The organism is [Scytonema hofmanni] UTEX 2349 (genome assembly GCF_000582685.1).
GTDB lineage: Bacteria > Cyanobacteriota > Cyanobacteriia > Cyanobacteriales > Nostocaceae > Hassallia > Hassallia hofmanni.
Genome location: NZ_KK073768.1, coordinates 72,754 through 130,424, shown reverse-complemented (window position 1 = coordinate 130,424; position 57,671 = coordinate 72,754). Strand labels below are relative to the sequence as shown.

Genomic DNA, 57,671 nt, shown 5'->3' with positions numbered 1-57,671 from the left:
ATTATCGATTCAACTATATCTAATTATAAGTTTTGATAAATTCTCGAATATATCCAGCGACAATACCAGCGCAAGATTCAGGTAAGTTGTTTTTGCCGTGGGCAATTATTTTTAACTCAGATAAAGGAGCTTGACTGTAAACTTGACTCATAGCTAAACTTTGTGGTGTATCTTCTCCACCTTGCAAAATCAAAACTGGGATTTCTAAATTATATAATCGGTCGTTTAATAATTCGGCATTAATTTCAGGCTGCTGACGTTGAAATAATATTTTGCAAGCTGTGGGATATTTTACCAATGTTTGATAAAGCTGCCAATCTTGTTCAATTTCTTGATTCCAGCCTAACATTTTAGTTATGGGACGAAGCAGTCGTAATAATTTAAATATAAAAGGCGATCGCTTGACTAATTGCCGCATTTTCTGCAAACGCTTTTCTTGTCCTTCTATTTTCACACCCTCTGGTGCTAACAATACTAAACCATAAACTTGCTCTGAATATTTTAAAGCATAGCTAGCAGCAATCCACCCTCCGAGTGAATGTCCGACTAAATAAACTTTTTCCAGCTTTAAAGCGTGGATAAATTCAGCTAAAGATTCTAAAAGTAAATCAATTGAGTAGTGAACTTTAGGATCATCTGACTCACCGAAACCGAATAAATCTGGTGCAAAGCAATGATAATGTGAAAGCGATTCCATCACCGATAACCATTCACAGCTATCATTCCAAGCACCATGTAAGAAAATTATAGGAGTTCCTTCACCAACTTCACGCCAAAATAATAACCCTTGAGACAGTTTTCTCCGGGAGTTACGAAATAAATTATTCATTTTAATTTAGTAGATAACAGATAGTTGTTAGTGGTTAGTGGTTAGTGGAATAACAATCAAAAAATAACACCCAAGAACTAACAACTAACAACCAACAACTATACTTTTACGCTAATGTTGTCAAGCCCTGCAAGTAATCTTGCAACTGCCGAGTGTGATCGTGAGACATTTCCCCTGGTGGTAGAGAGTTGAGAGGAAAAGCCTGGATTTCCATTGCTTCCAAGGTATCCTGAATCTCCATAATTCCCTGAACATCTGCTTCAACGACAATACAAATCGAATGAATTCTGGGATCGCGATCTGGTGCGGAGTAGACTCCTACCAAACGCCGAATTTTCACCAAATCAAGCCCAGTTTCCTCCATCAGTTCACGCTGGACTGTATTGGGAATATCTTCTCCCCAGTCCACCATACCTCCAGGCAATGCCCAGCGACCATTGTCACGCCGCCGGATTAGCACAATCCTACCATCGGGTAAAATGGGGATGATACTGGTGCCAGTGATGGGATGACGAAAGAGGATACCCAGTACAGCTTGTCCAAAGCGCCATAAGCTACGTGTGGACTGGACCGTTGCAGCAAAAAAAGCAAAAACGTTCAATCTTCCAATGTCTGTGTTGTACTGTAGAACCCGCCACGACTAACATACCCTCAACTACGAAAATATTGCATTTTGTGTTATGTTAGTATGCTCGTGGTTTAAGGTTTTATTCTAACGATTACCGCAGAACATATCAATTTTAGCATTTGCTGAAACTAAAACAATGATTATGAGCTAATATTACTTGTTAAAAATGGTAATAAATACTTGCTTAAAAATCTAAATTGGTTAAATCTCTAGTTGAAATAACCTTAATTTTTTTAATTCTTTAAAATTTTTAACTTAAAATTTATTTTTCTCCGATAGAAAATTCTCTTCAGAGAATAGTTTATACATTTAAATATTTTGCTTTGAAATTGCCTATTCCACATGAAAATTGAGCCATAAAATTACAAATATTAATTCATTGCTAGTTAATCAAAAAATAATTCTCAAGTTTGATTGACATAAAAAACTTAAATGCGGTAGACTAGAACACTGTTTAAAGTGTATTAAGTGCTGAAGTAGACTAAGATTATATCAATAACATTGGTCGTTGATATTACCTGAGTTATTTGTGGCTTCAGCTAGTTTGTTGTTTATTAATGAGGTGAACATGGCCAAGCGCCGCAACCCCAAAAAAGAAAAGGCGCTACGGAACCAGGCATATGCCCGGAAGTTTCGTAAACGAACCACTACAGGACGAATGCAGAGAAGATTCCAACAAAGACCGCCGAAGAGTGAAGAGGATGAAGGCGCAGCAACAATGGATGCTGCTGAGTAAAGAATGTTGCTCAACAGCAAGCATTTGAGCTTCTCTTTTAGCTTAAATTCTATAATTCTCCTATCCTTAGCCGATCGCTAGGGGTGGAGGATTAATAAATAGCCATAAAGCTTATCGAACTTAGTCAAAGTTTGTAAATTTAAGTAAGCTTTTGAGGTGTATTGTGTTTTCTGCAAAAGTTAAGGATGTTATGTAGTCTCATCAGTTTCCGTTATTTATTTGAAAGGGCGTATATTTATACGCCCTTATTTATTATTTATTATTCAACGGGTCGCGCCAGGATTCAAGAGAAGAAAATTCTTCCCAGTCCCTAGTCCCTAGTCCCCAGTCCCTTATTTAGCAGTTATTTGAGTGCGGGCGGCTTTCAGGGCTTTGCTTACTTGTTCAAAGCCTGTACCACCATAGCTATTGCGGGCTGCGACGACTTGACGGGGGGCGATCGCTTCATAAATATCTGCATCAAACGCTGGATGCAATTCTTGCCATTCTGATAAACTCAAATCTTTTAAAAGTTTACCTGCGGCAATACTGGTTTTCACCACCTTACCCACGAGATTATAGGCTTCCCGAAAAGGAACACCCCGCGCTGCCAGATAATCTGCGACATCGGTAGCATTGGAAAAGTCCTCGGCTACAGCTTCCCTCAAGCGCTGAGTACGAAATTCTAAACCTTCCCGCAGCAAAATCGTCATCGCTTCTAAACAAGCTTGGACTGTTTTGACACTATCAAATAAAGCTTCTTTGTCTTCTTGCAAGTCTTTGTTATATGCCAAAGGTAGTCCCTTCATCATCACCAGCATTGCTTGCAAATGACCAAATACGCGCCCAGTTTTCCCCCGCACCAATTCTGGCACATCGGGGTTTTTCTTTTGGGGCATAATGCTGGAACCCGTAGCACAGCTATCTTTCAGCGTGACAAACCGAAATTCTTCCGATGACCAAAGAATAACCTCTTCCGAAAGGCGGCTGAGGTGAACCATAATCAAGCTAGCAGCACAAAGAAATTCAATGGCAAAATCGCGATCGCTGACTCCATCCAAGCTATTAGCATAAACTTCGTCAAATTGCAATAGTTCGGCGGTATAATGGCGGTCAATCGGGAAAGTAGTTCCTGCCAAAGCACCACACCCTAAAGGCGAAATATTTACCCGACGATAAACGTCTCCTAAGCGTTCCCAGTCGCGCTGCGCCATTTGATAATAGGCTAAGAGGTGATGAGCCAAACTTACAGGCTGGGCGCGTTGCAGGTGCGTGTAACCTGGTATTAGGGTTTCAATGTGGTTGTCGGCTATATCTAATAAGACACTTTGAAATTTTCGCAGTGAAGAGCGGATATGTTGAATTTGGTCGCGCAGATAAAGTCTGGTATCAGTACCAACTTGGTCATTACGCGATCGCGCTGTATGCAGCTTTTTCCCGACATCACCGACCAATTCCGTCAATCGCTTTTCCACCGCAAAGTGTACATCTTCCGCATCGATACCTGGGTGAAATTTGCCAGCGCGATATTCCTGACGAATTTGTTCTAAACCCGAAACCAGAAGACTTCCTTCTTCTGGGGAAATGATGCCAGTATGAGCCAACATTTTACCATGAGCTTGAGAGCCAGTGATATCGTATTCGATTAATTCAATGTCAAAACCTATACTCGCATTAAACCGAGCGATCGCCGGATGTAACGCTGATTCAAATCGCTGACTCCAAGTTGGTTCTTTTGTCATATAGATAATGCGGGATGTGGAGAGGGGGGGAGAGGGGGAGAGGGGGAGAGGGGGGGAGGGGGGGATGGGGGAAAGAAAAATTATTCTTCTTATCTCCCTTATCTCCCTTATCTCCCTTGTCCCCCTTATCCCCCTTGTCTCCTTGTCCCTCATTTAACCGTAGCTAGTTAGATTCCGGATCATATAGCCAATGACCAACCCAATCAATAGTGCCCATACCTGACCTGTTTGGATAAAGTGGTTAAAAGCTGTTTGCATTTGACCGATAATATCAGGATCTTTAACGGTTTGAGCTATCGTTGTTGAATATACAGGTAAATGCCATGCTAACTGATACATAGTATCTAAAGCGTTGTTCATACTTCTTAATTAATGGGTTATTCGCTGCGTTGTCGGTTCTCAGCGTTTTTGATCATTAACCACATACTGAAATTATGTGGTTAACTTTAATGTCATAACCTCAAGATGCAGGTGATGTAAATAGGTTGACACTCCCCCCTTTATAAAAGGGGGGATTCTTGGGTCAATGGGGAACTATTGTTTAACCCCTCGCCAAGCATCTTGACCGTATGCCCTACGGCTGCAAGTCCACGTTGCATCACCACCATAGCGGCGGCAACGTCTCTATCTGTCTGGAATCCACATTCACTACAATGATGTATCCGCTCGCTTAAATCTTTCTTTCCAGTGTGGTGGTTGCAGTTGGGGCAGGTTTGGCTAGTTCCATTGGGATTGACTTTAGCCAAATAAACCCCGCGTTTCCAACACACCCACTCTAGTATTGAAAAGAATTCTCCAAACCCAGCGTCTAATGTATGTTTAGAAAACATACCTTTAGCCCAAGGCTTGAAGTTTAAGTCTTCAACGAATATCGTCCCGGCTTGATTACATAACTTATGCGCTAGCTTGAAATGAAAATCCTTGCGCGTGTCGTGAATGTATTCATACAATCTGGCAACTCTACTTTGAGCCTTCCGCCAATTATTTGACCCTAATTTTTTGTGACTTACCATGCGTTGCAGCAATTTCAGCTTGCGTTGGAGATCGACAAAAAATCTAGGTCTAGCGATTTGCTCTCCCGTCGAAGTTGCCAAGAAACTCTTTAATCCAATATCAATACCAACGGCTTGACCGTGTGGCGCAAAACTTGGGACATCAACGTCAGCTTGCAACGTGAGCATCACATACCACCCCGAAGCTTTCCTTATCACTTGAGCTTGTTTTGCTACAAATCCATCTGGGATAGGTCGGGATAATTGCATTTTTACCCAGCCAATGCCAGGAAGTTTAACCTTGCTTCCAAGAAGAGGATTAACCCCTAACTGTGGAAACAATAAAGAGCGCATTCTCCCTTGTTTTTTGAACCGGGGAAAGCCTTTTCCTGACTCCCACATCCCAATGAATGCTTTTTCTAATCGCCTCAATACCTGTTGCAGCATTTGAGAATGCGCTGCATTAAGATCGGGATTAATTTTTCTGGCTATCGTTAAGGCTTTGCATTGAGATGCGAACGTAGGTCGGGGCGCATCGGACGAAATTATGTACTCACTTTTTAGACTACAAGCATTTATTCTGCATGACCTTGAATTATACCAATCCTTTCTTTCTGCCAACGCAAAGTTCCAGACTCTACGAGAGGTTTCTAACCATGCCTCATAAGTTTGGGATTGCAATTGCGTTAGTTTTAAGCGGTAGGTATACGTTAGGTTGAGCATTATTTTAGTTTATCTTAAAAACAGACAAACTGTTTTTAAAGCCAAATAAATTTGGCTCGTTCGCTTATATCCCCCGCTTAAAAGACGGGGGCTTTACGCTTCACGGCTCGTAAAGGGCTTTTTTTAGAGGGGTAAAGGGAAAAGGTAAAGAGTGATTTCAAGCATTTTTACTGATTTTAAATAACTCCTTCCCTTTCCCCTTTCCCCTTCCCCTCTCCCCTTTCCCCCTCTTTTTCATAAATCGACCGGATGTTGCCCATAATAAGGTAAAGCCTCTGACCAATGGGGACGCTTGCCTTGTTGCCAGTCGAGATATGCGAGTTCCAACACGCACTTTACGGTAGCTGCTAACCCAGATTTGGCTTCGATTAATTGATAAGTTGTATTTGAAGCTAATTTTTCTTGCCACGCTTCTGGTGTAAATACGGTATCAGGCAACAAAGGTATTAAACCAGAAGCATCAGGCATATGTTGATAAATAGCTGCAAAAACTTGACCTCGTTGTGCTGGCATTTGCACAGCAATTATATTGTGGTTTGGGTCTTTGTTTGACCAGGCGATCGCTGCTAATGTGGAAATAGCAAACACCGGAATATTCAATTGTTGTCCTAATGTCCTCGCAGTCACAACCCCGATACGAGTACCCGTAAATCCACCAGGTCCCTTCGCTACGGCAATAAACGCCAAATCTGCCCAAGTTTGCGGTTTAATAAAATTAATTAAATATTGATGCAACAAGCTAGATACGTTACGTTCTAAATTCCAAACGTCAGAACGTGTATCTCCAGCAAAGTTACTCATTGCCAAACCCAATTCAGGTGTGGTGGTATGTAGCGATAAAGCGTATTTTTTGTGTTCGATTTTTAACTCAGTGGTCAAGCGATTTTAAATTTACGACATTTATTAAAGCATACATAATTGGTAGTGACGCAATTCATTGCGTCATGACAACGCAATAAATTGCGTTACTACTTATCAAGTTGGCACCAATTCACCTGGACGCAACTTAGACCATTTACCTGTTTCTTGCTTAAAGCTGAGACAACCAACAACATCCCATTCCATTTCAATATAATCCTCTTTGGTACGGATGTTAACGTTGATAGAGGGTTCATTGGGATCAAAATCTGGGGTTTGGGTCAAGTGAGCTTGTTCATGTTGCGTTTCTACTGCATTGTAGGTGATGCAGCGGTCTACATAGTGACAGTTGACACAAATACACATAATAGAACCACGATACAGTTTGGCTTTATTGTTAATCTAGCTTAAGCCAAATCGTAATTCATTAGTTGCTGGATTGATTTTTATTACAATGTATGATGCAAATTCTTCTAACCTATCTTTCGATTATCCTTTTAGCCTGGAATTGTTGCCAAAAACAGCTTACATGGTAGGCGGTGCTGTGCGCGATGCTATATTATGTAGAGACGCGAAATACGAAGTCTCTACACGCGAGAAATTTCGCGTCTCTACACGCGAGTATTTGGATCTGGATTTTGTTTTACCATGTGATGCGGTCAAGGTAGCGCGAAAAATCGCAAAGCATTACAAAGCTGGTTTTGTGTTACTCGATCCCCAAAGACAAATTGCCCGTGTGGTGTTTCCCGAAGCTACGGTTGATTTTGCCCAACAGTCGGGGGAATCTATAGAAACTGACTTGCATAGAAGAGATTTTACAGTAAATGCGATCGCCTACAATCCGCACACGCAAGAAATTATCGATCCTCTGCAAGGTTGTGCTGATTTAGAACGGCGTATGATGAAGATGATATCACCTGCCAATCTGCAAGACGATCCTTTGCGATTAATGCGAGCTTATCGCCAAGCGGCGCAACTTGGGTTTACTATTGAGACAGATACCCAGACAGCAATTCGCTCTCTAGCTTCACATATAACTGAAGTTGCCGCAGAACGAGTTCGGGTAGAAATCAATTATTTGCTTTTGAGTTCTCAAGGAACACCTTGGATAACTCGTGCTTGGGAAGATAATTTACTTGCACCTTTTTTCAAGTTCGCCACATCAGAAAGTTTTGCTAAACTAACAGCAGTTGACGACTCAGCAGTGAAATTAGCAGAAAATTGGCAGCAATTAGGCGTAAAATTGCAAGAGTATGTCAGAGATACTGTTAAAAGTACTTGGTTGAGTATTGCCAAACTCGCTTGTCTTGTCAACCCAGATGTGGAAGTTGCGGAAATTGAATTACAAAAACTAACTTATAGTCGTGCGGAAATTAAAGGTGTAACTACCGCCTTAAAACTGTTCCCACAATTAAAATTATCTCACATGTCTTTGCGAGAACAGTATTTTTTCTTTCAAGAAGCCGGTTTTGTATTCCCGGCTACAGCAGTTTTAGCTGTGGGACATAATATCTTGGTAGAGGCGATCGCACCCTTGATCGACCGCTACCTGAACCCTGATGATCTGGTTTCTCATCCCACACCCTTATTAAGTGGGAAGGAGCTAATTATAGCATTGGGGATTCCTGCTTCGCCATTATTAGGCAAATTATTGATGGAAATCGCTGTAGGGCAAGTTGAAGGAAAAATTTCTACCCCAGCAGAAGCGATCGCTTTTGCACGTCAGTTACTTGAGGGTTAACTGTCCCTACAAGTTACTATTCTTGCTGAGTGCAGCTTTGTGTAAAATCATAGCCTTTTTTAACGCAAAGGGTCGCTGAGGAAAGCGCAGAGGTACGCAGAGTTTTTTAAGAGGATTCGCTACGAATTTGTACAATGTTGTACTAAGGAGGAGTAATTTCCAAATCTTTGCAAATCTTAACAGCTAGAATATCAACAATCTCAGTATGTCTTGGAATTGCCGAAGTTCTATTATTTAATAGATTGTAGTAGATGGTATGCTTTCCACCTTCAAAGGAGAAACGAATCAGTTTACGTCTTTTGACTAGATTTGGACTGTAATTTTTTCACGGATAACCTCTTTGTCAGAAATTTGTTGTTCTGCAAGTTGCCGATTCGAGATTAAGATTAGTGCGATCGCTTCTGTGCAACTTTCCCTTGCTTCTTCCAAAGTTTTCTCTTGAACATTAGCACCAGGTAATTCTTGGATGTAGCCAATATACCAATCATCTACTTTTTCAAATACCGCAGTAAAAGAATTTTCCATTGCCAGATACCTCACAAAAAAGTTTATATTTAATCTTTAAGCTACTTGACTTTTAGCTTGGTGTAGTTGTGTAGGAGGTGATATAAGCGATCGCTTTTGATTTTCGTTATTATTAGCTTTATCCACCAACCTATTGACAATTTTCTGGGCATAAGCATAAAGCTCACTATCATGCTGAAAATTGGTAAGGAGAAAAAATATGTGCCATTCATCACGAGTGATCGCTAAATATTCCCCCGGTTGATAATTATCTACCCCTGCGAGGATTTTTCGCTCCGTATTCCACGGTAAGTTAATTTGCAGATAGCGTTGACGAGCGCTGTTAAAACAAACTTTAACCTTTAATATCTGACCACTGTTATTTTTTATGGATGTCTCCCTGATATATTCTTTACCATCATTCTGCATTTCGTTCCATAGCTGATAGACATATTTACCAGCTTCGTAGAATGTTACAAACTGTGAAAGTTTCATTTTTGCACCCTTATCTTATAACTTTTTTAATAGTAGTATTTAAACACTTATTGCTGTTATAACGATATAGTTATCAAAATGTAAGTTGTTGCAATTACTGAAAACTAGTTATTTGAGCGATTGTTAATTGTTAGCAACATTTAATACAGTAAATATGCGAGGAAATAAAAGCTGTGCGATCGCCTACAAAATCATAAAAGTTTACATTTTCTTCAGTGTATAATTTAGAATTTGAGTTGTCACAAGCAATAACTAGAATTTTAACGATAACACGGTACAATCCAGAGGGACTTTTATTATTACCAACACGGGTTAAGGATGGAAGCAAATTTTCTGACGGCTGTTTTTCTGCCCCTAGCTCTATTTATTATCATGTTGGGCATGGGGTTAACCTTGACTCTAGAGGACTTCAAGCGAGTTGTAATCTATCCCAAAGCGGTGGTGATTGGCTTAGTGGCGCAGTTGATCGTGTTGCCGATTGTGGGCTTTGGCATTGCGTCAGTATTTCCCCTTGACCCACAATTAGCAGTAGGTGTGATGATTTTAGCAGCCTGTCCCGGTGGCGCTACTTCTAATATGATTACGTTTTTGGCTGGGGGTGATGTTGCTCTTTCTGTGACGCTAACAGCTATTAGTAGTTTCATTACGGTTTTTACGATTCCTCTGGTAGTAAATTTGTCAATGCAGAGATTTTTGGGGGAAGGAACAACGCTACAGTTACCTTTCTTAAACACTGTTTTGCAGATTGCGGTGATTACACTTCTACCTATAGCAATTGGGATGACAGCCAAGCGGTATGCACCTGGATTGGCAGACAAGGCAGATAAAGCTGTAAAGTGGCTGTCTTTATTTTTCCTGGCGGTGGTAATTACTGGAGTGCTGCTGCGAGAACGGAATAATTTTGTTTCTTACGTAATAGATGTGGGCTTGGCAACTCTGGTTTTGAATGTGGTTGCAATGGCTTTAGGTTTTGCGATCGCTACTTTAACCCGATTAGGAGAAAAAAGCGTTACGGCAATTACAGTAGAAGTAGGAATTCAAAATGGAACTCTAGCGATCGCGATCGCTTCTACTCCGACGCTGCTGAATACTCCCACAATGGCTATTCCTGGGGCAATTTATGGTCTGCTAATGTTTGTGACTGGTGCTGGATTTGCTTGGTGGGCTAGTCGTCGTCAAGTCCTGTTGAAAGGATAAAGATAGTTTGCCTCATAAATTATGATATTTTTTCTATAGCAGTCCTAAAAACAAGATCCCCGACTTCTCTTACGAAGTCGGGGATCTGAAGAAGGGCAATTTTCACTTTGGCTAGACTGCGGTCTATGCTGAAATTGTTACACCTTCAATTTCCTCATCTGTCAACTCATATAACTCACGCAATTTATCCAACTTATCTGTATCAGCATTCCAAAAACCGCGTCCTGAAGCTTCTAACATTCTCCCGATAATATTGCGGAAAGCTTCTGGATTCGACTTTCGCAATCTTTCCGCCATCTCTGCATCTAATGCGTAAGTATCTGCGGCTTGGTCGTATACCCAATCATCCGTAAAATCCGCAGTACCACCCCAACCAATCAAAGCCGTCATGCGTTGGGAAATTTCAAACGCACCACCAGAACCTTGATTTGCCATTGCTTCTGCCCATTTAGGATTTAGCAACTTGCTGCGATACTCCATCCGCAGTAAATCATCGAGATTGCGGGGTGTAGTATCTTTCGAGAAACTTTCTACAAAGCTGGTTGTAACCTTCTTCTTACTTTGCTTTTCTGCTGCCTTTTTCAAACCGCCAGTATTAGCGTAATATTCTTGAATATCAGTCAAACCGTATTCTACCGAATCGATTTCTTGAACAATGCGATCGCTTGTTTTTAACAACTCCATTAATACTTCTGGTCTAGCTTGACCCTTATCCTGTCTACCGTAACTGAAAACATTGCGACCTTGCCAAGTATCCCCCAACTCTTCGCCAGATTCCCAATTCCCATCAACAACTCTATCATTTACCAACGAACCAAAATCACCAGCCGGATTAGAAAATAATCTCGCAGAAGCATTTTCAATACCTTGTGCTTTCAAAACTAAAGCATGTTTTCTAATAAAATTCTTATCTTCAGATTCATCCGCATCAGCCGCTCTTTGAAACAAATCATCCAACAACTCAATAATGTTGACAAAACTATCACGAAAAATACCAGATAAATTTGCCAAAACATCAATTCTGGGATGTCCAACCTCAGCCAAAGGCTTTAATTGATAACGAACAATGCGTCCTGTCCCCTCCTTCACAGGTTCAGCCCCCACCAACTCCAAAAGAATACCTAAAGACTCCCCCTTCGTCTTAATTGCATCCAAACCCCATAACATCACCGCCACAGTTTCCGGATATTTACCATACTCATCTAAATGCTGGGAAATAATTTTTTTACCTATCTCCCTCCCCCTTTCATAAGCACCAGCAGAAGGCATTCTATAAGGATCTAAAGCATGAATATTTCTCCCCGTAGGCAACACACCAGAACCATCCCGCAACAAATCACCACCAGGCGCAGGCATAATATACTCACCATTTAAGCCCCTTAAAAGATTCGTCAACTCATCCGTAGATTGCATCAACAAACCTCTAATTTCCTCCTCCTCCTCTCTGCGTTCTCTGCGCCTCTGCGGTTCGTTTTCTCCAAAATAAGCCTCCAAATACCCCCTCATCTCCTCATCATTCGGCGCTTCCCCCAAAATATGCAAACCGGAAGAAAAAAGCCGAGATTCTAACACTTGCAAATACTCATACAACTTAACCAAATAATCATTAAAAGCATGTCCACTAAACAGCCGCACATTCTCCGGACTAAACGAAATCCCCAAACGTTTCGCATCATCAAACGGACAATCTGCATCTAAACCAGTATCAACAACCTTCTTACAAATCACTTCCTTCAAAGCATAATTCTTTTCCGAATCTTCACGATACTCCGCAATCAAATCCCGCAAAGAAATTAACTCCTTATACAAACCCGCACGTCCATAAGGAGGTACATTGTGAGAAATTAACACACCATAACCGCGACGCTTCGCCAAAATTGATTCAGAAGGATTATTCGCCGCATATATATATAGATTCGGCAAATTTCCTAACAAAATATCCGACCAAGAATAACCCGTATTTCCTAACGGCGTACCAGGCAACCATTCCACAGTACCGTGCATTCCAAAATGCACCACAGCATCAGCTTGAAACTCATTTTGCAGCCATTTGTAGAAAGCTGCATATTGAGGATGCGGCGTTAAATCTCGTTCAAACATTAACCGCATCGGATCACCTTGTATACCTAAAGGTGGTTGTACACCAATCCAAATATTTCCTAACTGAATGCCGCCAATATGAAACTCATCACCGGAAGTTTTAATTCCCGTACCCGTAAGAGATTTCCATTGTTTTTCGATGCGAGATGTGCTGAGATATCCCAACCATTTTTCGAGAGTTTTCGCGTTGACAGTATTAACCGCAGATGAACGCGAATGAACGCTGATATCCATCTGCGTTAATCTGCGTTTATCTGCGGTTCCTATCTCTTCGTCCGCGTCTTTCACCTGACGAATCAATTCTTCCCCATCTACAGGCAAATTGCCCACAGCATAACCTTGATTTTGCAGTGCCTGGAGAAAATTGAGAAGCGATCGCGGTACATTTAATAATGCAGCTGTTCCTGTTGCACCGTACCCAGGTGGAAAACCATACAAAATAATCGCTATTTTCCTCTCTGATGCAGGTTTTCGACGCAACGCAACCCAGCTTTTCACTCTCGCAATCAATCTCTGCACTCGTTCGGGAACAAGATAAATTTGCTCTCCCACCAACCCACCGAGAGGAATTGTATCAATAGCGCCGTCTAGTTCTGGCAATGCATATAATACGACACTTTGCAAGCCTCCAATACCTTGACGTGTCCAAGAGTAAATATCTTGAATTAGCAATGGTGCAGCGACGATGTAAGGTACATTCTTGGCAGCAAGGATTTTTACCGCAATTTGCGTTTGGCGTCCTGCTTCCATTGAACCAGCAGGACCACCCACCAAAGGAAAGCCAATTGTAGATAGGATCGCATCCACTTTTACTGCTTCGTTGGACAGGGAAGGTGTTTGAATATTACCATTATTTCGTTGCTGCGTTTCATAGTCGCTGGTCATCCAATCGCGCACAGCAACATGTCCTTCAACACCATTAATAAAAATGGGTAAAGGTATCAAACCAGCTTCTTCAAAACTACGAATTAATTGCGGAATATAAGGTTGTTTTGTAATAACGTGTTTGCGATAAAGTAAAATTCCAATAACTGGGGAATGGGGCATGGGGCATGGGGCATGGGGCATAGGGAATTGGGACTTTTTCCCTTTTAACCTCTCCTCATACCACTTTAAATATTCTTGCGGAGATTCAAAAAACCCTTGATAATCGGGATGAAGCAATCCCATATTAGGAGTTTCGATGGGTGGAGGAATTTCGCCTATTTTTAAATCTAAATATTTTTCTGCTAATATCCAAAATAATGCGGCTACGTTTTCTGCCCCACCAGCATTCCAGTAACCATAGATAATTAACCAGTTGCGTAAGTCTTGGACTTTTTGCACTGGCACAAATTTGAGAAGTTTGGGACCAATTTTTAAGAAGCTGATGTAACCTGCAAGTTTGTCTTCTTCTCGTCCATTGCTAAACTTATCAAGGATGAATTTAACTGGTTTTGGCATTCCTTTGGGTCTATCACCAATAGCAAAATCACCCAATTTAGTTAAACTCATCAATTCTAAAGCTGACTCGAACACCAAACGGATGGGAATTTGAGAAACGCGATCGCGCAACCACAAAACTTCGTCATAATCAAATAGTAAGCTGCCAAAAAACACATCTGCGTTATGAAGTGCTGCTTCCACCTCGGTGCGTTTGGTGGTAATATCGCGATCGCTAAATACGCGAATATCCAACTCACCACAGCGTAAGTTAGCTTTTGAAGCTGCTTTTCTGTATAAATCAGCGTTGAACGATTCAAATCCAGCAATCAAAACAATGCGTTTCATGAGTTAAGTGGTAAACACTCCATCTTAATTTTAAGCCCTGCGCCGAGCGCACGCTACGCGAACAGACTGGAAACTGCTGGCTCTACGAACTAAGTCCGCGATGTTCTGGACAGCGTGAAAAGTTAGATTCCCGACTTCTTAAAGAAGTCGGGAATCTGAACAGCGCTAATTTTCACGCTTTTATTTAGGATTGCTATATATTGTGGAGACGTTACGAAAAAAACGTATCTACAACGGTTATTGTATTTTTATTACTATTAATTAGTAATTAGGGTGTACTTCAGAAAATCTGAGCGCACCCTAATTAAACGCTTTTAACATACAGATTAAACAGTGTCTGGTGAATCAACTTCTGTTAACTGCAATGACTTTTCAAATTCCAAGCGTTGCTGTACGTTATGTAAGAAGTAACCATTAAGCATGGCAGATCCTAACAACATACCCAAGTGTTGACGACTAGTGGTAATTTCGATATCGAAGTCTTCTGAAGGTAAGCCACCCAACATGCTAACAACGGTGCGTTCAATTGCTTGAAGTACTTCTGGTGATGTAGGCTTGGATAGTTGGGCAACCATTTCTGGATTCAGAGATTTAATATATTGCCACAAGTTGTTATTAACTGCTTCAGAACCAAAGTTCTCTGGATTGCGATTAGAAAGATTGTTCATAGTAGTAAACTAGAAGTATTTTATCAAGTTGTATCTACTGTAGCAATATCGACATAGAAATGCCAATTGCGGATATCCCATCCTTAGCCGGTGTGGGAATCTTGATTGGGGATGATGAAGCTGAAGTCCGTGAGATATTCACGGCAGTGCTTGAAGAAAATTAAGCCACAGTCACATTTATAATTGATGAAAGCCGCTACTTCAATCGGAACTAAGTGTTGGTATCACTTCAAGCTGTTGTTTCTCGGTTAAACACATAGCAATACCTTTCTCATAGTATGCCGCTTCGTTGATAAAAATTGGATAAACGGTTGATGTTCCATCATAGGCGATCGCCTTTCCATCAAAGGTGAGAAAAATCGGATCACCAGGATGAAGAGCTTGATAATCTTGAAACTGAAGTTGCGGGTGAATCATCGCTTTAATTTCCCCATGCTCGTTTCTGGGAAAATCAATAACAGAAGCATATCGATAAACTGTCAGCGGGGTATTTATATTTTCAATTATACCTTGGTTGCTTCTTTCTAGATAATCCAAAACTGCGTATACAAGTTCCTCTGTTTTTTGAAATAATTCTGCGTTCAAAACAGCTTGAGCTACTGGACCGACTTCAATCGCAAAACCAAAATTGCAGAGAGAACGAAGTAAATTACTTTCTTGCTTAAGTTGCGTATAACAAACTTTTACCTCTGGATTAATTGAAGTCAAATAAGCAGCTAATTGTAAAGTAAATGGATGCAGTTCGCCTAAAAGGATACTCAACCCCATATTTGCAGTTGTACTGTGCAAATCTATAATTACATCTACCTGAGATTTGCCTTTGGGTCCAAGCATTTTTTCAATAACTTTTGCCCGCATTTCTTCATAACCAGTAAGTGTTGAATTCTGCAAATCTTGACTGAAAAAGCTGCGATTTAAATCTCGATCAATATATCGTCTGCTTTCTTTAAAAGCTTCGGGATTTCCCAATAATGTTAGAGTTTCAAAACTAGGGCGTTTAACTAAGTTTAACTGCTGCTCAAACTTTTTGATCAGGTATACTCCTGTGAATTCATTTCCGTGTGTTCCCCCAACAATTGCTACACGATTAATTTTGTTCATACTGTTGCCACAAAACCTTATTGCTTGGTCTATCTCTATCACAATAGATAAAAATGATACTATATGTCCAATATTTTGTTTATTAATAAACTATATCTTTTAAATATAGTGACTCGATAAATAATGGAACTCCGACATCTGCGTTACTTTATCGCTGTGGCTGAAGAATTAAACTTTACGCGTGCGGCGGAACGTTTACACATTGCCCAGCCACCTTTAAGCCAGCAAATACAGGCACTAGAAGCTGATTTAGGAGTGCAACTGTTTGAACGTAAAAAACGCCCGTTACAATTAACTGCGGCAGGACAAGTTTTGTTGACAGAAGCGCGTTTAGTGCTTGCGACTGTGGAACGGGCAATAATTTCGACAAAAAGAGCTAGTCTTGGGGAAATTGGACGCTTGGTGGTGGGGGCTAATAGCTCGATCGCTAATAGTGTTTTACCAGATATTTTGCGAGTTTTCCGATCGCGTTTTGGTGATGTAGAGTTGGTTTTGCGCGAACTAACTTCTTTTCAGCAGATACAAGAGTTGCGATCGCGTGTAATTGATGTTGGTTTTGATCGGCTACCGAATGAAAATGAAAATGATACTGCTTTAAGTTTTTTGCCAATTTTACAAGAATCTTTAGTGATTGCTTTACCTGAACAACATCCTTTGGCAGCGAAATCTAAAATTCCACTTAAAGCTTTAGCTGACGAACCTTTTGTGTTACCTCCACCTGATTTGGTACCTTCATACAGTCAGATTATTAATTTGTGCCAGCAGGTAGGATTTACGCCAAAAGTAGTACAACAAGCAACATGGATGATTACTGTACTTAGTTTAGTTGCAGGTGGTGTCGGTGTGGCATTGCTTCCCGCTAATGCTCAAAATTTAGTCCGAAAGGGAGTTGTCTACCGAGAAATTCAGGGAGAGAATTTAACGCGACAATTAGCTGTGATTTGGCGACGCGATGATTCATCTATAATTTTGCGGGAGTTCATTGCAGTAACCAAAGATATAGCACATCAGGGATAGAGCATTTGAATTTTATCCCATTAGATAGAAGATTAAATTAATTATAAAAGGAAATTGTAGGTTGGGTTGAACGAAGTGAAACCCAACAAAGCCTTGGAAATGTTGGGTTTCGTTCCTCAACCCAACCTACAAATTTTTGTTTTTTTAGCTTAACCGAACCGTATTGGCACATCAGGGATAGAGCATTTGAATTTTATCCCATTAGATAGAAGATTAAATTAATTATAAAAGTTAAGTTAATTACAAAATTACTTAACATCAAACCAATATAAAACACCTTTGGTTGTCAATTTTGGTTAATCCGGAAATAGTCTAACAGTTGAAGAAGAAACTTTTGGAATTTTGTCATCATGAGCAAAGCTAAAGAAACTAAGACTAATACAAAGGGCATTTCTAAACGTGGATTTGGGGATTTAGGAGTATTGATTGCTTTATCACTTTTAACAGCAATCTTTCGAGGATGCAATTTTAGTCAACCGGAAACAACTCCTGTTTCCAAGTTGGTTAACACGTCGGAAATTACTTATAATCCAGACGAATTTATGTATAGAACTGTGACCATAAAAAGTAAAGCACTGGATAAAATCGGTCTAACTTCTTTCACAGTTAAAGATAAGCAATTATTTGACAGTGAACCGATTGTAGTTGTGAATGCTTCTGGGGAGCCTTTTAATCTACCCGCAGATAGAGATATAGAAGTTGAAGTTACAGGTCCGGTTCGCAGATTGAATATTTCCAAAATTGAGCGGGATTACAATTTGAACTTGCAAGATAAATACTATAAAAAGTATATCAATAAACCTGCGGTTATTGCTCAGGAAATTAGGGTAGTACCGCAGCAAAATCAAACCACTCAAGGTGTTCGGAAAGAACTTTAGGCATCAGTTTTGAATGCATTCACAGAGTCTTCTAATTGTAATGTTACTTGTTGTGTTTCTTGTAAAGACTTAGACACCATGTCAGATGAATTTGCAGTGTGTTCTGAAGCTGTGAGAAGATGGTGCATCAAGAAAGCGATCGCACTCGAACTTTGTGCCTGAGATCCGGTTGCACCTTTAATTGACTGCGCTAAATCATGAATTTGCCGGGATACTTCTAAAATCTGCCCCTGGTTATGGACATCTTTAATCATATTTGCTTTTTCTATCACTTCCCTAGCTCCTATTTTTATAGTTTTGACGACTTCGCTAGTTTCCATTTCGATGTTCTCTAGCATTTGTTGAACTTCTTTTGCCACTTCTTGTGATTGGGCTGCTAATTGACCAATTTGTTCTATCACTATTTTAAAGCCTCGACCTTCTTTGCTCACCCGCGCAGTTTCAATATTAGTGTTGATGGCTAACAAGTTAGTTTGCAAGACAATTTGCTTAAGCAACGACACAACGAAGGAAATTTTTGGCGAAGATTCTCGCAGACGCTTCACTTTATTTACTTTTTCTATTACTGTCTGTTGTAAATTCAAGATATTTTCTACGGTATTATCGATTGCGGCTTGGGTTGTTGTTGCTGTATCTGAAGTGGTGTAGGCAATTTCTGATAGTTGGTGGGCATTATCTGCTACTGTTTGAATAAATAAATTAATTTTATTTACTTCTTCTAAGGTGTAATTAATTTCTTCGGCTTGTGTCAAAGCTTGATTCGCCAATTGTTGAATCACACCTGAGTTTTCATCAAGGGAAAGATTTACTTGAGAAGCAGCAAGTTTTACTTGATTGACAATCTGCCGCAGGTTGTGAATAATCGTATTAAAAACATCAGCTACTACCCCCACTTCACCGGCGATATTTTCTGCACCCACAGTTAAATCACCTCCCGATACTTCTTTAACGTTGATGAGAAATTCTAAAAGTTGGCTTTGCAAAGCTTGTTGACTTAGCTTTAATTCTTCTTCTGCTTGCTTGCGTCGGGTAATGTCAGCTTGCACACCAATATAATTGATGACTTGTCCGAATGAATCTCGCACTGGAGAAATCGTTAATTCAGACCAATATGGTGTTCCATTTTTGCGGTAATTCTTAATTACTACCTGGCATTCTAAAGAGTTACGCACTGCATGACGTAATTGTTCAATAGTTGCGGGATCTGTGTCGAGTCCTTGCAAAAATCGACAATTGCGTCCAATCACTTCTTCCGGTGAATAACCTGTGATGGATTCAAATGCCGGATTGCAAAAAATAATCGGATTGTCGATCGCTCGTGGGTCAGTAATAACAATAGCATTGCTAGCGGCGGCAATGGCGCGATCGCGAAGTTGTAATACTTTCTGCGACTGCTTAAACTCATTTAAAAGACTCGCTTGATCTAAAGCGATCGCAACTTGAATTGCTAAGTGTGCGACTAAATCAATTTCAAACTTTTGCCAATGCCGAGGTTGAGAACATTGGTGGACACATAATATGCTGATTAGCTGATTGTTAATAATAATCGGTGCAACTAAATTTGCTTTGATTTGAAAGTCTTCCAGAATCTGGCAGTGGCAATTTGTATAACCTGCTTCGTTGACGTTGTCGGTAGCTCGGACTTTACCACTTGTGTACATTGCAATGTAATCTTCTCTAAAGGGATCGTAGACCGTTTTGCCGATGGTTTTGATCCAGCCGTCTGCTACCGATTCAGCAACTATGGTGCCACTCCAGTCAGGATGAAAGCGATAAATAACTACGCGGTCTGATTTTAATGCTTGACGAATTTCGTTGACGGTGGTGTAAAGAACATCTTCTGATTTGAGCGATCGCCTAATTTGCAGCGTAATAAGCGTAAATAGTTGCGAACCTCTGGCTTCTGTTTCTTGCTTTTCTAAAAGCTTTACTTGTTGTGTCAATCGCCGATCAAAAAATGAAATCAGTAATGCAAAATCCAGAATTACAAAGGTGACAACACCAATAGTAACAGCTAACCAGGTGAGGGAATCCTTGGGAATCCCGGTTGCAATTGCTTTTGGATTAGTAGGTATAAAATTAGCTGCTGCCATGCCAGTGTAATGCATCCCAGCGATCGCCAATCCCATAATCAGCGCACCCAAGATTTTTGCTAATCCGGCAGATGTACTGCTTTGCGTGCGTAGTTGAAAGGCGACAGATAACGTTACAATTGAGGCACTAATGGCGATCGCTATCGAAACTGCAAACAGCAATGGATTATACATTGTGTCTGCTTCCATCCGCATCGCGGACATGCCGATGTAGTGCATTGAGGCGATGCCAATACCCATCAGGATACCGCCCATAATCAATTGCCACAAGCTCAAAGTTGGGCGACTCCCTAAGAAAAGCGCTCCGGCGGAGGCAATAATCGCTGGTATAATTGACAACAGCACCGTTGCCATGTCATATGTTATCAGTATCGGTAGATTAAATGCCAACATCCCGACAAAGTGCATCGACCAAATACCAATGCCCATGACAATTGCCGCACCTATCAACCAGGCGGTTTTTGCCAAAGATGTGGCTGTTGTTACCCGTCCTGCCAAATCCAAAGCAGTATATGCGGCTAGGACGGCGATCGCTATCGAAAGCGATATTATACGCGGGTCGTAGCTGCTACTTATAGCCACATCTGCCGTCAGCATTAACTTAACCTCAACTAAATAATTTTATCAAGTTTTATTTGACTTTTTTTGCTTTTTTAACTTTTTTTAGTAATCAGCAATCCAGGCTTCCATAATTTTTATTCTTATTTTATAATAGTTTTTCAAATAAATACATTTGCCGCTTCGTTAAGAGTATATATTATTATTTCTGATAGGTATTTATCAAGTAATTCCGACTTCCGGCAAAAGACACCAGATGATAACAAGCATGTTTCTGCGGTTCCAGTTCCCCAAATCTGCTTCCAAAGGCATAGATAGTTCTTTCTTTGGAGCTAAATCACTTCCAGACCATCTGCCTCACTCCCAGTGCCGAAAGCAAAACTTAAGTTTAAGCAAATATCTTATTATCTTTTTTTGCCCTAGAAAGGTGCTTACCCAATTGATACTCTTTCTTTATTGATTTATTTTTGCACAGCCGCTTTTTCCCCAAAATTTGCCCCAGAAAATTTCAGATAAAAGAGTGACTCTTTCATTTTATTGTTTTTTGCGAGAATTTTCAATTTTCTAAATCAAAAACCAGTTATCAGGCTAGGGAGTAGAAAATTAGCTAAGAAGAGAATTTATCTATACTTGATTGGCGCGATCTGAGTGTTTTATGAGATTTCTCTAGTGGTATAATATAGTAATTGAAGCAAAGATTTTCAGCTATAAATTAGATAAATATTGGCATAAAAAAATCAAGTAAAAATCAAATTAAACCCTAAGTTAAAACTAGAAATTGTATCATTTTAAACAATCCGGTGTAATTTAAAGCAAATCTGAGTTAAGAAAAACTTATGAAAGAAACATTTTTGAGCGATCGCTATCGCATTATCAACATGCTTGGATCTGGTGGATTTTGCGAAACATTTTTAGCCGAAGATACGCAAATGCCTTCGGGAAGAACTTGTGTAATTAAACAACTCAAACCAATTAACAACGATCCTCATATTCACCAGTTAGTGCAAAAACGATTTCAAAGAGAAGCTGCTATTTTAGAAGAATTGGGAGGAGTAAGCAAGCAAATTCCCACACTATACGCATACTTTCAAGAGGACAATCAATTTTACTTAGTACAAGAATGGATTAGCGGACAAACCCTAAGCCAAAAGGTCAAACAAAGCGGCTGTTTAAGAGAAAGTGAGGTACGCTCGATTTTAATCAGTCTGTTAGAAGTGCTGGAGTATGTGCATAGCAAAGGTATTATCCATCGCGATATTAAGCCAGACAATATCATTCTGCGCTCTAGTGATAACAAACCAGTTTTAATTGATTTTGGCGCTGTGCGTGAAACGATGGCAACAGTGGTAAATTCTGAAGGTAATATTAGTAGTTCTATGGTCGTCGGTACAACAGGGTTTATGCCAAATGAACAAGCAGCAGGACGTCCGGTTTTTGCTAGTGACTTGTATACTTTGGGATTAACAACTATATATTTACTGACAGGAAAAACGCCAGAACAATTGGCAACAGACTCCTACACTAGCGAGAATATTTGGGATCGAGAAATTGTCAGTCCAAGTTTTGCAGGGGTATTAGATAAAGCAATTCGGTTTGATGTTAGGGAACGCTTTCACAGTGCAAAAGCAATGCTGAATGCTTTAGAGAATATAACAAATTCCCTTCCACAAAAAACACCTATTTTTTTTCATCAGCCTTCCCAAAGTATTCCTGTTACTTCCCAGTCTGCGGTTAAAAGCAATAAACAAAACGCTATTTTTACCAGCAGTATTTTAGTTGCAGGTGGAGTAATGGGTGCATCTGTAATTATTGGTCTTTTGTTGACAAATTCTCCTCAACCTCCGACATATAAACAAGCTACATCTTCGCTATTGACAAAACCACAAATTGAGGATACTTCATCACTTCCATCAGCCAATAAAAGTTCTCAAGTAGCGTCATCGGAATCAGCAATTATTAACAGTGCCAATCTGCCTAATTATTTTCATTTCATCGCAGATTCTACCTTCCCAAATCTGCAAACTGCGGTTGAGCAAATTAAGACTTTACAAGTAGCGGGTTATGGTCAGCCAGGAGTGTTTTGGATACCAGATTATCCAAATCTGTCAAATCAACGTTCATTTGTAGTTTATGTAGGCACTTTTAGCGATCGCACCAGTTGTCTCAATTTCCTGAAAACTTATGGAAAAGTCAATCCGGGAGCGTATTGCGGCTTCGCTAGTAAAGATCCACATGCACCGTCTGATAAAATATATTTCCAGCAACTACAGTAAAAATATACGATTCTAATATATGTGATTTGCTTATTTTTTCGCGTTTACCGAAACAGTAGGTTAATTTAACCTAATTTATGTCCGGTTGCGTAAAAGCATCCGGGCTTTTTTGGTAGTAAGCGTTTCAACGCTTAAGAAAGATTTAAAGAAAGCACTGAAGTGCTTACTACAATAAAGAAGTAAAATCAGCGCTTTAATAGATATGAAAGACGTAAATTTAAATAAGAAAAAGGGTAAATCTCTCCCCCCCAAGCTGATTATTAAGCTGGGAAAGTTTGTCTGGACGACTCTTTGGCATATAATGATGTCGAAACTCGCACCCCGCAATCAGTCGGGTGAGTATATTCGTCCGAAGAGCGAGTTTAGAAACTTTGTTGGCAAAGAAGATGGAAATTCTTACCAACCAGCAACCGGACGCTATCATCTTTATGTTGGCATGAGTTGCCCTTGGGCGCATCGAACTTTGGTAGTGCGATCGCTTAAGGGACTTGAAGAGGTAATATCTGTATCTGTTGTCTATCCTTCACCAATCGAAGGTGGTTGGGTGTTCAACTCTGAAGAACAAAATTGTCGCACACTTGCTCAATTGTATGAGCTAGCGGCACCAAATTACAGCGGACGCTCTACAGTTCCGGTGTTGTGGGATAAAGAAACGAAAACTATCGTTAACAATGAGAGTGCAGAGATTATTATCATGCTGAACTCTGAATTTAACGACTTTGCTAAAAATCCTACACTAAATCTTTACCCAGAGCAATTAAAAGAAAAAATTGACTGGTGGAATGAGAAAATTTATCACTCAGTTAATAACGGAGTGTATCGTTGCGGTTTTGCCCAAACTCAAGAAGCTTACAATCAAGTTTGCGATGAATTGTTTGCCGCTTTGGATGAAATTGACGTAGCACTTTCAACAAGTCGATATCTTTGCGGCGATCGCGTTACATTAGCGGATGTTCGTTTATTTACAACATTATTCCGTTTTGATAGTGCGTATTACGGTTTGTTTAAGTGTAATCGCCGCCGAATTCAAGATTATCATAATTTGGGAGCTTATTTACGTGATATGTATCAGCTTCCGGGTATTGCTGATACCTGCGATGTGGAAAGTGTGAAGCAAGATTATTATGGGAACCTTTTTCCCCTCAATCCTGGTAGCATTATTCCTGCTGGTCCTGATATGTCGTCTCTGCTGGAACCACATAATCGCGGTAGTATTGGGAATCCCCAGAGCGTTTAGTTGCAATTCTATTTGAGTTGTGAAAAATATAGATTAGGAAACGAACCGCAAAGGACGCAAAGGAAGGAAAGAAGAAAGAGAGATGTAATTTTACCTCTTTTATTTAGGACTGCTATAGTTGCAGGACTGCAACATGTATATTATGGAGCAAAGACGTTCTGTGTGGAACCAAAGACGTTCCATCGGAACGTCTCTACTGAATTTCAAATGATTTAATCATTGTTTCTGCTGTTTGAATAAAGTCGTTGTAATTATCTATTGCTGCTGTGTAAGTAACTATATATGCTTTGTCACCTCTTAAGGTAAAAAGTCGCATATTTTTTACTTTATTTTCTCCATCTTGACCAGTATAAATTAATTGATGTGCAGATTTGTTTGCAAGTATCGTCTCCCTTGGCTTTTGAATTTCAGCTTTTACTAGATGTCTTGTGATGTGGTTTGTTGATCTATCGCTAAAGTCTTGTAATGTTCCAGAAAAATCTTCAACGCTGATGGTTAGTTTTTCTTGGAATTTGTCTGTATCACTTTGTTTAGGAGACACGAATACAACTACCTCCTCAGTTACAACATTGCCTATATCTATTTTTTCCCAGCTTTGCGGATATTTGATTTTTATCCTTGACTTTGGATCTTCATAAGGTAATAAATTTTCTGGTGGTAATGGTGGTTTGAAAGGATCAAAGTACAAATATGCAGTAATGATTGCAAGTATTGCGGCGATCGCTAATCCTATCATTAATTTACCAGGCGATCGCTTTTGCTGCTTTTCTGTAACCGTCGTTTGATTGTGTAGTGTTGACAGTTCGTTTAAAGTTTGCAGTGCGTCCGTTGCTGAGTGATAACGCTGACGAAAGTCGTAGCGCACCATTTTATCTAAAATATCTGCTAACTCTTGGCTTACTTGTGCTTGATGACGCCAAATAATTTCACCTGTTTGAGAGTCTTTTTGTAAATAAGTTGGGTATATTCCTGTAAGTGCTTGGATACCAACCATTCCCACTGCGTAGACATCGCTGCTCAATTGCGGGTTACAACTACCTTGTTCGCTTGGCATGTAACCAACAGTACCAATGGCAATTGTAAAACTCGTTTGACCTTGAGCATTAACTATTTGGGTACTGATTTGTTTGACTGCACCAAAGTCAATCAAGACAATTTTACCATCTTTGCGCCGCCGGATGTTTGATGGTTTGATATCTCGGTGAATGATTTTGTGCTGATGAACGAAGGCTAAGACTTCTAAAATATCTTGTAAAAGTTTAATTACTACAGTTTCACTCAGTTTTTGACGTAAAAGCACTTCTTGACTCAGGTCGTGACCTTCGATAAACTCTTGAACTAAATAAAATTCTTCGTTTTCTTCTAAATGAGCTAAAAGACGGGGGATTTGGTCATGGTTTCCTAGCTTCTCTAGCATTTTGGCTTCATTGTCAAAAAGCCGTCGTGCTTCCCGCAAGGTTTGGGGGTCTGTGTTTTTTGGTTGAAACTGCTTGACAACGCACTGAGGATTTCCTGGTCGTTGCATATCTTCAGCGACGAAAGTAACTCCAAACGCACCTGCTCCCAAATGTTTAATAATTCGGTAGCGTCCACCAAGCATTTTACCCAGCATTACAGTCACCATAAGTCCTGCAAGTTATTGTTATTACCTTAGTTGATAACGATTTTCGCACACAATTACAGTTGCTAATGTTTATGAAATATTGATATATGTAGGCATAGTACCGAAATGGTGCTTTTTATTGGTGTAGTTGTTTATATCCCCATAAAAATAAAATATAGGCTTTTTTATGGCATTTAAGTTACTCAGTCTGACGTTGACTCATGTGGCAATTTGTGGTTTAGCAATGCTTGTGACTACCACAATAGCACCTCAACCTACTTATGCTATCAAACCAAAGTTCTCTTGCGCTCAGAGCAAAGGTGCACCTGTAACCTTTGCTCGTCGAGAAGATGGGAGCAATGTATCCATAATTCGTTGGGTTTCTTCTTTTTCTTCGTTGACTCCTTTACAACGCTGTCAACAGGTATCGAAGAGATTTCAGAGAAGTTATGAGAATGGTACTCTGAAAACGATCATCACTGGAAAGCTGAATAAACAATCTGTTGTGTGTGCTGTTGTGAGTACCAATGATGCTTGTAGTAGTAACACTGTATTATTCACCCTCAAACCTGGCTCTAATCCCAGAGATGTTGTGAAAAGACTGTTTGATCGTCGTGCTTTAGCCTCTGGAGAAATTCAGAATCAAAGTAGGGATGATACTCAAATATATATTGATTTTGATACGTATTTGAATAATCTGCAACCTGAGCGGTGAAAAATCATACGTCCGTTTAGTTAACAGTAGTAAAAACATCTTTTTTCACTTTCTGGCTTCGTTGTGATCCCGCCTTGGAATTAATTCCAAGGCTAATAGCTAAAGTCCTCTAAACAGGACTAAGTACAGTTTTGCATTAATTGGTAGCGTTTTTAAACCCAGAGGTGAATCATATCATGTCCGGTAGTTTGTTTACCCATAATTCATGAAGACCCCCCCCCGCCTGTGGCACCCTCCCCGCTTGCGGGGAGGGTTGGGGAGGGGTTCTTTTATTATGGCTAAAGGTAAGCGCAGAGTAACGCAGAGTTTTTGTGATAAATTTTCCTCATGAATTTATGCAATTTCTAGTCCACTTAAGTGGACTTAAGCTATTAGCCCGGAACTTCAGTTCTGGGCGGGATGACGGTCAGTGTGATACTTTAACTGTGACAAAAATGTGGGTAAAAGACGTAGCAGTGCTACGTCTCTACAAGGGTTTTGGGTAACGCATAGTTCATTTCTGGAGATGTCTAGTACCGCAAGTCAAAAGTCACTCATTCAAAAGTCAAAAGTCAAAAGTAATATGGAGTAAGCTTTTTAGCGATTGAGAATGGGTGGTTTATTTCCGCCGTACTGTACTAGTGCGTAGACACAAATTCAGTGTTAGTGACTAACGTTGCAAGGTAGACCGCTCCCATAAGTTCGGGAACCGCTCCCATAAGTTGTGGAACCGCTCCCATAAGTTGTGGAACCGCTCCCGTCTGTTGTGAGACCGCTCCCGTCTGTTGTGAGACCGCTCCCGTCTGTTGTGAGACCGCTCCCGTCTATTGTGAGACCGCTCCCGTCTATTGTGAGACCGCTCCCGTCTGTTGTGAGACCGCTCCCGTCTGTTGTGAGACCGCTCCCAATACGGTTCGGTTAAGGCAACAGACGCGATAAATCGCCGTCTCTACAATAATAATTCCTTTGTAGAGACGGCGATTTATTGGGTCTTTCTAACCGTCATTTAGGAGTTTGACAGACTACTACAGAGGGCTTTATTAAAAATTGGCTAAATAAAATGAAGTATTATCACGCGCTTTCGCCTGTTTTGATTGGTGTATCGATGGTGTTGGTACAATCTCAGGTAGCTGTGGGACTGTCTGCATCAGAGGTAGAGGAGATTGCTAAGAAAATTACGGTGCAAATTGTTGATAGTGAAAATCCCAACTTTGCAGGTTCAGGGACAATTATCAAGCATACTGGCAATACTTACACGGTTTTGACTGCGGGTCATGTGGCAAAGGAGGGGAAAAAACAAATCATCACCCCTGATAAACAAAGTTATCAAATTAAGAATATCAAACCTCTGCCAAATTTAGATTTAGCGGTTGTGGAATTTAACAGCAATCAAAAATACACGACGGCGAAAATCGGCGACTCTGATAAAGTGAAAAATAATAGTGTAGTTTACGTGGCTGGGTTTCCGGCAAAGACGGCAGCAACTCCTAATGTTGATTTTAGGATGAAAGATGGCAAGGTAGATGCTAAAGGTTCCCAGCGTGATGGTTATGACCTCAGTTATGATAATCGCACGTCAAGGGGTATCAGTGGCGGGGCTATATTAAACGAGGAAGGGGAATTAATTGGAATTCACGGTAGAGCGGTTACTGAAGCTTCAGAAGAAGATCCTGAGCAGCTTGTGATAACTGGGGCTTTAGGGACTACTATTTATTCTAGTTTGCGGCAAATGTTGGCAGTTGGGGTGGATCTGGGAGTGAAACCACCAAATGTAGTTGCAACGGCGCCGACTGCGGATGATTTTTATATTAAAGCTTCTGAAAAGTATAATCAGAAAGATTATAAAGGCGCTAGAGCAGATTACACTGAAGCAATTCGCCTTAATCCTAAGTATGCTGATGCCTACAAAAGCCGGGGTATTGTGCGCTACGAATTAGGAGATAAGCAGGGGGGAATAGCTGATTTCAATAGTGCCATCAAGATTAATCCTAACGATGCTGATGCCTACTACAACCGGGGTGTTGCCCGCTCTGGTTTAGGAGATAAGCAAGGTGCGATCGTTGATTACAATACTGCTATCAAGATTAATCCTAACTTAGCCCAAGCCTACAACAACCGGGGTGTTGCCCGCAATGATTTAGGAGATAAGCAAGGTGCGATCGCTGATTTCAATACTGCCATCAAGATTAATCCTAACTATGATAAAGCCTACACCAACCGGGGTAATGCCCGCAATGATTTAGGAGATAAGCAAGGTGCGATCGTTGATTTCAACACTGCCATCAAGATTAATCCTAACTTAGCCCAAGCCTACATCGGTCGGGGTGTTGCCCGCTCTGGTTTAGGAGATAAGCAGGGTGCGATCGCTGATTACAATACTGCCATCAAGATTAATCCTAACTTAGCCCTAGCCTACTACAACCGGGGTAATGTCCGCAACGGTTTAGGAGATAAGCAGGGTGCGATCGCTGATTATAATACTGCCATCAAGATTAATCCTAACTATGATAATGCCTACAACAACCGGGGTAGTGCCCGCGATGATTTAGGAGATAAGCAAGGTGCGATCGCTGATTACAATTCTGCCATCAAGATTAATCCTAACTATGATAATGCCTACTACAACCGGGGTGTTGTCCGCGATGAGTTGGGAGATAAGCAGGGTGCGATCGCTGATTACAATTCTGCCATCAAGATTAATCCTAACGATGCCCTAGCCTACTACAACCGGGGTAATGCCCGCTATGGTTTAGGAGATAAGCAAGGTGCGATCGCTGATTACAATTCTGCCATCAAGATTAATCCTAACGATGCCCAAGCCTACTACAACCGGGGTATTGTCCGCTCTGAATCGGGAGATAAGCAGGGTGCGATCGCTGATTTGCAAAAAGCTGCTGAACTATTTCGACAACAAGGAAATACAGCGTTATACCAAAAAGCGTTGGAGTTGATTAGAAAGTATCAGCAGTAAACAGATGGGGCAGATGAGACAATTAACTAATAAGTTGATTTTAATTATAGGTGGATGCCCAAGAAAGTTAGAGAGTTAAAGGCAATGCTGCGGACTACTAATAGTCTGGCAAGGTTAAATTGATGGGTAGTGCGAGAAGAATGCTCGCGTCGTGAGCGAGACGCTGACACTACCAACCCGTCAAAATCAATTTGACAGACTACTACGGAGGGTTTTATTAAAAATTGGGTAAATAAAATGAACTATTATCACGCGCTTTCGCCTGTGTTGATTGGTGTATCGATGGTGTTGGTACAATCTCAGGTAGCTGTGGGACTGTCTGCATCAGAGGTAGAGAATATTGCTAAGAAAATTACGGTGCAAATTGTTGATAGTCAAAATCCCAGCAGAAATGGTTCGGGGATAATTATCAAGCAAACCGGCAATGTTTACACCGTTTTGACTGCCGGTCATGTGGTAAGGGAGGGGAAAAAACAAATCACCACCTCTGATAAACAAACTTATCAGCTTAAATCTGTCAAATACCTACAAAATGTTGACTTAGCAGTAATTGAGTTTAGTAGTAGTCAAAATTATAGTATTGGTAAAATAGGCAATTCTGACAAAGCTACAGCCAGCACAACAGTTTATCTAGCAGGATTTGCCGCACAGGGAGGGGGAATTCGCAACTCTGATACTTTTATTTTTAACAAGGGACAGGTCAATGCCAACGGAGCGGCAGATGTTGATGGTTATAATTTAATTTATGATAATAACACTTTAGAAGGCATGAGCGGCGGTGTCGTCTTGAACGAGGAAGGGGAATTAGTGGGAATTCACGGTAGACTAATTGCTCAACCCTTAGGAGGCAATCTTCAGCAGCTTGTGAATCGCGGTGCTTACGGTACTACTATTTATTCAGCTTTGCGGCAAATGTTGGTGGTTGGGGTGGATGTGGGAGTGAAACCACCAAATGTAGTTGCAACGGCGCCGACTGCGGATGATTCTTATATTAAAGGGAATGAAAAGTATAATCAGAAAGATTATAAAGGCGCTATAAGAGATTTAACTGAAGCAATTCGCCTTAATCCCAAATATGCTGATGCCTACATCGTTCGGGGTGTTGTCCGCTACAAATTGGGAGATAAGCAGGGGGGAATAGCTGATTTCAATACTGCCATCAAGATTAATCCTAACTTAGCCCAAGCCTACTACAACCGGGGTCTTGCCCGCTCTAGTTTGGGAGATAAGCAAGGTGCGATCGCTGATTACAATTCTGCCATCAAGATTAATCCTAACTATGCTGATGCCTACAACAACCGGGGTAATGCCCGCTCTGATTTAGGAGATAAGCAGGGGGGAATAGCTGATTTCAATACTGCCATCAAGATTAATCCTAACTTAGCCCAAGCCTACTACAACCGGGGTGTTGTACGCTCTGATTTGGGAGATAAGCAAGGTGCGATCGCTGATTACAATTCTGCCATCAAGATTAATCCTAACTTAGCCGAAGCCTACGGCAACCGGGGTAATGCCCGCGATGATTTAGGAGATAAGCAGGGTGCGATCGCTGATTACAATACTGTTATCAAGATTAATCCTAACGATGCCCTAGCCTACAACAACCGGGGTAATGTCCGCTCTGATTTAGGAGATAAGCAAGGTGCTGTAGCTGATTACAATTCTGCCATCAAGATTAATCCTAACTATGCTAGTGCCTACAACAACCGGGGTCTTGTCCGCTCTGAATCGGGAGATAAGCAAGGTGCTGTAGCTGATTACAATTCTGCCATCAAGATTAATCCTAACTATGCTAGTGCCTACTACAACCGGGGTGTTGTCCGCGATGATTTAGGAGATAAGCAAGGTGCTGTAGCTGATTACAATTCTGCCATCAAAATTAATCCTAACAATGCTAGTGCCTACAACAACCGGGGTGTTGTCCGCTCTAGTTTAGGAGATAAGCAAGGTGCTGTAGCTGATTACAATTCTGCTATCAAGATTAATCCTAACTATGCTAGTGCCTACTACAACCGGGGTATTGTCCGCTCTGGTTTAGGAGATAAGCAAGGTGCGATCGCTGATTACAATACTGCTATCAAGATTAATCCTAACAATGCTGATGCTTACACCAACCGGGGTATTGTCCGCTCTGATTTAGGAGATAAGCAAGGTGCTGTAGCTGATTACAATTCTGCTATCAAGATTAATCCTAACAATGATAATGCCTACACCGGTCGGGGTTATGTACGCGATAATTTAGGAGATAAGCAAGGTGCGATCGCTGATTACAATTCTGCTATCAAGATTAATCCTAACAATTATGTTGCTATTAATAATATAGGCTTTATTAAATATGACCAGGGTAATGTTGAAGCAGCAACGAAGCAATGGCAAGCAGCATTAGCTATTAATAACAAAGTTGCTGAACCTTTATTAGCATTAGCCGTAGTTCTATATGCTAAAGGAGAACGAGAACAAGCTCTAACTAAAGCAAAACAGGCACTCACGATTGAGAAACGCTATGCTGAAGTCGCTTTTCTCAAAGAAAATAACTGGAGCGATCGCTTGATTACTGATGCGAAAAAGTTACTAGCAACACCTGAGATACAAAGATTTTTGTCTGGTAATCGTTAAAGAATAACAAATGAGGAGAAATCGCGACGATTAAAATCGCGGCTACACAAACAAAGTCCGCCTGCGCGGACTAATATGAATATAGGGTTTCAAATTTAATCTGGCGAGAGTAATAAAAGAGCGTTATTTGCCGTTGGGTAATCCTAACCAGTTAATGAAGCGATCGCTTTAACTGTTCGATATGCGATCGCTGATTTCAATACTGCCATCAAGATTAATCCAAAATTCTGGAAGAGATAATGCGATCGCGCTAATTTTATTACAATAGCAGTATATTCAATCGCAATAACCTGATGGCTACAGCAATAGTTAAACCCTCATCTTTAGTAACGACTGGTATTCGAGTCGAAAAACTCAATAATCTTAATCTGTTCAAATTTACTGAACAACTGGGTTTGCGGATGCAAGAACTTCTGGATAAGAAAAAAGCAGATTTACTCACATCAGAAGAAGCAGCTGAACTTGAAGCTATTGGAGAATTAGACGTAATTTTTAGCTACATCAATGCGATGATTGCGTCTCAGGTATGACAATTTCTAACAAGATTCAAGAATTAGTACGCAGACGTGCTAACTTTCGCTGTGAATATTGCCATTATCCTGAATTCCTCAGCACATCTCCTTTAACAATTGACCACATCTACCCACAATCTTTAGGTGGTTCGGATGATATGGATAATTTGGCTTTAGCTTGTCGCGGGTGTAATGAACGCCACTATAATTTTACAGTTGGAATTGATCCACAAACTCAGCAAGAAGTTGCTTTATTTAATCCTCGTCTGCAAAAATGGGCTGAACACTTTACTTGGTCAGCAGACGCTACAAAAATTATTGGTACTACATCTACAGGTCGAACAACTTGCAACCGACTTGATTTGAACGATGAACGACGCTCCGACCAATTCATTCAAAAATCTCGGCAACTTTGGGTAAAAGGTGGTTTTCATCCTTTCGTTGAAGACCCACGCCAAGAGGAACAATGAACCATCGCTACAGTATGATAATTCAATGGTCAGATGAAGATAATTGTTACTTGGTACATTTACCTGAATTTCCTTGGCAACAATTTCACACTCATGGCAAAACTTACGAGGAAGCTGCTAAACACGGACAGGAAGTGATTTCCTCTCTAATTGAATGGTATCACGAACAAGGGAAGCTTTTGCCAGAAGCATTGACTTTACCTGAGAAAGCTTTAAAAGTAGCGTAAGATCATGTCCGTTTAATTAACATTAATAAAAATATCGCAACCGTCGTAGAGACGTTCCGGCGGAACGTCTCTACAGTATATGTGATTTGTCGAACATGATATAAATGGAAATGAGGGGATATGCGATCGCTTAGAAAGTTTCAGCAGTAGATTTGGTTATTTGCCGTTGGGTAGTCCTAACCAATTTATAAGCGATCGCTCTAACTGTTGAAAAAGCGACAAAAAAAAATAGACATCTGTTAAAAAAGAGACTATTGTGTGCTACGTCTCTACAAGAGTTATTAGCAACACCTGAGATACAAAGATTCTTGTCTAAGTCCGGTTAAACAAGTCGCTAAAACTCCAGTTTTCAGGGTAAATTTTATTTGAGCGTCAGGTCTGAAATTAAGAACGACGCTCTGGTTAAGTGCATTTACTTATAAAAAATACTTATTTTAATCAATAGATTTTCTCTTCTTAACCTGAGTGTGGAACATTAGAGAAAAAGAGCACAAAGCCATTTGACAGTTGCGTGCTTTTTTTTGTCAAGGGTGTTAATTCTGAATTTTTGTGTAAAAAATTAGTCTAACACAAGAAGATCAAGGAAATAATTATGTCAACCGTAACACTAAAAGGCTTCGCTACATTACCAGCGGATACATTTGCTCCGGGTCCTTTATCTGGTGCGCTTATTTCTGCTAATGGTCGCACAGGTCCTTTTCCCGGACAACCAATTCAAGGCTTTAGCGGAGTTCAGTTTGCTGACGAAAATAGCTTCTGGTTTCTACCTGATAATGGGTATGGAGCCAAAACAAACAGTTCTGATTTCCTTTTAAGAATTTATCGCGTTGATCCGAGCTTCCGCAGTACAGAAGGGGGAGACGGTAGCGTTAATGTTTTAAACTTCATTCAGCTCGCTGACCCCGATCGCAAGGCTTCATTTCAAATTGTCAACGAAAATACAACTGAACGGTTGTTGACAGGGGCAGATTTCGATATCGAATCTTTTAATTTGGCAAATGATGGTACAATCTGGATTGGGGATGAGTTCGGTCCTTATTTGTTGCACTTTGATAGCACAGGTAGATTGCTAGATGCACCCATTTCTACCCCCAACTTTGCTCAACTCAACACTTTGAATGGCAAACCACCAATTGTCATTGGTCATAGAGGTGCTAGTGGAGAGCGTCCAGAACATACTCTCGCTTCCTACAAATTAGCGATTGAGCAGGGTGCTGATTTTATTGAACCAGATTTGGTAGCCACAAAAGACGGCATATTAATTGCTCGTCATGAAGTCAATATTTCAGCTACTACTGACGTTGCAACTCGTCCAGAATTTGCCGATCGCTTCACAACTAAAGTTATTGATGGGATTACCGAAACTGGTTGGTTTGCTGATGACTTCACTTTAGCAGAAATTAAGACTCTACGAGCTATAGAGCGTCTTCCTTTCCGCGATCAATCTTACAATGGTCTGTTTGAAGTTCCGACTCTTCAGGAAATTCTCGATTTAGTTAAGGAAGTTGAAGCAGAAACAGGTAAGAAAATCGGTATCTATCCAGAAACCAAACATCCGACTTACCACGATTCTGTCGGACTTTCTTTGGAAGAACCATTAGTTGACATCCTCAAGAGAAACGACTTCACCGATCCAAGTCGAGTTTTCATCCAGTCGTTTGAAGTTGCAAACCTCAAAGAACTGAACACGCTCATTGATGTACCATTAGTTCAATTATTGGATGCAAGGGATATTGCTTTAGATGGTACAATAATTGAAAGCCAACCTTATGATTTTGTGGTCAGTGGCGACTCTCGCACCTATGGAGATTTGCGGACTGCTGAAGGTTTGCAGGAAGTTGCAACTTACGCTGATGGTATTGGTCCTTGGAAACGGATGATTGTTTCAATTAGGGGAACTGATGCTAATGGTGATGGCAGAGCGGATGATCTAAATGGTGATGGTGCAGTTAATGATGCTGATAAAACAACTTTACCCCCAACATCTTTAATTACAGATGCTCACGATGCCGGGTTATTAGTACATCCGTACACCTTCCGCAACGAAGGTCTGTATTTGGCAGCAGATTATCAAGGCAATCCAGAACTAGAAATCAGACAATTTATTCAGTTAGGTGTTGATGGGTTCTTTGGTGACTTCCCCGGAACCGGAGACATAGTAAGAGATCAAATTACTGGGGATTTTGTGCGATCGCCTGATAATCCTGATGTTCTGGCTGGTAATGCTGTTTCTAACTTAGGTCGTTCTAGAGGCTTTGAGGGTATAGCAATCAACCCTGACAAAACAAAATTATATCCTTTATTAGAGGGTTTTGTTGTCGGCGATCCAGAAAATGCTTTGCGAATTCATGAATTTGATATCGCAAGTCAACAATTTCAAGGTTTGGTTGGATATTACAAACTAGAAAATACCGCCAATGCGATCGGCGACTTTACCGTTATCAACGATAATGAGTACTTGGTGATTGAGCGTGATAACAATCAAGCAGACAACGCTCAATTCAAGAAAATCTTCAAAGTTGATTTATCCCAAAAAGATGCAAACGGCTTTGTACAGAAGGAAGAAGTTGCTGACTTGTTGAACATTCAAGATCCGAATGACCTCAACCAAGATGGTAGCACCACCTTTAGATTTCCCTTCCAAACCATTGAAGATGTGTTGGTACTTGATGAAAATACCATCTTAGTTGCCAATGACAATAATTATCCTTTCTCTGTAGGTCGTCCTCCCGGAATTGACAACAACGAAATCATCCAACTACAGCTTGATAAACCACTGAATTTAGATCCTCGTGTTGGTTTTGCTGGATTGAACTTACCAACTTCGCAAATTTTAGGTGGTAATGAAGATGATACCTTATTCGGTACTCCAGGTGATGACTTTCTAGATGGTGGTGAAGGTAACAATACCCTTTACGGTAGCGAAGGTAATAACACCTTTCTTGCCAAATCTGGAAATGATATTGCTTATGGTGGTGCTGTTAATGATGTCTTCTTCCTGGGTAATGGTAATAATAGCGTTTACGCTAGTGAAGGTAGAAATCGGGTTGTCACAGGAACTGGTAACGATCTGATTTACGCAGGTGCAGGTGATGACACCATATCAACTGGTGCAGGTGATGACCTGATTTATGCTAGTGAAGGTAATAACATCATATCTGCGGGAACAGGTAACGATACAGTTTATGTTGGCAGTGGAAGCGATCGCTTTATCTTTGATGCTGGTATTGGTGCTGTCACCATCTTCGGTTTCTCTTCTAATGACCAAATTACTCGCGGAAGTGGTTTATCTGGGAGTAATTTTACGGTTAGCGTTAGTGGCAATGATACCTTGGTTAGTGCGGGTAATGATTTGCTAGCGACGCTGAAATATGTGCAATTGAATACTGTCAATCTTGCTTAGATACTAAATAAACGAACCGCAGAGACACAGAGGACACAGAGAAGATAAGAGTTTCCTCCTCTGCGTTCTCTGCGTACTCTGCGGTTCGTTCAAAAAAAATCATCACTTACCCCAGAATAAAAGAATGGTAACTATTAACACGATACGTTTTTCCCTATTCAACGCATCTTTGAACCGCAATGCTGAAGGTCAATTAGTAACCGATTTATCCACCCCAAATAACGCACAAGCTGCAACGGTTGCCCAAATTATCCAGCGCACTAATGCAGATGTACAGTTAATTAATGAATTTGACTACTTTGCAGAAGATCCGCTCAAAGCTGTCGAATTATTTCAACAAAATTATCTTGGCGTGAGTCAAAATGGCGCAACTCCGGTAGAATATCCTTATGTCTACATTGCTCCGTCAAATACGGGTATTGCCTCCGGATTTGATTTAGATAATGATGGGAGAGCAGTTACGAACCCAGCAGAAGCAGGATACGGCAATGATGCTTTCGGATTTGGCAATTTCCCCGGTCAGTTTGGGATGTTGCTGCTGTCGAAGTATCCTATAGATACTGCGAATGTGCGAACTTTCCAGAATTTTTTGTGGAAAGATATGCCAGACTCGTTGCTATCGACAATTAGCACTCCTGGTTCTGGAACTCCTTGGTATTCACCAGAAGAACAAGCTGTTTTAAGGCTTTCTTCTAAAAGTCATTGGGATATTCCCATTATTGTGAATGGCGAGACGATTCACGCTTTAGTTAGTCATCCCACACCTCCAACTTTCGATGGTGCGGAAGACCGTAACGGTAAACGCAATTATGATGAAATCCGCTTTTGGGCAGATTATATCACACCTGGGAAGGGCGATTATATTTATGATGATACTGGTAAAAAAGGCGGTATCTCAACTGGATCGAGTTTTGTTATCATGGGCGATCAGAATGCAGATCCTGTAGATGGTGATAGCTTCGATAATGCGATTCGCCAATTGTTACAGAATCCCAATATCAATACTAACTTTATTCCGACGAGTGAGGGCGGTTCTCAACAAGCGATATTGCAAGGTGGTGCAAATCTGACTCAACGCGGAAATCCTGCTTTTGATACAGCAGATTTTGCAGATACGGCACCGGGAAATCTGCGAACAGATTATGTTTTACCTTCTGCTGATTTGCAAATCGATAATTCTGGTGTGTTTTGGTCGTTAAATACTGATCCGACATTCCCTTTGGTAGGGACTTTTAACCCTAATTTTCCTGGTGGTTTCCCCAGTTCTGACCATCGTCAAATTTGGGTAGATTTGCAACTTGGTGCTACTGAAGTAGGTAAAACTGTTTCTGGTGTGGTGTTTGAAGGACAGAATGTTTTCGCTACAGGTTTTATTCCTTCTAGTATAGCGGGAACTGTTAATGGTGTAGAAACTCCCATTGGTGGGTTGTCTGGTGTAACTTACGATGCTGTCAATAATCGCTACTACGCGATCGCTGATGATAGATCGCAATTTGCACCTGCGCGTTTTTATACTTTTACTGCTAATTTACCACAAGTTAATTTTACCAACGTTACTACACTCACAGACGCAAATGGTAACTTGTTTCCCCTCAATAGTTTAGATCCTGAGGGGATTGCTTTAACTAATAATAATACTGTTTTTATCTCCTCTGAAGGTGAGGTGAATCCGAGTGTGGGTAGAGTGATGAATCCGTTTATTAATGAATTCTCGCTCTCGACAGGACAACAAATTCGCTCTTTACCTGTACCGACAAAATTCCTACCTGTGGTGGATGATACGAATGGTAGTGGTGTAATAGATGCAGGTGATCTTCAATTATCCGGGATTCGGAATAATTTGGCTTTTGAAAGTCTGACGATCGCACCCGATCAAAGGACATTGTACACTGCTACTGAAAGCGCTTTATTTCAAGATGGCGCGATCGCATCTTTGACTAACGGTTCGCGATCGCGCATTGTGCAATACAATCTGGTGACAGGACAACCGGAAAAAGAATATCTATATAATATAGATGCAATCCCTACAACCCCAAATCCCGCTACAGGTTTCGCTGATAATGGTTTAGTGGATTTACTCGCGATCGATAATCGAGGTACACTACTTGCGGTAGAACGTTCTTTCTCTACTGGTGTTGGAAATACGATTAAGATTTATGAAGTCACTTTGCAAGGTGCAACTGATATTAGTTCTGTTGATTCCCTTAACAGCTTGAGTTCTAACCAAGTTGCGGCAATCCAACCTGTTGAAAAGCGGTTGCTGTTAAATCTCAACTCGTTGAACTTACCCAATGGGACAGATAATATTGAGGGTATCACTTTCGGTCCGGTGTTACCAGATGGACGGCAGTCGATTGTGTTGGTGAGTGATAACAATTTCAGTCAAAGTCAATTTACCCAAGTTTTAACTTTAGGTGCAGATTTAATCCCTACTGCAACACCTACAGTAGAAACTCGTCCTGATTTACTTGACGATCCAAGTTTACCATTTAGTGAACGTGCTGATGCGGACGATCCAGCGATTTACGTTAACTCGACTGATGCAGAAAAAAGCTTGATATTGACATCGGTGAAAAATGCCGGTTTGCGAGTTTACGATTTGTCAGGGAATTTGCTACAGGAAGTGAATCCTGGTAATATTCGTTATAACAATATCGACTTGCAGTATGGATTTAAGTTGGATGGAGAATCCATTGATATTGCCGTTGCAAGCGATCGCAATAATGATAAACTCGCAATCTTCAAAATCAATCCGAATAATCCCGGTGACTATTTAGAAGATATCACCGATAGTAGCATCGGAACTCTATTCCAAGATTTACCCTTTGACCCTCCTTATTCAGCATCAACACGCAGTGCTTACGGTTTAGCATTATATCGCAGTCCTGTTACTGATGATTATTATGTCTTCGCTAGTCGCCGAGCAACTGGAGATGTGGCACAATTCAAATTAATCGACCAAGGGAATGGTAAGATTGGGGCTGAAAGAGTACGGGAATTCACTTTACCTTCACCCACAGGTGTTGACCGTTCTCCCCAAACAGAGGGAACAGTCGTAGATCAAGAACTTGGTTTTCTCTACATTGCCCAGGAAGATGTCGGAATTTGGAAGTTTCAAGCTGAACCGAATGGTGGTACAACTGGTAGTTTAATTGAACGTGTCCGATTTGAGGGGGGAAATAATCTCACCGATGACGCAGAAGGACTAACTATATATTACGGCAAAGATGGTACAGGCTACTTGTTAGCATCCAGCCAAGGTGACAGCACCTTTGCAGCTTTTACCCGTGAAGGTAATAATGATTTCTTGGGTAGATTTGCCGTTGGAAGTAACGGTTCAATCGATAGTGTACAAGAATCTGATGGTGCAGATGTCATCAACGTTCCCCTCGGTTCTAAGTTTCCCTTTGGTTTGTTCGTTACCCACGATGGGAATAATCTGCCAGCGCAAATTATCGATGGCGAAAACGTCAAAACTAACTTTAAACTAGTTCCTTGGGAAAACATTGTTAGCGCTTTACCAAATGCGTTGACCATTGATACCACTAGCTACAATCCCCGCAATCCTCAAGCGAATTCTCTGTTAAATGGAATTGCTAGCGGTGATACAACCCAGACTTCTACTGTACTCTGGGCGCGGAGCAATTTTACAGGTAATGTCTCGTTTGAATATTCGACGACACCTGATTTTAGCAATATTGCAGGTAAAGCAACTGCAACTGTCACAAATCCACTGCAACCTGTGAAAGTGGAAGTTACAGGTTTGACAGCAGGAACACAGTATTATTACAGAGTAGCTGATGCTGCCGGAGCTACAGAATCCGGTCAATTCAAGACTTCAGCCGCTTTAGGAACTCAAGCTGGTTTACGGTTTGGTGTCGCTGGAGACTGGCGTGGTGAACTTAGCCCTTACCCGGCTATTTCTAATGTACCCCAAAGTAACTTAGAATTTTTCTTTGAATTTGGGGATACTATCTACGCTGATATCCCTTCCCCAGCATTGCGAAATCCAGACGGAACGGAAAAAGCTCAAGCGCAAACTTTAGATGATTTCCGCATCAAAAATAGTGAAGTATATAGTCAGCGCTTTGGTGTAAATACTTGGGGCGATTTACGAGCCTCTACTTCTATCTTAGCAACCATTGACGACCACGAAGTTACTAACGATTTTGAAGGTGGGGAAAATTTAACTTCAGCTTCAGCTACAGACCAAGCATTGTATGGTGCAACAACCGGATTGGTGAATGATTCGCCACTTTACGAAAACGGTTTGCAAGCCTTTCAAGAGTATAACCCCTTGCGCGATCGCTTTTATGGTGAGACCGGCGATGCACGCACGGCAGGCGAACGTCAACTTTACCGTTACAATACCTTTGGCAGTGATGCTGCAACTTTCGTTTTAGATGCTCGCTCTTTCCGAGATGCAGGATTACCAGCCGTCACAAATCTTAATGATCCGGTTCAAGTTGGGAACTTTTTAACCCAGTCTTTCAATAGCGATCGCACTTTATTAGGAAGGCAGCAAGTCGAAGATTTGAAGCGTGATTTGCTCACCTCAGAGCAGAACGGTATCACTTGGAAGTTTATCATGGCACCGGAGCCAACTCAAAACTTAGGCGTGCTTGCCGCTTCTGACCGTTACGAGGGTTACGCAGCAGAACGAACTGAAATTCTCAAGTTTATCAATGATAACAAAATTGATAACGTTGTCTTCGTCGCTGCGGATATTCACGGTACAGTAGTGAATAACCTAACTTATCAATTGGCACCCGGTCAAGCGCAAATTGCGACTACTGCTTTTGAAATTACCACAGGTTCTGTTGCCTTTGATGCACCTTTTGGACAAACAGTAGCGGAACTTGCAACATCTGTCGGTTTGTTAACTCCTGCTCAAAGAGCATTTTACGATTCATTGCCCATTGCCAACGATGGGGACAGTTTGCCTAACGATAAAGATGATTTTATCAAGCAAATTGTCGATAATGGTCTGGCTCCCTTAGGATATGACCCTGTAGGATTGAATAACAACCTGCCGCAAGCTGAAGGTTTAATTAATGCCAAGCTGTTGCAAGGAGATTACGTTGCTACTCATACCTACGGTTGGACTGAGTTTAACATTGATGCGGAAACTCAAAAGCTGACATTGACAACTTATGGTGTTGAAGCTTATACCCGTGAGGAACTTGAAGCTAATCCGAATGCAATTATCAGCCGTCAACCGAAAATCGTCAGTCAATTTGAGGTAGATGCACGCAACAGTGGCATCCGAGGTACCGCCGGAGATGATACACTTTACGGTATCAACGGTGATGATATTGTTTCTGGCTTGGGTGGCAATAATACCATTTATGCAGGTGAAGGTAATAATACCATCTCCGCAGCCGATGGGAATAATACTGTTTACGTTGGTGCTGGAAATGACCGCATCACTACAGGGAATGGCAACAATACCATCTACGCTGGGGAAGGCGTTAATACAGTAAACACTGGCTCAGGCAATGATTTGATTTACGCTGGTGCTGGTAATGATGTCATCAATGCAGGAGTAGGAAATAATACCATCTTTGCTGGAGAAGGTAATAATACAATTACCTCAAGTGGTATTGATACCATTTTCGCAGGTAGTGGAAGCGATCGCTTTATTTTTGGTCAAGGTGCAGGAATTGCCACAATTATTAAGTTTGATGAAAGCGATCGTATCACTCTAACTGGTGGATTAACTTTCAGCAACTTGAACATCAGCCAAAATGGTGATGATACCCTCATTAGTGCGGGTACAGACTTGCTTGCAATTCTCAAATATACCCAATCTAACACCATTACAAGCGCCATATTCGCGTAGTCATAAAAGTAGGGGGATGGTTATGAAAAGGGTTGCAGGTTTAGAGTGTGGGGTGTGGGGAAAAGAAAAAAATAGATTATTTTTCCCTCTTTCCCTCTTTCCCTCTTTCCCTCTTTCCCTACACCCCACACCCTTCTTGGTCATTCCCCTACTTTTATGTTGTTTGATTTGCTTCCAACCAGTTAAGTAAATCCTCCATGACTGCAAAATCCAACAAAGCCTCAGCAAGTGCTTCTAATTGCTCTAGGGAAAGAGTTTGAATGCGCCTTAGGGTTAGTTTTGCGGGTCTTGGTTACGGCAGCTAGTGTGGGCGAGCGTGAAGGGGGTAAACAAGTTTTAAAAAGGGTCAAACACTGTGAGGAGCAGGTATCTCGCTGTTAGACTTGGAGCCAACTTTGATTAAATCCCATCCCAACTACCAAAAGCTCCGTTCCTTCGGTTCGATCAGTCCTTAATTCTGTTCGAACCATTGTTCTAAATGTTATGGAAAAATCTTTGATTAATAAAAAAATCATCTGCTTTTCCTCTTTCTCTTATTAGCATTATTTTGCCATTATAATATGCTGCTTCCGCAGGATAGTTGTGAAGTAAAAAGTTGGTAATACTGTGATTGAAGCCATAGGCTCCACAGTTATGTATTGCTATTTTGTCGCCAATTTGGATTGTACTGGGTACTTGAACATCTTCAGCTAGCGTATCCAGAGAAGTCATTAATCGTCCAACAAGAGAAGCTGAAACTGTCTCACTATTTTTTTTATTGTTTTCGCTCAAAACTTCTAAATACTTAGTTGCTTCTTTCATAGATTTAGATACTCTAAAAATATGATTTATCCCTCCATCTAGTATTAGAAATAATCGACCTCTGGATTGCTTGATATCTGTGATTTTCGTTAAATAGCAACCTGATTCACCAACTAAGTAACGGCCTATTTCTACCATACAGTGGTAGCTATAATTATTGTTGTCGAACAATTGCTTTAAGCCTTGGGAGAAATCTTTGAAGTTAAAAGGTTTAGCGGCTGCATCATATGGAATCCCTATGCCTCCTCCAAAATCAATCAGAGATATTGGGAAACCTTGATCTCTAAGAGAATTAGCGATTTTGACTGTATTTTGCCATGATGCCAACAAGTCTTGATATGCCAGAATATTGCTTTCAGTGTAGATGTGGATTCCCTTTAGATTAAGACTGCTAAGCTTCATGATTTCAATAAGTGTTTCTGGTGCATTTTCTTCATCCACACCAAACTTGCTGGAACTCTGTGTAATGGTCTGGATTTCTTGTTGAAGCTTAAATTCACACCTTTGCTGGTTTTCGCAGCTTTGAATCGTTCTATATATGGGATTAATGCGGACGATAACGTCTTGTTTGACTCTACGCTGCCTTGCCAAATCATTTAAGCGTTGAGCTTGATTTAGCGACTCTAGCGCGATCAGTCCACATCCGAATTCTAAAGCATATGATAAATCCTCTGTTGTTTTTCCTGGCCCTGTGAAAACAATTTTTTGAGCCGAAAATCCAGCTTTTAAGGCTGTCTGGAATTCTCCCAATGAGCTAACATCAACAGAGCTATCTAAATGAGCTAATTTATTGCAAATAGCCAGATTGCTATTTGCCTTTAGAGCATAGTGAATCGTAAAGTTAGAAGGTAAGTACTGTAGCAGGGTATTAAACTGAAGATCAACTTTATTTAGATTATAGAGATACAAAGGCGTTCCATATGTGTCAGCTGCTTTCCTGATTTCTTCCAGAGAAAGTAAGCTAGGCTGTGCGGCTAAAAGAGCTGGTTTCATCGGAATTGAAGGCATGAAAAAATAGTAACTCCTTCTCTCAATTACTTGCGTGTGAAAGGTTGCTTCGATTCCTAAGTCTCGATGCAAGGCTTTTTCAGTTCCGGTTCCTGGCTTTTCTTATCTGCCCTTATTGCTAGATAAACGCCTACAATAACTACTACAAACGATATCGAATCTACAGCCGTTAAGTTTTCCGAGAAGAAAAGCCATGCCTGAATTGAACTTAAAAAAGGTTCAAGCAGTACAACTACTCCAACGAACGTTGAAGATAAACTTACTAAACTAAACGCTAACAACCAATGAACAATCGCGAATGTTGTAGTCAGGCATGCAATCGCCAGCCATCCTGATACGGAAAGAGGAATAATACGTTCACTGCTAAACATGAAAATTGGCAGCATCAATAGTGCCCCTAGCAGGCAGCGCCATAGTAGAATACTGCTTGCGCTCATATGAATGCGAAGCTCTTCAATCATTGTCAGGTAACCAGCGAAGAAAACAGCTGATAGTAATGCTAATCCATCCCCTTGAAGCTTCGTTCCAGTGAGCTGAAAGTCTCCAACTCCTATAGAAATCACTCCTCCAATCGCAACGGCCATGCCTAAAAGAAACTGCCGCTCAAAGCGCTGTTTAAAGAATAGCCAGGCAAACAATGCTGTGAACAGTGGTGCTAGACTATGTAACAAAGCAGAGTTGCCGATATTTGTTAGGTATAGTGATACTGCCCAGGAAACTTGGTGCCCAACAGCACAGAATCCAGCGCCTAGCAAAAGTAGAACAATTTCTAAAGATATGGAAGGAACGGATTGAGACTTTTCATTCTCAGTCAATTTTGAAGAACGAAGCTCTTTGGCTACATCTATTGCGCTAAAAACTAAGAAACCAAAGAGAAAGCGATCAAATACAGTAGCGATCGCACTTATTTCTTTCTCACTCCATTTCACACAAATTGGAGATAAGGAACCGACGAAACAAACAACGACTAGAGCAAGTAAAGCAAGATTTCTGGCAGAAGACAATGATACATAAAGGGCCTTGATGCGATCACTTACATTGCTCAACATAATTGCTTAACATAAAAGATAAAAAATTCTAAACTATCAGGATTTAGATTAAACGTTTTCATCTGCTTAGATTGCTAGAGAACTATACTACAGCATTGGCGTTGCTGATCCAGTGAGGCTCATTTCGTGACGTATCGGCAAGGGTTTCAGATCGTTTATCTACATTAATCGGTTGTATCCAAAGCTATCTTTGCCTCGAATTAATACTGCTTTCCAGTTCTCCAGGCTAATTTTTTTAATGTTATAGATCTTAACCCGATGGGACTCCTTCAGCATTTCATCATTATAAAGACGAGTATCCGTTCTAGTAATACGACCATTAATTGCAAACCTCGAAGCATCGGTTTTATTATCCAGAGATCCGTGAAGAACTCGTTCGCAAAATATGAAGAACTGTCCTGCCTTTACTTCTATTGGTCTTATTTCTGCAGTATCTAGTGGATAATCAAAATTTGTCTCATAATTACCAGAAACCGTATTATGAGAGCCTCCACTTTTCTCTCCTAAAATAGTAGGATACATTTCCTCGTGAGATCCTGGAATCACGACCATGCAACCATTGTCAACGGTTGCATCGGTTAGAGCAATCCAGCATGTAACCTGAAACAATTTATCTGAGTTAGGTGGGTTAACCACTGACTGTTTTTGGTTTTCGAAGAGCCAGGTATTAGCTTGATGTATCTTTGTTCCTTCACTATGTGGAGGAATTTCAAAAACTCGGGTTCGCCACAAGATTAAATCTGGGCCTAAAAGTTGAGCACAACGTTCTGTGATTGCAGGATTCTTAAATAAATCGATCAACCTTGGCTGATCAAGATGACGATTAAACAAGTTCATGTCATTAATGAAAAATTTCTTGGCTTCATCCGTTGGCTTATCAGATGCAACAGAAAGAATATCGGTGGCGGGATTATTTTCTGTCTCAAACTCATAGTCTCCCGCGTTAAAGGAAAAGCTTTTTGAGTCACTATTAATGACTGAATTGACCAGATAATTTTTCAGGTCTTTAATCTCTTCGGCAGACATTAGGTCAAAAGGTCCAACATAGCCATTGTCATAGAAGAATTTAATTTCTTCTTCGGCCATTTGGAACTGCGACTGAACAGCTACCTTGGGCTTATAGGATTCTGGATGCTTGAATTTAGAGTAGTAATCGTAGAAATACTTTCGCCCGCCGGATTTGAACGCCACCCAAAACATACGGTTATTCCAACCAGTGGGCAACATTTCTCTTACTTCTTTCGGTAAAAAATGATGAATAACTTTTAATCTAGAGAGTAAATATAGAAATGCCAGCTTAACAGAGAAAACTGGATTGAAAGATTTGACCTGAAAGGAAGTAGTCATTTTATTTCTTGCAGATAGTTTCAACTTGGACGTGGTTTAAGCCTCGATCGGCTGTGAGGAAAGGGCTTGCTCCTTAGAAGCTTTCAGAAATCAAAATCAGTAATAAGCGGAGTCAAGCACCAAGGGCTCTGCTATTTCCGATTAAGTCTACGATTAAGTCTAGTGTGCTTCGGATTAGCTGATGGTCTTTGCTGTTCACCTTCTGAACAAACAGGCTCAACAGCATATGGCAAGGCAGTTTCTTCGCGTCTTGTCAAGCACGGATTGGTTGGAAGACCTTGATGCAGAATGACATCTGCAGGCTGATCAGGCGTTCTCCACCAACAACCTAAGGCTCTAAGATCTTCTGTTTTTGAAGTATTAGTGAAACCATGAGCTATGTAAGGCTCATGAACCATAAAAGATCCCCTACGAATATCAGCTACCTTATCTTCTCCATACCATTTACCTTTACCACCAAAGAAAAAATAGAACTCTGTGGCAGGATGATTATGGGCAAAGTAAGTTGTTTGGGGTTTCAAAGTCAACGTTGCACAAAAAATATTTTTTGCATCGTAAGCAGGTGCAGAAACACCAGGACCCATCAGGACGCGATAGAAGTATCGTGAAGCATCATCTGCTTCGATTCCTTGATTATTTCCTCTGAACCAAGCTGGATAGGCTAGGGTTGACCGCTTTACTAAGTCATCTTCATTAATGATAAAAGGCTTCGCCCCACTCCGAACCCTTGGATAGACATCAAGATCATCCTTAATGTTCTGTGTTGTATCACTATCGACCTTGCAGACTAACCTACCCGGAGTTGTTTCTAATGGATCTAGACTAGTTCCTTTAGGACAAGCTACTACTTCAGAATTTTGGGCAACAAGCGTTTCTAGTTTGCTTTCAGTTACTGAGACGTTGCGAGTGTACTCTTTACCATTTGCTTTTGTTGGCGCAATGAGTAGACATGTAAACAGGGCTGAAGCATAAGCAATTCTACTAATCGAACCAAGCGGATGCTCTTGCTTTACTAGCACTTTAATCTCATTAGACATCATTTCGATTTTTCTCTCAAACACACACACACTTACCTTTACGGAAAGCTATCGACAACCTGAATACTGACGACCTCACGCTTTTTAAAACTAATGCGTAATCCGTTAGGACTTGGATCAGTAGACGCTTGGAAAGATGCAGAAGTAGTATCTCTGGGTACGTTAAATACGTTGAGATGAATATTTCAAACTGCTGCCTATCTAATAGCAGTCTAATCGTATCACAATACAATTAGGTTATTGAACTTTGGACAAAAAAGATTTATTCGCGTAATTGGACTTTCGACAAAAAAGATTTATTCGCGTAAATCTTACGCGAATAAAACAAATGATTAATGTTGTTTATAGGTTTCCACCTCTTTTATAGAATCTGCTGATTTTCGCCGTCACAAGTTTCTGGGTAAAAAGTAATAAATAAAACAATATTCGTAGTGAGATTACTTATTCAATTTGAAACCAAAATTACAAATACGTGTATTAATTTCGCACTTATATAAACACGGGTGCAAAAAAAGATAGCCACTATATCCCCCACACATAGTAATATCAACGACAAAGTTTGTTTGGGGAAATACCAATGACTATGCAGAAAAATATAGGACTTACGCATTGACAGAAAATACCAAATATGGGGTATCAATTTCAGGCATTCAAACCTGATTTTTCGATGATATTTTGGCGATCGCCACCCATCGGACGGTAATTGTCATCCATCCTGGAACGACCAAATTATGTTTATACACATGATGCCCCATTTGTACAGTGCGTAAGTCCTAATTTCGTTGTGTCAAATTAAATTTCGCGAGCGATATTTTCAGGGTTCAAACGATTGCTGGGCGGGGGATAGAGGCTATTTATAGTACAGGTTAGAGCGGGAGATGGAGGTGTGTCAAATTCAGGTGTCGTAAATTTTAGTAACGGGAGTGTCAGGATAGATGTCGTTGTTAGAGAGAATAAATCGGGTGAAACAATTTTGAGCAGGGGCGCAAGGCAGGAGTAGTGAGTCGCAAGGTAGGCTTAAGAGCAAACCGCAAGGTACTTCTAGGCGTGGTGAAAATCCACAGCGGAATCGTTCAGTTACCCCTTCGCTGAACGTGGTGTATACGAATGGTCATGAGTGACTATGTTTGTATACATTTCTTTGAGCGGTTGTTAGAAGTCAACAGTAATCTAATTGGGTGTATCTCAGATCTTGCACCAATGTCAGTAAGCCTGAAAAAGCCAGGTTTTTTGCGATCGCATCAACGAAATCTCAATGGTTGTGGAACTTTATTGAGAATGGTGCAAGATCTGAGGTGTATCTCACTTTTGTAATTGTCTGCGTCATTCCCACGAAAGTGGGAATCTAGTCGTCAGAACGTTGCCTGGATTCCCGTTTACACGGGAATGACAAACAGAAATTTAGGTTAAGGAATAAATTTGAAAATTTGAGATGCACTCATCTAACTTTTCAAAACTTTTCCTTAAATGGGTAATTTGGTTTTAAATTGATTGATTCGGTGGTTGACAAGAAGAATTCATGAAAATTGCTTACATTAAGCCTAGATTTTTGGATGAAAAAAGGGTTGGACTACTTCCCCATCACTTAAGATGTTGTTATGCTGGAGATGAGCGAAGATTTGAGCAAGGTTATGGAGAAACACTGGGAATTTCTGATCAATCTTACGGTGATGCAGGGGGATACAAGAGAGAGGAATTATTTGAATGGGCGGATGTTATCTACTGCATCAAAGTTCCTCAACCGGCTGACTATCAATATTTGAAAGAGGGTCAGGGATTAGTTGGGTGGATTCATCCATTCGGCGCATCAGGTCGTCATTTTTTGGCAAACTGTGGCCAGCCCAAAAATCTCTATCTTTTCGATGTAACTAACCGCATTTCTATACGGCACCACAATCAGAAGACAGAGACACTGCTAGTTCCAAGAGATATGACTAGAGGTAACAGTATTCTTGCTGGCTATGCGTCTACAATGCATGCCCTCATGTTACGAGGTGGTATCACTCAAAGCGATCAAGTCGCTATATTTGGCACAGGTAATGTAGCATTTGGGGCATATAAGTATTTGTCACAGCGGGGAATAGAGCCACTACTTCGTCGCCGAAGCAATGCCTCGTTTCTCAAGCACGAGCTTAAAACTCTGGATATCTTCATTAACTGTGTCGAGATTGAAGATGGAGATTTGCCAATTATCACGCGCGAAATGTTGGCTGAGATGAAGCCAACTGGATGGATCATTGACGCAGCAGCAGATACAGGTCGTGCAATTTCAGGGACACGAGCAACTAAAGTTCATGACCCAATTTATCAAAATGAACATGGACATCAGTTTTACGTCGTAGACAATTCACCAACTCTCCTTTATCGAGAAAGCAGTGAGGCTGTCAGTGAAGGATATAGCAAGCATTTCTGGTCTAAACCTATGAGTTATTGGTACAGTTCCGATTGTGTCAAGGACGATTACACATCTGATTTAGACTCTCCTCACTTTCTTCCTCATACTCTGTTCCCAGCATCAGAAGAAGTATTGTTTACCCCATGAGTAAACTAGTTCTAATTACAGGTGTTAGCCGTGGACTCGGCAGAGTTATGGCTGAAAAGTTCATTGAGAGCGGACATACTGTTATTGGATGTTCTCGCGAACAAGTAGAAATTACAAAACTTCAACAAAGGTTTGGCAAAGCTCATTACTTTGTATCATTGGATGTTACAGATGAAACAGGCGTCATAGCCTGGGCAGAGAGTGTTGACTCTAAGTATGGTGCTTCTATTGATTTACTGATTAACAATGCCGGCATTGTTAATTCTCTAGCGCCTTTCTGGACAGTTAATAGTTCAATCTTTAACCAAGTCATTGACATAAACATAAAAGGAGTTGCAAATGTTGTGCGTCATTTTATTCCTAAGATGCTAGAGCGAAATCAAGGTGTGATCGTTAATTTTAGTTCTGGTTGGGGACGTTACACTAGCCCCAATGCAGTTCCATATTGTACTAGTAAGTGGGCGATTGAAGGCTTTACCAGAGCGTTAGCACAGGAATTGCCATCTGGAATGGCTGCTGTTTCTCTTTGGCCAGGAGCAGTTCATACTGAAATGGCTACTTTTACTTACAAGGAGAAGGCAGAAAGCTACATATCACCTGAAAATTGGAGCCAGATCGCAGTTCCCTTCTTGCTTCAGATAGGGGCCAGCGATAATGGCAAGCCTTTATCTATCCCAACTGGCTAAAATAATAAACAGGATCCATTGGTTTCATCTCAGATTGTTCATAGCTATATAGACCTAAAACTCAAGCCGTTTCACACAGGAAAGTAAGACATGACTCCATCAAAAGTACCAGACTACAAAACTCAGTACGATAAGTGGGATGCAACCCGCATGGATGCTGAAGAAAATATGAATCATCAGGCCCGTTATGATAAATGGGCTTCGACCTATGACGAGGACGTGAAAAAGAGGAACTACAAAAGCCCTGAGCTCGTGCTTGATTTTTTGCTAGAACTATTGGAACTAGAAAAGATTCCATTCACTCCTAATACGCCTGGGCTAAGAGTCCTAGATGCAGGTTGTGGTACTGGTCTATTAGGCAAACTGATGATAGATGCAGGATTTTCGCAGATTGATGGAGTAGATATATCTCAGAAAATGGTTGATAAAGCTCAACAGCTAGGAATTTATCAAACCTTGCTTGGAGAATGCGATCTGCAAAAACCTTTGCCATCTTCCTTAGAAAATCAATACGATATTATTGCTTCTGCTGGAGTATTTACTCTGGACATGGTGTTTCCTCAAACATTAGCCTATCTTGTGAGAACAGCCAAGCCAGGATGTGTAATCGCAATTGGTTCTAGTTCTTCATGGTGCGAAAAGTATGATTTTGAAGGATTCTATCAAAAACTAAGTAGAGCAGGCTACATTGAGTTGCTTAAAGCAAACCTAAATGCTCCTTACGTAGCGAATCACAATTCAACAGAGACTTTAACAGCAAATTATTGGGGTTTTTTGGTGAAAAACAACAATGTTCAGATAGGGTAAGAAGTGAAGTGGTAGCTGATTAAAAACTCTCTAGTACAGGTCGGCGTAAATAAATAGACCACTATTGTGAGATACTAAATAATAAGCTTTTTGAGCTGTTTTGGTTAACAAAGTAGGAAATCAGGGTGTGGCAAGATTATTTCCAAAACCATTGAATTTAAGCGATTGTGAACGTTTGGAACTCCAGGAGTTGATAAACCGCCATAATACACCGCAACAGTTAGCACTGCGAGCAAAAATAATTTTATTAGCATCTGATGGTAAAAATCATCGCTCAATCGCCCGAATATTAGACATTAATAGACATACAGCTTGTTTATGGCGAGAGCGATGGCTGGCAACATCATGTACAGGAGGTTCAACAGTAACTCAACGATTGCAAGACTCTGAGCGTATTGGCGCACCAGTAAAATTTAATATGGAACAAGTTATAGAGTTATTTACGCTTGCGTGTTCACCTCCTGAAGACTATGGACGACCAACAAGCCATTGGACGGCACGAGAACTAGCAGACGAAATCATGAAACAGGGAATTATTGAAAGTATATCTATCCGGCATGTTGGAAGATTATTAGAAGAAGCAGAGCTTAAACCCCACCAGAGTCGCTACTGGTTAACCCCCCCCTGTCGATGAAGAATTTGACGCAAAACTGGATGATATTACTGGTTTATATATCACTGCAATTGAACGTCATCAAAGCGGAGAGCGTACAATCTCGATTGATGAAATGACTGGTATTCAAGCTACTGAACGTATAGAAAAAGACTTGCCGATGCGACCGGGTTTAGTTGAAAAAAGAGAGTTTGAGTACGTTCGTCATGGTACGCAAAGTTTAATTGCTAGTTTTGATATCGCTACTGGTCAAATTATTGAACCAAGTTGGGGAGACTCTAGAACTGAGGAGGATTTTGTCCAGCATATTCGTCGAGTCATTGAAAGCGACCCCGATGCGAAAAAATGGCATTTAATTATGGATTGCCTTAATACTCATCAGTCTGAGTCACTCGTTCGTTTAGTTGCAGAAAAAGAAGGTTTGAATCTCGATCTAGGTATTAAGGGAGAAAGCGGTATACTCAAATCCATGAAATCCCGTACTGCTTTTTTAAAAGACCCAAAACATGGAATAGTTTTTCATTATACCCCAAAACATTCTTCTTGGCTTAACCAAATCTCAATTTGGTTCAGTATTTTGGTTCGTAAATTACTTAAGCGTGCCAGCTTCACAAGTCAGGATGACTTCAAAACCAGAATCATCGAATTTATTAACTACTTTAATAAAACAATGGCTAAACCTTTTAAGTGGACGTATAAGGGTAAAGTTTTAGCTATTTAATGGTCAGTTTATTTCCGCCGTGCTGTACTAGTTAGAAAGAGGTAATATCCTGATGGTTGACTCATCTGCATTTGAAGCTTATGACTTATTGTCTCAATATTACGATAGCATGCAGACAAAGGCTCGGAACTATCTCCAAGTAGGTCAAACACTTGGCAGTTTGATCGGAAATAGGAAGACCTTGTTAGAAATAGGTGTAGGCACGGGACTGACGGTTGAAGCACTTTTATTAGGAAACCCAAGTTATGAAATTTGGGGCATTGACAACCATCAGCCTTTATTAGAACAGGCAAAGGAAAAGTTTAAGCATCAAGAGAATGTTCACCTTGATCTTCAAGACGTGCTGAATCTCAAATTGTCTAGAGAGTTTGACGTTGTCTATTCTAGGGGAGGAGCTTTATCACTAATGAACCTCCCTGATGGATGCTATTTTATCAGCCATATTATGGGCCGAGATGCAAACCTCAAAGCTTTGAAAGGCATTGCTAAGCATTTACAGAATGAGGGACTGTTTATCATCAGTGCCGAAAAGTATAAAAGTAGTGATGATGCACTTACAGACAGCGTTGTTTATTCCAAAGAAATCATGCTCGATGATGGCGTTATCCATCATCGGAAGGTTGAACGGAAGTCTATGAATAGTGAAGATTACATATTTTTTGACTTTTCTTTTCGCACAGATCAAGAGATTATTGGTAGAAAAGTGATAGAACTTTTTTCTTTGAACTATCAAGACTACCAGAAGCTATTTATGGAAGCGGGACTATATCCTGTGGAAATCGAATTAGAGAGAGATTTTCAAGTTTACTCGAAAGTCAAGCAGAAGCAAATCTAAGCTATTCTTGTATTTTGGATAGAGGCTCTGTCAAAAACCAAGATTTGAAAATAAAGCTATCTATGACTCTAAATGAACAGCAACTGCGTGTTGACTTGGCGGCAGCTTTCCGTTGGAGCGCACGCCTAAACTATCATGAGGGTATTGCAAATCACTTTAGTGTTTCTGTCTCAGATGATGGTAAAAAATTTCTCTTAAATCCTCAGGCTCGTCATTTTTCTCTCATCCGTGCAAGCGAATTGCTACTGTTAGATGCAGATAATCCAGATGCCTTATCTGGAAAAAATGTGCCAGAAGCAACTGCTTGGTTTCTTCACGCGCCTATTCATCAACATCTACCGCATGCCCGATGCATTATCCATGTACATACTCCGTACGCTACAACCCTGTGCTGTTTGCAGAATAAAGAGATTTTAATGCTCAATAATAAGGCCTGTCGATTTTATAAGTGTATTGCCTATGACTCCGAGTATAATGGTATGCCCTTGGATAAGGAAGAAGGAATGCGAGCTGTTCGACAATTAGAGAAAGATAAAAGTATTCTCTTTATGGGAAATCACGGGATACTGGTAATTGGTCAGACTGTTGCAGAGGCTTTTGATGAGTTGTACTATCTAGAGAAAGTAGCACAGATCCAGCTTTTAGCACTATCTAGTCGACAAAAATTGGACATTATTCCAGATGAGATAGCAGCTAAGACTCGCAAACAGTGGATTCAATATAGAGACTTTTCTTTAGCACATCTTGATGAGTTGAAAAAAATTTTAGACGCACAAGAGCCCGATTATAAGCTGTAGTACGAGTTAGGAATAGTTGCTTATTTTCTAAAAAGTTATGCCTCCCTTAGATTTGAAACAGTATTGTCTACTTACCTTCGATGAGAGAAAGGAGCTTAAGGTCGATATTGAAGGTAAAGATGCCTATAAGCTAGATAACTGGCTCCATCCGTGGCATATCAATATCCCTGCTAAATATACCGATGATCGAGAAGTATATCAGACCTTGATCAATCTTCATATTCGCGGAAATATCCAAATTGGAGACATTATTACAGGGATTAGGAGTTCATCTCTAACGAACTTAGCTCATGTAGCTAAAATTTTTACAGGTGAGTATGACACTATCTCGGAGTTTAAGTATTCAAGCGAAAAAGAGATTCAAGCCCTGACCAGAGTAACAGGTAGTACAAACGCTGAAATTTGCACAGATTTGCCAAAATCTATAGAAGATTTAACAGTAAAACTGAGGAAAAATGGACATGTTTTAATCCGAAACTTAGTTTCGATAGATGAGCATTCCATCGTTACGATTTTGGGTGGTGCTGGGCAGCTAATGGATTATCGTTATGGAAATACCGTACGAGAAAATATTAAAAACTCTCAGGCATTAAAAGTTACGACTTGGCCAAGAGAATTGATGCTTCCTGCACACAATGAAATGACTTACCACATTGAATTTCCCACGAAAATAGCCTTTTTGTGTCAGGAGCCATCTAAATATGGTGGGGAAACTTCACTCTATGATTGTGCTAAATCTTTTGAGTACTTATCGCGCGAAATGCAGCAAAAAGTTACTCATCAGGATGTTATATGCCGTAAGCGATATGTGCAACAAGATAATCACAATCACTATCCTAGCTGGCAACAAGTATTAGGAAAAGGATCATCTTTTAATGAGGCTATCGAGCACTTTACTTCGCTTGGTTATCAATGCAACTATTTCCTACCAGAAAACCAAGCAGTAGAGCAAAACGTAAGTTCTACCATCATCGAGACTACCCTGCCTCGTCCAATGGTTTACTCGTATCAAGGTAGGCAGTGCCTACATGCAAGTATGGTGCCATTGGTTTCTCACTGGTGCAATCAACTTTGGCCAGATGTAACTCCTCCATTAACCGTAACTTGGGAGAATGGAGAGCCAATCACTCATGATGAATTCAATGAGATGAACGAAGCGATTTTATCTGCACGTATTAACTATGGTGGCTGGCAGAAGAACGATGTACTCATCATTGATAATCTACGAATTGCTCATGGGCGTCTACCTTTTTTAGGTCAACGCTCTATTGGAGTCTTGATGGCTGAGCCAGCTCGTTTTGTTGCTGAAAAAGGAAACTGGGCGGTGTCATAGCTGACGGCTCGATAACTTTCAGGCACTTTCAAGGGGAGCATCCCAATTTGGCAAAAAGATGGGAAGAAGACAATAATATTCGCGAGATTTCATCGCGAATAAAAGGAGAACTGTACATCAACACCGGAATTCGAGAGAATTAATCCCACATTCCGCACCCCATAGCCGCGAAAATTTACAAGCGATCGCAACTGGCACAGGCGATCGCTAAATATAGTGCTTTTGTACTATATAAGTAACGCAACAGGCACAGGGCGATCGCTAGTTGATAGTACATGAGTATTAATTTAATCCGATTCCGAAAGCTTAGTCAACGCATGAGAAGTCGCTGCAAAAGGAAACAAAGAGTGAAATATTTATGAGAAGATAGGTAGGGCTTGCTGAATAAGTCTTTAAAGCGAATCTAGAAGCCACACAGGTTACAAAATGGTTGTTTCGTTGCTCAGTTTCCTTTCTTTACCTAGCGATCGCGCTTTGATTGTGCAAGGGTTTTGAGACTCTAGATGTTAAACAAGTGCACTTGTTTGGTGAAAAAAGGCTTAAACCCCTTATCTGGACTAGATTACACATTCATTCAGCAAGCCCTACCTAGGGCTTGCTGAAAAAGTAATAAAAAAGCAAGACCAGGATTGGTCAGTTATTCAAGCAAGCCCTAAATATAAGTTCTTGTTTTTTTTGATTGGCTAAACTATAACTTTCAATAATATTAGAGCCGAAAAAAGGTGTTATTTTCAAAAATAGACATAAAAAAGCACTCTTAGAGCGTGACAGTTGAGTAGAAAGATTCATTACTAAAAAAGTAATAGCAATTGCAGTTTTAGAAGTATGAGACAGTTTCGCCATCACTCTACCCAGGCTAAATCTTCTTTTAGCTTGTCCAAACTTTCCCTCAATAGAATTACGAATCCTTTCGTCATCTTTAGCTTGCTTCTTTTTTCTTTACTCACATTTTTGTTTTTTATCGCTTTTCTCCGGTCTTTTTGGGATACACGACGTTTTTTAGCTACTTCTAGATAGTCTTTTCTTGCTATCTGTCGATATGTTCTTGTTTTTATCTAATTGACCCAATACCTGTTTATAAAGTAAGTCTATAATTTTTCTGTCTGCTTTCTCGCTTGATTTAGTAGCCCTAAATCTGTTGGATAGCTGATGTCACCCGGCGTACAAGTGGCATCTAATATTAATTTTCCTCTATTTTTTGGTTGACTTTCCTCTGTTTCGGATGAGCGCACAGCATTAGCCAGTCCGTGAGCGTCTTCTGTTTTTTTTCCGCCTCTTGAGAAGATGTTTTCTCTAGCATCTTCTTCACCATTTGTTGATTTATTTTCTTGACAAATTCAGCACTGATTCTTTCTCGAAAGTGAACTAGCATTGATGCATCAAATGGAGCGTCATTACTATAAGATGACATCCCTATAAAATACTGTAGATAAGGGTTTTCTTTGATTTGTTCTACTGTTTCCCTGTCACTTATGCCTAGTTTCTCTTTAATTATTAATGCGCCTAACGCCATCCGAAATGACTTTGCTGGTGCCCCCATCTCTGCGGAGAAAGATAAAGAATATTCCGACTCAAATTCTCCCCAGGGTATTAAATCAGCCATAATGACCCAACGATTATCTGATGATAACTTTCCCT

The 57,671-nt window shown here is 40.6% G+C and carries 44 protein-coding genes and 3 pseudogenes (1 of these 47 running past the window's edge); 25 read left to right on the top strand and 22 right to left on the bottom strand.

The annotated features are described in order from the left end of the window. The 3 genes from TOL9009_RS0105805 to TOL9009_RS0105795 all read right to left on the bottom strand — a co-directional run. Positions 1-2, bottom strand: a 2-nt sliver of a protein-coding gene (locus TOL9009_RS0105805; RefSeq protein ID WP_029631780.1) for a DUF6671 family protein. The gene continues 853 nt to the left of window position 1, outside the view; a 2-nt sliver of its 855-nt coding sequence is all that appears in the window; its start codon straddles the left edge of the window (only 2 of its three bases are visible, at positions 1-2); the stop codon falls past the left edge of the window. Between the two features lie 17 nt (positions 3-19). After that, positions 20-829, bottom strand: coding sequence for an alpha/beta hydrolase (locus TOL9009_RS0105800; RefSeq protein ID WP_029631778.1), 810 nt, complete (start codon positions 827-829; stop codon positions 20-22). 106 nt (positions 830-935) lie between these two features. Continuing rightward, positions 936-1,430: an NUDIX hydrolase gene (locus TOL9009_RS0105795; protein ID WP_029631776.1), complete on the bottom strand. Its 495-nt coding sequence runs from the start codon at positions 1,428-1,430 to the stop codon at positions 936-938. A gap of 535 nt (positions 1,431-1,965) precedes the next feature. On the opposite strand from TOL9009_RS0105795, the gene TOL9009_RS45235 reads away from it, so the two are divergent. Then, entirely contained in the window at positions 1,966-2,193 is a 228-nt protein-coding gene (locus TOL9009_RS45235; protein WP_186227704.1) for a hypothetical protein, read from the top strand. A gap of 332 nt (positions 2,194-2,525) precedes the next feature. Here the strand turns inward: TOL9009_RS45235 and argH are convergent, their stop codons facing one another. The 5 genes from argH to TOL9009_RS0105755 form a co-directional block, all read right to left on the bottom strand. Continuing rightward, positions 2,526-3,914 (bottom strand): argininosuccinate lyase, encoded by a 1,389-nt coding sequence (argH, locus tag TOL9009_RS0105785; RefSeq protein ID WP_029631774.1) that lies wholly within the window; start codon positions 3,912-3,914, stop codon positions 2,526-2,528. A 153-nt stretch (positions 3,915-4,067) separates the two neighbouring features. After that, positions 4,068-4,253, bottom strand: a complete 186-nt coding sequence (locus TOL9009_RS0105775; protein WP_084763336.1) for a hypothetical protein — start codon at positions 4,251-4,253, stop codon at positions 4,068-4,070. Between the two features lie 161 nt (positions 4,254-4,414). Beyond that, positions 4,415-5,629, bottom strand: coding sequence for an RNA-guided endonuclease InsQ/TnpB family protein (locus tag TOL9009_RS0105770; protein WP_029631771.1), 1,215 nt, complete (start codon positions 5,627-5,629; stop codon positions 4,415-4,417). 234 nt (positions 5,630-5,863) lie between these two features. Beyond that, positions 5,864-6,508, bottom strand: coding sequence for a tRNA (adenosine(37)-N6)-threonylcarbamoyltransferase complex dimerization subunit type 1 TsaB (tsaB, locus tag TOL9009_RS0105760; RefSeq protein ID WP_029631769.1), 645 nt, complete (start codon positions 6,506-6,508; stop codon positions 5,864-5,866). A gap of 96 nt (positions 6,509-6,604) precedes the next feature. Further along, positions 6,605-6,853 (bottom strand): Ycf34 family protein, encoded by a 249-nt coding sequence (locus tag TOL9009_RS0105755; RefSeq protein WP_029631767.1) that lies wholly within the window; start codon positions 6,851-6,853, stop codon positions 6,605-6,607. Positions 6,854-6,941: 88 nt separating this feature from the next. Between TOL9009_RS0105755 and TOL9009_RS0105750 the strand changes: the two genes are divergently transcribed. Next, on the top strand, positions 6,942-8,228 hold the full coding sequence (locus TOL9009_RS0105750) for a tRNA nucleotidyltransferase/poly(A) polymerase family protein (RefSeq protein ID WP_029631765.1): 1,287 nt from the start codon (positions 6,942-6,944) through the stop codon (positions 8,226-8,228). 303 nt (positions 8,229-8,531) lie between these two features. Here TOL9009_RS0105750 and TOL9009_RS0105745 read toward each other — a convergent pair whose 3' ends face one another. Then, complete coding sequence (locus TOL9009_RS0105745; RefSeq protein ID WP_029631763.1) at positions 8,532-8,753, bottom strand: type II toxin-antitoxin system HicB family antitoxin; 222 nt, start codon at positions 8,751-8,753, stop codon at positions 8,532-8,534. A 36-nt stretch (positions 8,754-8,789) separates the two neighbouring features. Further along, complete coding sequence (locus tag TOL9009_RS0105740; RefSeq protein WP_029631762.1) at positions 8,790-9,227, bottom strand: hypothetical protein; 438 nt, start codon at positions 9,225-9,227, stop codon at positions 8,790-8,792. Between the two features lie 318 nt (positions 9,228-9,545). On the opposite strand from TOL9009_RS0105740, the gene TOL9009_RS0105735 reads away from it, so the two are divergent. Further along, positions 9,546-10,424 (top strand): bile acid:sodium symporter family protein, encoded by an 879-nt coding sequence (locus tag TOL9009_RS0105735; protein ID WP_029631760.1) that lies wholly within the window; start codon positions 9,546-9,548, stop codon positions 10,422-10,424. A 123-nt stretch (positions 10,425-10,547) separates the two neighbouring features. On the opposite strand, the gene bchH is transcribed toward TOL9009_RS0105735, so the two are convergent. The 3 genes from bchH to TOL9009_RS0105715 all read right to left on the bottom strand — a co-directional run bounded on the left by bchH (position 10,548) and on the right by TOL9009_RS0105715 (position 16,063). Beyond that, positions 10,548-14,294 carry a magnesium chelatase subunit H gene (gene bchH / locus TOL9009_RS0105730; RefSeq protein ID WP_029631758.1) on the bottom strand — a complete coding sequence of 1,249 codons (3,747 nt, stop codon included), beginning with the start codon at positions 14,292-14,294 and terminating at the stop codon, positions 10,548-10,550. A gap of 326 nt (positions 14,295-14,620) precedes the next feature. Then, positions 14,621-14,962 carry a DUF760 domain-containing protein gene (locus tag TOL9009_RS0105725; protein WP_029631756.1) on the bottom strand — a complete coding sequence of 114 codons (342 nt, stop codon included), beginning with the start codon at positions 14,960-14,962 and terminating at the stop codon, positions 14,621-14,623. Between the two features lie 201 nt (positions 14,963-15,163). Further along, positions 15,164-16,063 carry an aspartoacylase gene (locus TOL9009_RS0105715; RefSeq protein WP_029631754.1) on the bottom strand — a complete coding sequence of 300 codons (900 nt, stop codon included), beginning with the start codon at positions 16,061-16,063 and terminating at the stop codon, positions 15,164-15,166. A 123-nt stretch (positions 16,064-16,186) separates the two neighbouring features. Here TOL9009_RS0105715 and TOL9009_RS0105710 point away from each other — a divergent pair, with 123 nt between their 5' ends. Together TOL9009_RS0105710 and TOL9009_RS0105705 are read left to right on the top strand one after the other, a co-directional pair. Then, positions 16,187-17,080 carry a LysR substrate-binding domain-containing protein gene (locus tag TOL9009_RS0105710; protein ID WP_029631752.1) on the top strand — a complete coding sequence of 298 codons (894 nt, stop codon included), beginning with the start codon at positions 16,187-16,189 and terminating at the stop codon, positions 17,078-17,080. A 350-nt stretch (positions 17,081-17,430) separates the two neighbouring features. Beyond that, positions 17,431-17,958: a hypothetical protein gene (locus TOL9009_RS0105705; protein WP_029631750.1), complete on the top strand. Its 528-nt coding sequence runs from the start codon at positions 17,431-17,433 to the stop codon at positions 17,956-17,958. Here the strand turns inward: TOL9009_RS0105705 and TOL9009_RS0105700 are convergent. Then, positions 17,955-20,648, bottom strand: coding sequence for an MHYT domain-containing protein (locus TOL9009_RS0105700; protein ID WP_029631749.1), 2,694 nt, complete (start codon positions 20,646-20,648; stop codon positions 17,955-17,957). The genes TOL9009_RS0105705 and TOL9009_RS0105700 overlap by 4 nt on opposite strands. A gap of 797 nt (positions 20,649-21,445) precedes the next feature. Between TOL9009_RS0105700 and TOL9009_RS38315 the strand changes: the two genes are divergently transcribed. After that, a complete protein-coding gene (locus TOL9009_RS38315; RefSeq protein ID WP_051502815.1) occupies positions 21,446-22,882 on the top strand; it encodes a serine/threonine-protein kinase in 1,437 nt (478 codons plus the stop codon). A gap of 202 nt (positions 22,883-23,084) precedes the next feature. Further along, positions 23,085-24,119 carry a glutathione S-transferase family protein gene (locus TOL9009_RS0105690; RefSeq protein WP_029631747.1) on the top strand — a complete coding sequence of 345 codons (1,035 nt, stop codon included), beginning with the start codon at positions 23,085-23,087 and terminating at the stop codon, positions 24,117-24,119. A gap of 193 nt (positions 24,120-24,312) precedes the next feature. On the opposite strand, the gene TOL9009_RS0105685 is transcribed toward TOL9009_RS0105690, so the two are convergent. Next, on the bottom strand, positions 24,313-25,743 hold the full coding sequence (locus TOL9009_RS0105685; protein WP_313770049.1) for a protein kinase domain-containing protein: 1,431 nt from the start codon (positions 25,741-25,743) through the stop codon (positions 24,313-24,315). A gap of 166 nt (positions 25,744-25,909) precedes the next feature. On the opposite strand from TOL9009_RS0105685, the gene TOL9009_RS0105680 reads away from it, so the two are divergent. From TOL9009_RS0105680 to TOL9009_RS0105645, 9 genes are all read left to right on the top strand, one after another. Beyond that, positions 25,910-26,437, top strand: a complete 528-nt coding sequence (locus TOL9009_RS0105680) for a COP23 domain-containing protein (RefSeq protein WP_029631743.1) — start codon at positions 25,910-25,912, stop codon at positions 26,435-26,437. A 335-nt stretch (positions 26,438-26,772) separates the two neighbouring features. Then, positions 26,773-26,922, top strand: coding sequence for a hypothetical protein (locus TOL9009_RS46920; protein ID WP_186227489.1), 150 nt, complete (start codon positions 26,773-26,775; stop codon positions 26,920-26,922). A gap of 554 nt (positions 26,923-27,476) precedes the next feature. Beyond that, a complete protein-coding gene (locus tag TOL9009_RS0105675) occupies positions 27,477-29,387 on the top strand; it encodes a tetratricopeptide repeat-containing S1 family peptidase (protein WP_029631741.1) in 1,911 nt (636 codons plus the stop codon). Between the two features lie 237 nt (positions 29,388-29,624). Then, entirely contained in the window at positions 29,625-32,003 is a 2,379-nt protein-coding gene (locus TOL9009_RS38310) for a serine protease (RefSeq protein WP_029631739.1), read from the top strand. 293 nt (positions 32,004-32,296) lie between these two features. Further along, on the top strand, positions 32,297-32,533 hold the full coding sequence (locus tag TOL9009_RS0105665) for a hypothetical protein (RefSeq protein ID WP_029631738.1): 237 nt from the start codon (positions 32,297-32,299) through the stop codon (positions 32,531-32,533). Beyond that, positions 32,530-32,985, top strand: a complete 456-nt coding sequence (locus TOL9009_RS0105660; RefSeq protein ID WP_029631736.1) for an HNH endonuclease — start codon at positions 32,530-32,532, stop codon at positions 32,983-32,985. Before TOL9009_RS0105665 ends, TOL9009_RS0105660 begins: the two co-directional genes overlap by 4 nt. Next, positions 32,982-33,212 carry a type II toxin-antitoxin system HicB family antitoxin gene (locus TOL9009_RS0105655; protein WP_029631734.1) on the top strand — a complete coding sequence of 77 codons (231 nt, stop codon included), beginning with the start codon at positions 32,982-32,984 and terminating at the stop codon, positions 33,210-33,212. The genes TOL9009_RS0105660 and TOL9009_RS0105655 overlap by 4 nt, the downstream gene beginning before the upstream one ends. A gap of 589 nt (positions 33,213-33,801) precedes the next feature. Next, positions 33,802-36,615: an esterase-like activity of phytase family protein gene (locus TOL9009_RS0105650; protein WP_398406564.1), complete on the top strand. Its 2,814-nt coding sequence runs from the start codon at positions 33,802-33,804 to the stop codon at positions 36,613-36,615. A gap of 124 nt (positions 36,616-36,739) precedes the next feature. After that, positions 36,740-42,457: a phytase gene (locus TOL9009_RS0105645; RefSeq protein WP_029631729.1), complete on the top strand. Its 5,718-nt coding sequence runs from the start codon at positions 36,740-36,742 to the stop codon at positions 42,455-42,457. Positions 42,458-42,611: 154 nt separating this feature from the next. Here TOL9009_RS0105645 and TOL9009_RS43125 read toward each other — a convergent pair whose 3' ends face one another. Then, positions 42,612-42,719: a DUF4351 domain-containing protein gene (locus TOL9009_RS43125; RefSeq protein WP_084763333.1), complete on the bottom strand. Its 108-nt coding sequence runs from the start codon at positions 42,717-42,719 to the stop codon at positions 42,612-42,614. Between the two features lie 5 nt (positions 42,720-42,724). Between TOL9009_RS43125 and TOL9009_RS50465 the strand changes: the two are divergent. Beyond that, positions 42,725-42,832: pseudogene (locus tag TOL9009_RS50465) on the top strand (IS5/IS1182 family transposase); the annotation flags it as partial. A gap of 99 nt (positions 42,833-42,931) precedes the next feature. On the opposite strand, the gene TOL9009_RS0105630 reads toward TOL9009_RS50465, so the two are convergent. From TOL9009_RS0105630 to TOL9009_RS0105615, 4 genes are all read right to left on the bottom strand, one after another. After that, positions 42,932-44,266, bottom strand: a complete 1,335-nt coding sequence (locus tag TOL9009_RS0105630) for a diaminopimelate decarboxylase family protein (RefSeq protein ID WP_029631726.1) — start codon at positions 44,264-44,266, stop codon at positions 42,932-42,934. A gap of 56 nt (positions 44,267-44,322) precedes the next feature. After that, complete coding sequence (locus TOL9009_RS38305) at positions 44,323-45,315, bottom strand: DMT family transporter (RefSeq protein ID WP_051502814.1); 993 nt, start codon at positions 45,313-45,315, stop codon at positions 44,323-44,325. A 159-nt stretch (positions 45,316-45,474) separates the two neighbouring features. Continuing rightward, on the bottom strand, positions 45,475-46,662 hold the full coding sequence (locus TOL9009_RS0105620) for a phytanoyl-CoA dioxygenase family protein (RefSeq protein WP_029631724.1): 1,188 nt from the start codon (positions 46,660-46,662) through the stop codon (positions 45,475-45,477). A 131-nt stretch (positions 46,663-46,793) separates the two neighbouring features. Next, the gene (locus tag TOL9009_RS0105615) at positions 46,794-47,702 is read right to left on the bottom strand and encodes a cupin domain-containing protein (RefSeq protein ID WP_144238163.1); all 909 of its coding nucleotides are present in this window, start codon (positions 47,700-47,702) and stop codon (positions 46,794-46,796) included. A 1,516-nt stretch (positions 47,703-49,218) separates the two neighbouring features. On the opposite strand from TOL9009_RS0105615, the gene TOL9009_RS38300 reads away from it, so the two are divergent. The 8 genes from TOL9009_RS38300 (at position 49,219) to TOL9009_RS0105575 (ending at position 56,033) form a co-directional block, all read left to right on the top strand. Beyond that, positions 49,219-50,241, top strand: coding sequence for a Rossmann-fold NAD(P)-binding domain-containing protein (locus tag TOL9009_RS38300; RefSeq protein ID WP_051502813.1), 1,023 nt, complete (start codon positions 49,219-49,221; stop codon positions 50,239-50,241). Then, entirely contained in the window at positions 50,238-50,927 is a 690-nt protein-coding gene (locus tag TOL9009_RS0105605) for an SDR family oxidoreductase (protein WP_029631720.1), read from the top strand. The genes TOL9009_RS38300 and TOL9009_RS0105605 overlap by 4 nt, the downstream gene beginning before the upstream one ends. A 90-nt stretch (positions 50,928-51,017) precedes the next feature. Further along, positions 51,018-51,734 (top strand): class I SAM-dependent DNA methyltransferase, encoded by a 717-nt coding sequence (locus TOL9009_RS38295; RefSeq protein WP_051502812.1) that lies wholly within the window; start codon positions 51,018-51,020, stop codon positions 51,732-51,734. 127 nt (positions 51,735-51,861) lie between these two features. After that, complete coding sequence (locus TOL9009_RS0105595; RefSeq protein ID WP_029631719.1) at positions 51,862-52,368, top strand: helix-turn-helix domain-containing protein; 507 nt, start codon at positions 51,862-51,864, stop codon at positions 52,366-52,368. A 16-nt stretch (positions 52,369-52,384) separates the two neighbouring features. Beyond that, positions 52,385-53,068 (top strand): IS630 family transposase, encoded by a 684-nt coding sequence (locus tag TOL9009_RS0105590; protein WP_038296186.1) that lies wholly within the window; start codon positions 52,385-52,387, stop codon positions 53,066-53,068. 52 nt (positions 53,069-53,120) lie between these two features. Next, positions 53,121-53,903, top strand: a complete 783-nt coding sequence (locus TOL9009_RS0105585) for a class I SAM-dependent methyltransferase (protein WP_029631717.1) — start codon at positions 53,121-53,123, stop codon at positions 53,901-53,903. A gap of 62 nt (positions 53,904-53,965) precedes the next feature. Beyond that, positions 53,966-54,700, top strand: a complete 735-nt coding sequence (locus tag TOL9009_RS0105580) for a class II aldolase/adducin family protein (protein ID WP_029631716.1) — start codon at positions 53,966-53,968, stop codon at positions 54,698-54,700. Between the two features lie 37 nt (positions 54,701-54,737). Further along, positions 54,738-56,033, top strand: a complete 1,296-nt coding sequence (locus TOL9009_RS0105575; RefSeq protein WP_029631715.1) for a TauD/TfdA family dioxygenase — start codon at positions 54,738-54,740, stop codon at positions 56,031-56,033. Positions 56,034-56,798: 765 nt separating this feature from the next. Here the strand turns inward: TOL9009_RS0105575 and TOL9009_RS50865 are convergent. Together TOL9009_RS50865 and TOL9009_RS44350 are read right to left on the bottom strand one after the other, a co-directional pair. Next, positions 56,799-56,966: pseudogene (locus TOL9009_RS50865) on the bottom strand (transposase); the annotation flags it as partial. Between the two features lie 26 nt (positions 56,967-56,992). Next, positions 56,993-57,671, bottom strand: a pseudogene (locus TOL9009_RS44350) (transposase); the annotation flags it as partial.

Bases quoted from the DNA above. Each gene is read 5' to 3' on its own strand.
- TOL9009_RS0105675 (WP_029631741.1), top strand. From the start codon at position 27,477: ATGAAGTATTATCACGCGCTTTCGCCTGTTTTGATTGGTGTATCGATG.
- TOL9009_RS38295 (WP_051502812.1), top strand. From the start codon at position 51,018: ATGACTCCATCAAAAGTACCAGACTACAAAACTCAGTACGATAAGTGG.
- TOL9009_RS38305 (WP_051502814.1), bottom strand. From the start codon at position 45,315: ATGTTGAGCAATGTAAGTGATCGCATCAAGGCCCTTTATGTATCATTG.
- TOL9009_RS0105715 (WP_029631754.1), bottom strand. From the start codon at position 16,063: ATGAACAAAATTAATCGTGTAGCAATTGTTGGGGGAACACACGGAAAT.
- TOL9009_RS0105660 (WP_029631736.1), top strand. From the start codon at position 32,530: ATGACAATTTCTAACAAGATTCAAGAATTAGTACGCAGACGTGCTAAC.
- TOL9009_RS0105630 (WP_029631726.1), bottom strand. From the start codon at position 44,266: ATGCCTTCAATTCCGATGAAACCAGCTCTTTTAGCCGCACAGCCTAGC.
- TOL9009_RS0105700 (WP_029631749.1), bottom strand. From the start codon at position 20,648: ATGCTGACGGCAGATGTGGCTATAAGTAGCAGCTACGACCCGCGTATA.
- TOL9009_RS0105770 (WP_029631771.1), bottom strand. From the start codon at position 5,629: ATGCTCAACCTAACGTATACCTACCGCTTAAAACTAACGCAATTGCAA.
- TOL9009_RS38315 (WP_051502815.1), top strand. From the start codon at position 21,446: ATGAAAGAAACATTTTTGAGCGATCGCTATCGCATTATCAACATGCTT.
- TOL9009_RS0105605 (WP_029631720.1), top strand. From the start codon at position 50,238: ATGAGTAAACTAGTTCTAATTACAGGTGTTAGCCGTGGACTCGGCAGA.
- TOL9009_RS0105585 (WP_029631717.1), top strand. From the start codon at position 53,121: ATGGTTGACTCATCTGCATTTGAAGCTTATGACTTATTGTCTCAATAT.
- TOL9009_RS0105800 (WP_029631778.1), bottom strand. From the start codon at position 829: ATGAATAATTTATTTCGTAACTCCCGGAGAAAACTGTCTCAAGGGTTA.
- TOL9009_RS46920 (WP_186227489.1), top strand. From the start codon at position 26,773: ATGCAATTTCTAGTCCACTTAAGTGGACTTAAGCTATTAGCCCGGAAC.
- TOL9009_RS0105575 (WP_029631715.1), top strand. From the start codon at position 54,738: ATGCCTCCCTTAGATTTGAAACAGTATTGTCTACTTACCTTCGATGAG.
- TOL9009_RS0105750 (WP_029631765.1), top strand. From the start codon at position 6,942: ATGTATGATGCAAATTCTTCTAACCTATCTTTCGATTATCCTTTTAGC.
- argH (WP_029631774.1), bottom strand. From the start codon at position 3,914: ATGACAAAAGAACCAACTTGGAGTCAGCGATTTGAATCAGCGTTACAT.
- TOL9009_RS0105645 (WP_029631729.1), top strand. From the start codon at position 36,740: ATGGTAACTATTAACACGATACGTTTTTCCCTATTCAACGCATCTTTG.
- TOL9009_RS0105775 (WP_084763336.1), bottom strand. From the start codon at position 4,253: ATGTATCAGTTAGCATGGCATTTACCTGTATATTCAACAACGATAGCT.
- TOL9009_RS0105655 (WP_029631734.1), top strand. From the start codon at position 32,982: ATGAACCATCGCTACAGTATGATAATTCAATGGTCAGATGAAGATAAT.
- TOL9009_RS0105580 (WP_029631716.1), top strand. From the start codon at position 53,966: ATGACTCTAAATGAACAGCAACTGCGTGTTGACTTGGCGGCAGCTTTC.
- TOL9009_RS0105745 (WP_029631763.1), bottom strand. From the start codon at position 8,753: ATGGAAAATTCTTTTACTGCGGTATTTGAAAAAGTAGATGATTGGTAT.
- TOL9009_RS38300 (WP_051502813.1), top strand. From the start codon at position 49,219: ATGAAAATTGCTTACATTAAGCCTAGATTTTTGGATGAAAAAAGGGTT.
- TOL9009_RS0105685 (WP_313770049.1), bottom strand. From the start codon at position 25,743: ATGGTGACTGTAATGCTGGGTAAAATGCTTGGTGGACGCTACCGAATT.
- TOL9009_RS38310 (WP_029631739.1), top strand. From the start codon at position 29,625: ATGAACTATTATCACGCGCTTTCGCCTGTGTTGATTGGTGTATCGATG.
- TOL9009_RS0105710 (WP_029631752.1), top strand. From the start codon at position 16,187: ATGGAACTCCGACATCTGCGTTACTTTATCGCTGTGGCTGAAGAATTA.
- TOL9009_RS0105615 (WP_144238163.1), bottom strand. From the start codon at position 47,702: ATGATGTCTAATGAGATTAAAGTGCTAGTAAAGCAAGAGCATCCGCTT.
- TOL9009_RS0105690 (WP_029631747.1), top strand. From the start codon at position 23,085: ATGAAAGACGTAAATTTAAATAAGAAAAAGGGTAAATCTCTCCCCCCC.
- TOL9009_RS0105735 (WP_029631760.1), top strand. From the start codon at position 9,546: ATGGAAGCAAATTTTCTGACGGCTGTTTTTCTGCCCCTAGCTCTATTT.
- TOL9009_RS0105725 (WP_029631756.1), bottom strand. From the start codon at position 14,962: ATGAACAATCTTTCTAATCGCAATCCAGAGAACTTTGGTTCTGAAGCA.
- TOL9009_RS0105680 (WP_029631743.1), top strand. From the start codon at position 25,910: ATGGCATTTAAGTTACTCAGTCTGACGTTGACTCATGTGGCAATTTGT.
- TOL9009_RS0105755 (WP_029631767.1), bottom strand. From the start codon at position 6,853: ATGTGTATTTGTGTCAACTGTCACTATGTAGACCGCTGCATCACCTAC.
- TOL9009_RS0105620 (WP_029631724.1), bottom strand. From the start codon at position 46,662: ATGACTACTTCCTTTCAGGTCAAATCTTTCAATCCAGTTTTCTCTGTT.
- TOL9009_RS0105705 (WP_029631750.1), top strand. From the start codon at position 17,431: ATGAGCAAAGCTAAAGAAACTAAGACTAATACAAAGGGCATTTCTAAA.
- TOL9009_RS0105665 (WP_029631738.1), top strand. From the start codon at position 32,297: ATGGCTACAGCAATAGTTAAACCCTCATCTTTAGTAACGACTGGTATT.
- TOL9009_RS0105740 (WP_029631762.1), bottom strand. From the start codon at position 9,227: ATGAAACTTTCACAGTTTGTAACATTCTACGAAGCTGGTAAATATGTC.
- bchH (WP_029631758.1), bottom strand. From the start codon at position 14,294: ATGAAACGCATTGTTTTGATTGCTGGATTTGAATCGTTCAACGCTGAT.